Genomic DNA, 53,548 nt, shown 5'->3' with positions numbered 1-53,548 from the left:
ACGCAAAAAAGCCGCGCCGCCCCTTGAGCGCGACTTCACTCATATAGGTCGCGCTGGTGCCGTATTCGCCACCCACCGACAACCCCTGGAACAGCCGCGCAACCAGCAGCAGCGCCGGCGCGAGCGCGCCGATCTGCGCGTAGGTGGGCAAGAGCGCGATCACCAGCGACCCGCCGCACATCATGAACACCGACACCATCATCGCCATGCGGCGGCCGTGCTTGTCGGCCAGACGGCCGAAGAACCAGCCGCCGATCGGACGCATCAGGAAGCCTGCCGCGAACACGCCGGCGGTATTCAGCAACTGCGTGGTCGGATTGCCGCTCGGGAAGAACGCCGGCGCGAAGTACAGCGCGCAGAACGAATACACGTAAAAGTCGAACCACTCGACGAGATTGCCCGATGAAGCGCCAACGATCGCGAAGATGCGGCGCCGTGTGTCTTGTGTGGATACTGCCGCCGGAATATTGAGATTTGTCATCGGTCTTTATGCTCCTGCATGTCCCCTGGTGATTGTCTTGATAGTGCGCGGCTGGGCCACGCATCGTTATTTTCTTGGTTCGGCATTCTAATTGAATGTTGTGCATCCAGGATCGAGATTCCGTATATCTAATTAATTTCTGCTTACCCGGACCAACGAAATTTATGTCACAAAAATGTTTATTCACCTCCGCCGGACGGTCAGGTGGCGCGAGCATGGGACACCGCTCAACGTGCGCCGGCGGCATGATGATGTGACTGAACGAGGCGCCTTCCTGCAGGAGTTTCAATGAAAGTCAATGCAGCCTCTTATCCGTTCCGGCCCGGCGGCATGTCGGATCTTCAGGACAACGCACCCAACTCGCAGAATCGCGGCGCTCCGGCGCATGTCGGCAACCGGCAGAACCCGGCTCGACCATCCACGCCCATCGGAAAAGCCGACGCGTCGCCAAAGGCCACTCCGCAGTTGCCCTCCGGGGAGGTCGGCGCGGCGGCGGCCGCCAGCACGATCGATGTCGAGGCTAACGCCATGGCGACGCAGGCGGTCATCGGCAACGAGGTCGCTGCCGATATGGAAACGTTCAATGCGTCGCTCGCCGCGGTCGATCAGGATATCGACCGGGGCCGCGATACGACCGACCACCTGATCGCGGCCGCATCGACGTATAACCGCGTGCGGCAATTGAACGCATCAGACAAACCGACGCCAGAACTGCAGTCGAAGATCGGCCGTCTCAAAACTGCCCTGCAGAACGCCAAAGGCGATGAGTCGCTGGACAGCATCGGACAGAAGGCCAACGTCGACCTGTCCGCGCTCACTCATCATGCGGATGCCGCTTCAACCTACGGAAAATATGGCAAGGCGGCGAGCACCTATGCACGCGCGCTCATCTTCGACGAAGCACGCTTCAACAACTCCGCCCTCCTGAAGAACACGCCTCTCGCGGCGTGGCAGCGGCCGAACCAGAGCGTGCTCGATCCGCTGGGACCGAATGGTCGCCTGGGCATTCTGACGGGTACTCGTCTGAATGCCGCCGCGAGTTATTTCACGAAAGGCGGGCTGTCTTTTCTGTCCGGCATGGAGAAATTGCATAAAGGTCAGGATCCGACGAAGGACTTCATCACGGCGGGCGCGACCACGGCACAGGGCATCAACGAACTCACCATCGGCGTCGGCACCGATCTGGGCAATCACCTGGTCAAGCTGCAACAGGCGAAACGAGCGCTGCAAACAGCGAGACAACCAGGCACCGTGACTGGCGGATCCACGGGCGAGGCAGGACGAAGCCCGGGCGGCACGACACAAGGCACTTCGGAGCCGGTCGCTGGACCCAGTGGCCCGACGCAAGGCGCTCCGCAACCGGTCGCCGGACCGAGCGGCTCCGCGAACTTCGCCGACTTCGATCCGCACGGCAAGCTCGATGACGAAATCGATGCGCTCGACAAGCAAACCACTGGACACATCGACGACCAGCTCGCGCAGCAACAACAAAGCTTGCGCGACGACGTCATCGAAAAGCTCGCGAAGACGAATCCCGACGTGCAGCAACTCGAATTACAGGACGCGACAAACGATCTCGCCCCTCAGTATTTCGAAATGCAGAACCTCGCGACAAAACTGAAAAGCTCGACCGCCGATGCGGCCAGCGACGCCCACGAGAATATCAAGACCATCGACGCCAACGCACGGGACGTCATCGCCCAACTCAAGAGCCAGGGCTTCGATACGGCAGACGCCGCACGCCAGTCGGGCAAGCCGGAGGCGCTCGAACTCGGCAAGCAGCTCGATCAGCTGGCGGGCCTGAAGCACGCGGCCTACGACCAGTTCAACAGCGCCATGCAGGAGCGGGAAAACGCGCTGAACGATTCGAGGACGGCTTTCGGCGACCTCGGCAAACTGCTGAGGGATACGCCCGCAAGCGAGCGTCCATCGAAGCTGAAGGAGTGGTCCGACAAATACACGGATTTCTTTGCGAAACGCCAGGCCAACATGCTCTCGAAAACCGACAACTGGCCCGACTGGATGAAGATATCGAAGCCGCTGCGTATGCAGATGGTGCCGGCGGCGATCAATACCGTTCTTGGTGGCGCATCGTTTGGCGTCGCGCTGGACACGTATCTGCAAAAGCAGAAGGCAGGCAAGCTGACGCCACAGGACCGGATGGACTTCGGCGCCTCCGTGATCAATCTGGCGAGCGGCATGATCGGATTCGTGCCGGTAGTCGGGCCGGCCCTGTCTTTCGCGCTTGCGACCACCGGGCTCATCCTCGGTGGAATCTCGGATCAGTACGACGCCCGCATGCGCGAAACCGACACGTACAACCTCAAGGAAAAGATACGCGAGGAATTCAACGCGAAGCACCCCGGCAATCAGATCGCCGAGCCCTACGACGGAGACTGAGCCGCGCCGGCTTGCGTGACTACGGCGTCACGCAAACTCGTCGCCGAGTTCGATCGTGACTTCACGCGGCACCGCCTCGCCGTTCGCATACTGTTCCTCCAGCGAACCCAGCGAGGCCTCGACATACGCGCGCAGCACCGCGAAACTGCGGCCACGCAGCCGCGCCGGCGAGGCGCGATAACGCGCCAGCGCCGCCGGCGTAATCACCACCGTCATGACGATACGGCGCGCCGTTGCGCCGAACCGCATCGCCACCCAGTGAATCGCCAGCGTCGGCGTGCCGTCTTCCGCGGCGCGCTGGATGAACTGCGTCTGCTCGGGAAACAGATCGCTGATGACCCGCGCCAGTTCCTCGAACTCGGGATTGGCGCAGTCGTATTGGTAAGCTTCCATGGGGAGTGCCAAAAGGATAGGCGTGAAGGGAGGCCGATTGTAGAGAACGGCCAATGGTTCAATGGCGCGCGCACCGAGCGCGCCAGCAAGCGGTCATCAAACGGCCATTAAGCGACTATCAAGCGGCCGGCGTGCGGCCATCAAACGCGGCCATCGAGCGCGGCCCTCATGCCGCCACCGCCGGGCGCCTGAACGCCCGCATCAGCAGCCCGGCGACGATCACCGCGCCGACCGCATACACGGCGTCCACTGCCGCGAGCGGCACGAGTTGCGCCTGGAACATCGCGGCAGGCACGTCCACCAGCGCATGCAATGCAATCGCGAGCGGCAGGATGCCGCGCCAGCCGGCCCGCAAGCCGCGCCACATCAACACCGACAAGCCGATCTGGAACACCAGCGCGGCAATGCGTTCGAGCGCGAAAATGCCGGCGGTCTGCGGCGTCAGGCTGGCGAGAATCAGATGGATGCGCATCACCGAGTCGGTAGGCAGATTGCTCAGATAGCCGTCCAGTTCACCGCGGTTTTCGAAGATCGCGAACAGAATCCATTGAATCTGCACCAGCACGCCGACGAGCCAGGCTTCGGCGCCGCCGTGGCCCAGGCCGTAGGTCAGCGCGGTGCCATCTGCGCCGCTATCGCCCTTGCCCGCCGTGAACGCCGTGGAGCCGGACTTCGCCGCCGCGCGTTTGAGCAGCAGCCGCATGCCGATGAACCGCCCCACTTCCTCGCAAACACCCGCGGCAAGCGCGCCGTACACGACGAAGGCGACCGGATTCGACAGAAAGGTCGCGGTCGCTTCGTTCCGATGCAGCACGAAGTCGTTCAGCGCGCGCTCGATCACCATGGCGAACAGCGCGAACACGGCCACGCCGGTGATGGCGTCACGCGGCTTGAGCGCGAGCGGCCGGCGCAGACGGCGGTAGATCAGGAAAGGTAAAGCGGCGACGAGCAGCGTCGCGAGGGCGAGACTCGAGAGGGTAAGCGGTGCAACAACCATGAGTTTCCTTGCGATGACCGGCGCGCACCCACTGCGCGCCGCAGCCCGAATGATCGCAGATCGGCGGGAATTCAGCGCAAAGTGGAGGCGCGGACGATCAGTTCGCCCGGCAGCAGGCAATCGCGCGCGGTCGTCTGAACGCCTTCGATGCGCTCATGCAGGAACTCGACCGCACGGTAGCCGATCTCGTAGGTAGGCTGGCGGATCGTCGTGACGCCAGTCAGTTCGGCCCAGTCGGGGTCGTCGATGGAAAGCAGCGCGGCACGGGCCTGCCAGTCGGCGCCGTAGCGCGCCTTCAGATGCAAGGCGAGACGCAGCGCAACGGGCGCATTGGCAGCAAACAACGCGACGCGCGCGGACTTGCCCGTGCCGCCGGCAGCCTCGCGCGCGCGGGCGGCCGCATCGATCGCACGGTCAAGTTCGGCAAGGCTGCGCTCGGCTTCGGCTGCGTCCGCGAGATTCAGCACGAGCGTGTGACCGCGCGCGGCGCCCTTCCCTTCGCGGTGTCCAGATTGCCCGCTCTGCGCGCTCATCGCCTCGCGAAACGCCGCTTCGCGCAGTTGCCGCGAGCTGACCTGTTCGAAAGGCTGAACGACGAACCAGATATCGTCGAAGCCATTGTCCAGCAGATGCCGCGTGCCGAGTTCGGCCGCCGCCTGGTTGTCGAGACCGACCATATCCGCGACGAGCCCGTCCACCAGACGGTCGACCAGCACCACCGGAATCCCGCCGCCGCCCACGGGCCGCAGGGTTTCCTCACGCACGCCGATTGCGTTGACGATCACGCCTTCCACCCGGTACGTGGTGAGCAGTTGCAGATAGCGCCGCTCCATCTCCACTTCGTTCGCCGCATGGCAAATCAGCGGCATCAGGCCGAGCGCGTGGCACGCCGCTTCCACGCCTTGCAGCACTTCGACTGTGTAGGGATTCGTCAGGTCGGCCACCAGCATGCCGATCAGACGGTTGCGGCCACGCTTGAGGCCGCGCGCCATCTGGTTCGGCTGATAGTTCAGGCGCGCGATCGCGGCCTCGATGCGCGCGCGCAGTTCAGGCGACAGCACGCTCATCTCGCCGTTCAGATAGCGCGAAATGCTGGTCTTGCCGGTGCCGGCTTCGCGCGCGACGTCGGTGATCGTCGCGCGGCGCGGCGCGGCCTGCGGGGTCGTGCTCATCGGTGTCTCGTGGCTTGGCGCGTGGTTCGGCTCATTGAGCAAGCACTTCGCGATTGACGATGTTGCTGGTCAGTGTGCCGTCGAGCGCGGCGACGAGGTTTTCCGCCGCGTTCAACGCCATCGCGTGACGGGTCTCGTGCGTCGCCGAACCGATATGCGGCAGCGCGACCACGTTCGCGAGCTTCAGGAGCGGCGAGTCGGCCGGCAGCGGTTCGGTGTCGAACACGTCGAGACCGGCGCCGTGGATCGTGCCGTTTTGCAGCGCCTCGATCAGCGCCGTTTCGTCGACGGTCGCGCCGCGCGAGGCGTTGATCAGGATCGCGCTCTTCTTCATCGATTTCAGTTCAGCCGCGCCGATCAGATGCTTCGTCTCCGGCGTCAAAGGCACTTGCAGGCAGACAAAATCGGAAGTGGCGAGCAGTTCGGCCAACTCGACGCGGCGCGCGCCGTAAGCCGCTTCAGCTTGCGGGTTCGGCGAGCGGTTGGTGTACAGCACCTTCATGTTGAAGCCGAGCGCCGCGCGCCGCGCCACCGCGCCGCCAATCCGCCCGAGCCCGACGATGCCGAGCGTCTTGCCCTGCACGTCCACGCCGAACTGCGCCGCTCCGATGCTGTGCTGCCAGTGCCCGGCCTTCACCCACTCGGCGAGTTCGACCACCCGCCGCGCCGACGCGAGAATCAGCGAGAACACCGTGTCCGCGGTGGATTCGGTCAACACGTCCGGCGTGTGCGCGAGCACGATGCCGCGGCGCGTGAGATCGGCCACGTCGAACTGATCGAAGCCCACCGAGATGGTCGACAGCGCCTTGAGCCGCGTCGCGCCTTCGAGCATGGCCGGCGTGATCTTCACGCTCGAACCGATGCCGCCGTCCGCGTCTTTCAGCGCGGCCACGAATGTGTCGTGCTGCGCGGCATCGACCTGCACCACTTGCGCATGCTGTTGCAGATAGGCGAGCACATCTTCGGGCAACGACTTCCAGGCGACGATCTTCTTCATCAGCTTATTTTCCTTGCAACAGGGTGGCGAGCCGCGGACACGTTGTTCTGTTCCTGCGCCTGCGGTTTGACGATCAGCGTCAGAATCACGGCGGCGACGAGCGCCACGCTCATGAATGCATACGACGCGGCGGGCGACCCGGTCGCGCCGTTCAGATAGCCGACCACATACGAGCCGACGAACGAACCGAGCGCGCCCATGCTGTTGATCAGCGCCATCGCGCCGCCCGCGACGTTCTTCGGCAGCAGTTCCGGCACGATCGCGAAGAACGGGCCATAGGGCGCGTACATCGCGGCGCCGGCGACCACCAGCAGCGCATACGAGAGCCAGAAATGCGTGGAGCCGAGCGCGTAAGAAGCCGCGAACGCCACCGCGCCGACCAGCAGAAACGGCCACACGAATACCTTGCGGCGGTTGAGTTTATCCGAAGCCCACGAAGCTGCAAGCATCGCGATGGTCGCGGCGAGGTACGGCAGCGCCGAAAGCCAGCCGGTTTCGACCATACCGAGCGTCGAACTGTTCTTCAGGATCGACGGCAGCCACAGCACGAAACCGTACACGCCGATGCTCCAGCAGAAATATTGCGCGCACAGCTTGATCACTGCGGGCGTTTTGAACGCGTCGCTATAGTTGCGCACCGGCTTGATCGCGGCCTGCTCGGCGCGCAGCGTTTCGGCGAGGTCGTCCTTCTGCTGCTGCGTGAGCCACGACACCTGCTGCGGCTTGTCCTGCACGATGAACCACCAGATCACCGCCCACAGGATCGCGGGCGCGCCTTCGGCGATGAACATGTGGCGCCAGCCGAACGAATGCACCAGATAGCCCGACACGACCGACATCCACAGCACCGTCACCGGATTGCCGAGAATCAGGAAGGTGTTGGCGCGCGAACGCTCGCTTTTGGTGAACCAGTTGCTGATGAAAATCAGCATGGCCGGCATCACGGCGGCTTCGACCACGCCGAGCACGAAGCGGATCACCATCAACGACGGAATATTGCTGACCATGCCGGTGAGCGCCGCGCAGCCGCCCCACAGCACCAGGCTCCAGAACACGAGCTTTTTGACGCTGCGGCGTTCCGCGTAGATCGCGCCGGGAATCTGGAAGAAGAAATAACCGAGGAAGAACAGCGCGCCGATCAGCGACGACAGCCCCTTGCTGATGCCGAGATCCTGGTTGATGCCGGCGGCCGACGCGAAACCGTAGTTCGCGCGATCCAGATAAGCGAGGCTGTAGGTGATGAATACGATCGGCATGATCGTCCACCAACGGCGAATCGCAAGCGATGAGGTCATGGGGTGTCTCCTTGGACGGCTTCCCGAAACAATGATGGACGGTCGTGGGGCGCTCTGTTCGAGCGCTCTTGCTGTTATCGAAGCAGCCCGGCGCGACGCGCCGGATTGCGAAACTTGCGCCTCTTCAGGCTGCGGCGGCAATGGACGGCGCGTCGGCCGATTCCAGCGCGTCGAGTTCGGCCCGGCTCGGCAGCCCTTCCGAATCGCCGATCACCTGAATCGCCAGCGCGCCGATGCGGTTGCCGCGCGCCACGGCGTGCGGCAGCGACTTGCCTTCGAGCAACGCGCTGACCACGCCGACCGCAAAACCATCGCCCGCGCCGACCGTGTCGACCACCTTCGCGACCGGCTGGCCGGCGATCACGGCGGCATCGTCCGCGGTGCGGAAATACGCGCCCTGCGCGCCGAGCTTGATGATCACGCCGCGCGCGCCGTGGTCCAGATAGAACTTCGCGATGTCGTCCGGTTGCGTGTAGCCGGTCAGAATCTCGCCCTCGCCGATGCCGGGCAGCACCCAGTCGGCCAGCGCGGCAAGCGCGTTCAGCCCTTCGACCATCGCGGCGCGCGACGGCCACAGCGTCGGACGCAGATTCGGGTCGAAGGACACCGTCCTGCCGGCGGCACGCATTTCACGCGCCAGATGGAACGCGAGTTCGCGCGAGCTCGCCGAAATCGCGGGCGCCACGCCGGTCAGATGCAGATGACGCGCCGGCAGCACGTAATCCGCCGCGTAGTCAGCCAGCGACAGGTGGCTCGCGGCCGACCCTTTGCGGAAATACTCGACCGCCGGGTCGCTGCCGTCGTCGTTTTTCGACTTCAGCTGGAAGCCGGTCGGATAGCGCTCGTCGGTGCTCACGCAGCGCTGATCGATGCCTTCTTTCGTCAACGTGTCGCGCACGTACTGGCCGAACGAATCGTTGCCGACGCGGCTCATCCAGCCCACCTTGAAGCCCAGGCGCGACAGACCGATCGCCACGTTCAGGTCGGCGCCGGCGATGCGCTTCGTGAACTGGCCGACGCCCGCGAGCGGGCCGGTTTCGGCGGCCACGAACATGGCCATCGCTTCGCCGTAGGTGATGACATCGAATGGTGTGCTGGTGTTGCTCATGCTTTGCTCCTGCTTGTTCCGCGTTGCTGCGTGTTTTGCTGCGTGTTTTGCTGCTCTCTCAGGTCCTACCTGCCGCTCACGCGGCGGCCAGCCACGCGACGTAATGCGCCGCGTCCGTTTCGATCCGGCTCGCCTCGAACGGAAACTCGATGCCGCGCGGCACATGGCGCGGCAGATGGTCGAGCACCGCGGCGAATTGGGCGTCGTGGGCAGCCGGAGCCGCCGGAAAACGCCTTGCCCCTTCGCCCACCGCCGTCTTGCAGTGGATGTATTCCACATGCGCGGCCAACGGCAACGCGGCGTCGAGCGGCGCGACATCGCACCACGCCCAGTTACCCATGTCGAAGGTCATGCCGAGCACATCGGCGTGTCCTTCGCGCGTCAGCGCGTCGAACAGGCCGGTGAATTGCGCGAGCGAGCCGCCCTGCGCCAATTGCCCGTTTTCGACGACGAGCCGCAGCTCCGCACAGCGCATGTGATCGGCGATCACGGCGGCATTGGCGTCGGTGGCGAAACCGCCCAGCTGCAACTTGACAAAACGCGCGCCGAGCGCGAGCGCTTCTTCGACCGAGAGGCGCAACGCGTCGGCGTCGAGCTTGCCGTGCGCCGTGTACAGCGAAGCCGGCGTGGAGTAGACCGACCACAAACCGAGTTCCGCAATCTGCTTGCCCAGCGCGCGCAGGTTGTGCGGCGTGGCGTCGGCTTGGTCGGCGAACAGTTCGCGGCGCACTTCGAAACCCGCCGCCCCTGCCTGCCTACTCACGCGCGCCCACTTCAGATGGCCGGCCGTGCGGACCGCATCCATTCCGAATGCGCTTGCGACAATCACCACGTCCGGTGCATCAACCATGTCGAATTTACTCAATCTGTTGCTGTCATCAGCATTTGGAACCGGTTCCAAATGCACTTCGAAAAAAAACGCCGAGGCGCTTGCGATGCCCGAATAGTGCGCCGAGGTCGGCGTCATGCACCATAGTGGAAATCCCCAGGCGTGCCGGGCATGGGCAACGTCGGTCTCGCTTCACGGGCCGTTGTCCAGACACAGCGCGAGAAATCGCTCGACCACCCGCGATGGCGCGCTCGCATGGGGCACCAGAATCGACAGCCGCCGCGTGAGCGGCTCAGGGCTGAGCGAAAGCAGGCAGAGCGCGCGGTCCTCGTGCCGCATCGACATCGCCGAGACGAAGCCGATGCCCATGCCCGCCCGCACCGCCTCCTTCACGCCTTCCACGCCGGCAATCTCGAGCGCCACGCGCATCGGCACGCCGGCCCGCGCGAAGGCCCGCTCGACGATTTGCCGCACGCCCGAACCTGCCTCGCGCAGCACCAGCGGATGCTCGCCGAAGGCCGCCAGGTCGGCCGGGCCGCCGTCGCCCAACTGCGCCAACGGATGCGAGCGCGGCATGATCGCGACGATTTCGTCCTCGCGCCATGCATGCACCGCGGTGTCCGGCGGCAGGTCTTCGCCGACCGGTCCCTCGATCATTGCAATGTCCACCGAACCGAGCGCGGCGACGATTTCGGTGGTGTTGCCGTCGGCGGTATGCAGCGTCACATCCGGATAACGGCGATGGAAATCGGCGATCAGATACGGCAGCAGATAACTCGCCGGCGTGGTGCTCGCGCCGATCCGCAAGAAGCCCTGCTCGAGACCGCGTAACGCGTCGCGGTACGCGTGGGCTTGCCGCCAGGTGTCGCGCAGCCGGGTGGCGTAGCTGGCGAGTTGCTCGCCCGCGGGCGTGAGGCGCACGCCGCGGCCGTCACGCTGATACAGCGGCTCGCCGAACTCGTCCTGCAACTGCCGCAGCTGGCCAGACACGGCCGGCTGCGACAAATGGAGCGCCATCGCCGCCCGGCTGATATTGCGATGCTCGGCGACGGCTGCAAACGTTATAAGTTGGTCCGGGGTCATGATGGTCCAAGTATCGGCTCAAGCGATACTTTACATTCTAAATCATGATTTTTCATATCGATATATCTACTTTAGGATTAGCCCCATCGAATCTTCGTCAGTCACAGAAAAGGGCTGCACCATGTCCACCGCTCAACTCACCGCCGCCAGTACGTCGCCCGCCGGGTTGTCCACCCGCGGCCAGCTCAACGGCATTCTCTTCGTCGCGCTGTTCGCCGCCGCCGTGACGCGGATCGCCGCGATTCCGGCCGTCGCCGGACTGGGCCTGAGCCCGCTGATCGTCGGCATCGTGGCCGGCGCCATTTACGGCAATGCGCTGCGCGACGGCATGCCCGCCAGCTGGGCGGCCGGCGTCAACTTTTCGGCGCGCAAGCTGTTGCGCATTGCCGTGGCGTTCTTCGGGCTGCGCGTGAGCCTGCAGGAAATCGCTCAGGTCGGCGTGCCCGGCCTCGCGGAATCCGTCCTGATCGTGGTCAGCACGCTCGTGATCGGCACGTGGGCCGGCATGAAAATCATGAAACTCGACCGCGACACCGCCTTGCTGACCGCGGCGGGCAGCGCGATCTGCGGCGCGGCTGCCGTGCTCGCCTTCGAATCGACGCTGCAATCGAAGCCGCACAAGAGCGCCATGGCCGTGGGCAGCGTAGTGTTGTTCGGCACGCTTTCGATGTTCATGTACCCGGTGCTGTTCAATGCAGGCTGGCTGCATCTGGATACGGTTGGCGCGGGCCTCTTTTTCGGCGGCACGATCCATGAAGTGGCGCAGGTGGTCGGCGCGGCCAGCAACGTGAGCCCGGAAGCAACGCACATTGCCACCATCGTCAAGATGACGCGCGTGATGTTGCTGGTGCCGGTGCTGCTGGTGGTCGGCATGTGGGTGAACCGCTCCGCGCGCCGCAACGCCGCTTCGGCCGGCTCGGCAGACGGTGCCCACGCACCCCGCAAGCTGGCGATTCCATGGTTCGCGCTCGGCTTTCTCGCCTTCGTCGTGATCAACTCGCTGCACGTGCTGCCCGAAGCCGCGACCAGCACGCTCAACATGCTGGACACCTTCGCGCTGACCATGGCCATGACCGCGCTCGGCATCGAAACACGCATCTCGCAGATCCGGCAGGCCGGCCCCCGCGCACTGACCACCGGCTTCATTCTGTATGTGTGGCTGATTGCCGGCGGACTGGGTATCACATGGACTGTCCAGCACCTGTTCGGCTAAGCCGCCCTCGCCTTCACACTTACCCCGCCGCGTGCGGGGTTTTGCGCATTCTGGAGACCCATGCGGCGCGCTCGCGCGGCATACTGGTTGCTGACGTCGTCAGCTCATGCAGTCCGCTTATGCGCGCTGTCAATGCAACCGGAATGAGGATCGATCGATGAGTCTGGAACTCTACTATTGGGACGGCCTGCAGGGCCGCGGCGAATTCGTGCGGCTCGCGCTGGAAGAAGCCGGCGCCGACTACGTGGAAGTGGCGCGCGGCGAACCGTCGGAAGGCCTGGGCACGAAGGCGATGATGTCGGTGATGAAGAGCAGGGACGAGCCGTATCCGCCGTTCGCGCCGCCGTTCCTGAAAGACGGCGAGCTGGTGATCGCGCAGACCGCCAACATCCTGTTCTATCTCGGCCCGCGGCTGAATCTCGCACCCACGGTGGAAAGCCTGCGTTACGTGGCCAACGGCCTGCAACTGACGATCGCCGACATGGTCACCGAAGCGCACGACACGCACCACCCGCTCGCCAGTTCGCTTTACTACGAAGACCAGAAAGACGCCGCCAAAGTGCGCGCGCACGACTTCATCGACAACCGCATTCCGAAGTTCATGTCGTACTTCGAGCGTGTGCTGAAACAGAATCCGGCCGGCGACCGCTTCATGGTGGGCGACGCGCTCACTTACGTCGACCTGTCCATGTTCCAGTTGATCGACGGCTTGCTGTACGCGTTTCCGCGCGCGCTCAAACGCTTCGGCGAACACTATCCGCGGCTCGCCGCGTTGCACGACGCGGTGATCGAGCGGCCGAACATCGCCGCATACCTGCAGTCCGACCGGCGTATCGAACACAACGAGGCCTGCATCTTCCGGCACTATCCGGAACTCGACAAGGCGGCCGCTTGAGCCGCGCCATTTCCCTTCGCTCACTGACCGTAGCGCGCCCGCCATCCGAAGCGGGCGCGCTGTTGTTGCCGTGCGCGCTATTCAACCCACTCTCACGCCCCGTACCGTCGACGTGCTTTCATTCCTGCTGAAGCTGCGCACCCGCGCACAAGATCTGTTCCGCCTCTCCGACGCCCACACGATGCTGGTCTGGTCGGTGGTGGTCGGCGTCGCGGGCGCCTTCGCCACGATCGCCTTTCGCGAGGCCATCGCGCTGCTGCAATTCGCGGTGGTCGGCAAGGCCGGCAGTTTCGTCGAAATGGCGCGCAGCCTGCCGTGGACCGTGCGGATCTGGATGCCCGCCGCCGGCGGCCTGATCGCCGGCTTCTTTCTGCTGATCGCGCAGCGGCATGCGGACAAATGCAACCACATCGATTACATGGAAGCGGTCGCGATCGGCGACGGCGTGGTGCCGGTGAAGCTGAGCTTGTGGCGCAGCGTGTCGTCGCTGTTCACGATTTCGAGCGGTGGGTCCATCGGCCGCGAAGGTCCGATGGTGCAACTGGCGGCGCTGGCCGCCTCGCTGATCGGACGCTGGGTGCATTTCGATCCGTCGCGACTGCGTCTGCTGGTGGCATGCGGCGCGGCCGCCGGGATCACCTCCGCATATAGCGCGCCGATTGCGGGCGCGTTTTTCGTCACCGAAATCGTGCTCGGCTCGATTGCGATGGAAAGCTTTGGGCCCGTGGTGGTCTCGGCCGTGGTGGCCAACATCACGATGCGTGAATTCGCCGGCTACAAGCCGCCGTACGAAATGCCGGTGTTTCCGCCGGTAGCCGGTCTCGAAGTGCTGTTGTTCGTCGCGCTCGGCTTGTTGTGCGGCGCGGCGGCTCCACAATTTCTGCGCCTGCTCGACGTGTCGAAGAAAAGCTTTCGCAAGCTGCCGGTGCCGCTGCCCGTGAGACTCGCGCTCGGCGGCCTCGTGGTCGGCATTCTGTCGGTGTGGACGCCCGAGGTGTGGGGCAACGGCTACAGCGTCGTCAACTCGATCCTGCATTCGCCGTGGACATGGACCGCGCTCGTTCTCGTGCTGGTGTTCAAGCTCGTCGCCACGGCGGCCACGGCGGGCTCCGGCGCGATCGGCGGGGTGTTCACGCCGACGCTGTTCGTCGGCGCGGTGGTCGGCTCGCTGTTCGGCCAGGGCATGCATGCGCTGTGGCCGCACGGCACGTCGGCCCCGTTCGCGTATGCGATGGTCGGCATGGGCGCGTTTCTGGCGGGCGCAACCCAGGCGCCGCTGATGGCGATCCTGATGATCTTCGAGATGACGCTCAGCTACCAGGTGGTGCTGCCGCTCATGCTCTCGTGCGTGGTCGCCTATTTCGTGTCGCGCGCGATCGGCAAGACATCCATGTACGAAATCACCTTGCGGCGCCACAACGAGGAACAGGAGCGCTCGCGCCTGCGCGCCACGCAAATGCGCGAGCTGATCCGCCCAGCCGAAACCGTCGTGCCGCCCAACGCGACCGTGCAGGACATGACGCGCGTGTTTCTCGAATATCCGGTGAAATATCTTTACGTGGCCAACGAGTCGGGCGCGTTTCTCGGCGTGGTCGCGCTCAAGGACATCACCTCCGACCTGCTCGACGGGCGCGACACCACCGCGAAGACCGCGGCGGATTATCTGCAGCCGCATTTCGACGTGCTCACGCCCGATATGCCGCTCGGCGTCGCGTTGCAGCACTTTCTCGCGTTTCAGGGCGAGCGCCTGCCGGTAATCGAAAGCGCCGCGCATCCCACGCTGGCCGGGGTGGTCTATAAAACCTCGCTGCTCGATGCGTACTTCCGCATGAATCCGACGCGTTAGCGGACGCGTTAGGGGCCGCGCGCAAAGCCATCCAGGATTGCGCCCGCGGTCGCTTTGCGTGCCGTGCAAAGCGCGGCAAATTCTCTACAATGGACAGACTGCTGCGGCGAATGCCCGCAGCGCGCGTTACGCCAGAACGGGCGCACCGAGACGCCCGCCCTTCGATCGGAGCGAAGATGAGCGAACCGTCCCTCGATGCCGTGCGCCGCGACCAGGCGGGCTGGATTTTCGTGCATATCGAAGGCGAGCCCTACGACCGCGGCGAGCAGCACGGCCAGTTGCTCGCCACGGAAATCCGCAACGCGATCCACACCGCCCGCTACCTCGCGAAGTGGGACACCGGCGAAGACTTCGACACGTTCGTCGACGCCGCGGTCTCGCAGTTCGCCAACAAACTCGACACCGAATTCGCCGACGAAATCCAGGGTATCGCCGACGGCGCCAAGCTGCCATTCGCCGAAGTACTGGCGTGGAACGGCTACATGGATCTGCTGCAAAGCTGGTGGCCGGCCCACGCGGCGCAGCAGCAGCCGAACCTCGGCATGAAACCGTGGCGCGGACGGCGCGGGCACCACTGCAGCGCGTTCATCGCCACCGGCCGCGCGACCCGCGACGGCCGCATCGTGATGGCGCACAACTCGTGGGACCGCTACGCGGCCGGCGACGCGTTCAATGTCGTATTCGACATCGTGCCCGATCAGGGCCACCGCATCCTCATGCAAGGCTTGCCCGGCTGCATCTCCAGCCTCACGGATTTCTGGGTGACCGCGGCCGGCCTGATGGTGACGGAAACCACCATCTCCAACTTCGCCGGCTACAACGCGGCGGGCGCGCCCGAGTTCTACCGCTCGCGGCGCGCGTCGCAGTACGCGAACAGCATCGGCGAATGGTGTGAAATGTTCGCGATCGCCAATAACGGCGGCTATGCGAATAGCTGGCTGCTGGGCGACACCAAGACCGGCGAGATCGCGCGTTACGAACTGGGTTTGCACTTCTCCGGCTTCGAGAGCACGAGAGACGGCTTCTACAGCGGCTACAACACCGCAACCGATCTGAAGATCCGCAATCAGGAATGCCTGGGCGAAGGCGAAGACTATACGGATGTGCGCAAGAACGGCGCGCGGCGCCTGCGTTTCATGCAACTGGAAGAGATGCATCGCGGCAAGATCGACGTGGAACTGGCCAAGGAAATGATCGCCGATCATCACGACGTCTATCTCGACCGCAACGACAACCCGTGCTCGCGCACCATCTGCGGACATCTGGAACTGGACGACGCGCGCTTCGGCGGCACCGATCACGGACCGTTCAACCCATGGGGCGCCAACGACGGCAAAGTGGCCGACAGCGAAATGGCGCGCGAGATGGCGTTCAGCGCGCGCTGGGGCCATCCGTGCGGGCGGCCGTTCGACGCGCAGGCGTTCATGAAGCGGCATCCGCAGTGGAACTGGCTGAACGGCTACATGCGCGACCGGCCGTCGTGGCCGTGGACGCGCTTCGAAGCGTTGCGTTAGGGGCCGAGCTTGCGGCAGCGCAACATAAGCAGCGTATGACCGTTCGCGACGGCGCTGCTGCGAAGTCGCCGCGTTTCTGCCATCATCTGGAATCGGCAATACCGCTTTGTCGTGAACGTGCGTGCGCTGCAAAATCCGCCATTCAGCATGGATTAGCGCGCAAGGTCACGTTTAGCATGGGCCGTCCTTTCGACGCGGGGACGGCACAGCGCTTGCTCCATTGTCAGCGCCGCATGAGCTTAGGAGGTCGGGTGATGAAAACCTCGACGCTGTTGACCATGGTGACGCTGTCAGCCTCTTGTTTTGCCGCGCCGGTTCATACCGCGCCGGACAGCATGACCGCCAATAGTCTTGCCGAACGCGCCAACGCCGCACCCGTTGCCCCCGCGGCGCCGGATGTCGCCGCCGCGGACAGCAATCGTCCGCAACACTGGGAACATATCGCGCTGCCCAAATCGCGACATCTCGACCGGAGCTTTACTGGGCAGAACGAGCACTTGCAGACCTGACGCGACCTGTCACATAGAGGCGTGCGCGCGGCGCTGCATGCTTTACACTGCCTGGCGTTCACGGCCGCAATGCGGTCGAGGGCGCGCATGTGCTACAGCACCGGCATGCGCGGGCCGGCATCCATTGCGTTACGTCAGCCGCGCGCTTTCAACCAGCGGCAAGCGCCACGCCCAACCGTCTTACGAGGAGCGTTTGCATGACCGCATCGGCTATTCCCGGCGAATCGATTGACCTCCAGATCACCGATATTCTGGGCGCCGTCCAGTTTCCAACCAACAAAGACGCACTCGTGGACGCCGCGCGCGAAGCTGGCGCGAGCAACGAGGTGCTCTCGATGCTCGACGGCTTGCCGGAGCAGGACTATGTCGACGTGAACTCGGTCACGCGCCTGATCAGCGGCAATTACAGCCCGGGACTCGGGGCATGAGCGAGGAGTCGGGTTCGTCGCAGCCTCGTTCCCGCCCGCCGTCCCTCTCGCTCGCGCCTGGCCTGAAACGCGAATCCGACTGGATCTACCGCTCGCCGCAGACGGCCGGTGCAAACGGCATCGAACGGATCGAGGCTTTCTTTCATCAGGCCGGCTACGCGATGCACCGGCACGATACTTATGCGATCGGCCGCACGCTGGCCGGCGTTCAGAGTTTTCGCTATCGCGGCAGCATCCGTAACAGCCTGCCGGGCGGCACGATGGTGCTGCATCCCGACGAACCGCACGACGGCCAGGCCGGCACCGGCGACGGCTTCCACTACCGCATGGTCTATGTCGATCCGGCGTTGTTCCAGCAGGCGCTCGGCGGCAGGCCGCTGCCGTTTCTGGAAGGTGGCCTGTCGAACGATCCGCGCCTCTTTGCCGCCACCGAGAGCCTGTTGCAGGCGATGGATAGCGCCATCGACCCGCTCGAACAGGACAGCGCGCTCCACGATCTGGCCGTCGCCCTCGCCGCAGTGGCCGGCGCGCCGGACGCGCCCCGGTCGGTGGATTACCGCGCGGCAACCCTGGCACGCGATTATCTGCTTGCGTCGCTCGATCGCGCGGTCACGCTCGACGAACTTGCCGCCGCGGCGGGTCGAGACCGCTGGAGTCTATCGCGGGATTTTCGCGCGCTGTTCGGCACCAGTCCGCATCGCTATCTGACCATGCGGCGTCTCGATCTCGTGCGGCAACTGGTGCTCAAAGGCGTGTCGCTGGCCGACGCCTCCGCCGCAAGCGGCTTTGCCGATCAGAGTCACATGACGCGGCATTTCAAGCACGCATGGGGCGTCGCGCCCGCGCAATGGCTGAAGATGGTCGGCTCGCCGGGGCTCGCCGGGGCGCGCTGAGTCGCTGAGTCGTTGAGTCGTTGAGTCGTTGAGTCGTTGAGTCGTTGAGTCGCTGAGCCGTTGAGCCGTCGAGCGGCTACATACCTGATCGCGCGGCGCCGAACGGCCGCGCGCACAAACGTTCAAGACCCGCCTGCCCGTTGCGCCGTACCCTTCCAGCCTGACATAACCGCTCAGGAGGAGCACGACGATGTCCGACGCTCAAGTCATTCAACGGCCGTATCAATCCATCAATTTCGCGGAAAAACTGGCGCTTTTCAACGACCAGTGGCAAGCACGCGTGGTCGCCGAAATGAACGACTATCAGTTCAAGCTGGTGCGAATCGAAGGGGATTTCATCTGGCACGAGCATGCTGACACCGATGAGACCTTCATCGTGCTCGACGGGCAACTGCGCATCGACATGCGCGATGGTTTCGTGCTGATTTCCGCCGGGGAAATGTTCGTGGTGCCGAAGGGCACCGAGCACAAGCCGTACGCCGAGCGCGAAGTCAAGCTGCTGCTAATCGAGCCGCGCGGCGTAAAGAATACTGGCGAGGAAGTCAGCGAACGGACCGCGGCGAACGACGTGTGGATTTAGGCAATCTCGTCGTTCGCCATGGCTCTGGCGGCCAGGTGGCTCAACCACGATGAACCATCTGCCCGGCAAACGCACGGCTGGCCGGAAACCTTCGGCCCCTTTCAAACGCCCACGCCCCTCGCACGCGACATCAGAACGGCGATGACGCCGCAATCCGCGAGCGCGCGGCCTTGGGCATAGGATGCGCTGCATCGGCGGACGATTCCGGCTCCAGAAAATCGCCCATGTCCGTCATCACCTCCGCGGCCTCCGCCACCGAACGCGCCGGCGTCACGGTGCGCGGATCGCGCGCGTGCTGGCCCTGCTGCTGGAAATGCTCGACGAGATGGTCGATGAAAGTCCGCACCTTCGCCGGCAAATGCAGGCGGCTCGGATAGGCGATCGTGATTTCGATCTGCGGCAAACGGTAGTTGGCGAGCAGCGGCACGAGCCGCCCGGACGCCAGATCGCGGCCGATCAGATAGCTCGGCAGGATCGCCACGCCCATCCCCAGCAGCGCGAACTGCCGGAGCATTTCCGTATTGTTCGCAACGATCGCATTCGTGGGGCGCACGCGGACTTCGCCGTCCGGCCCGGTAAAGACGCGCTCTTCCCCGCCCTGCTCGGACGGCCGGCTCAAACACGGATGCGTGAGCAGATGCTCGGGCCGCGTCGGCGTGCCGTGCTGCGCCAGATACGCGGGCGTCGCGCAGACGGTCATATAGCCGGTGGTCAGACGCCGCGTGACGATACTCGCGCTGCGCATGTACCGCGTGACGAGAATGCCGACATCGAAGCCCTCCTCCACCAGATCGACGTGACGATCCGCGAGCGTGACATCGGGCACGACGTCGGGATAGCGCGCGGCATAGGACTGGACCACCGGTGCGAGGCTATGCAGCCCGAACACCACCGGCGCGACGATGCGCAAAGTGCCGACCGGCTCGTGATTGCGCGCCACCACCATCTGCTCCACGCCTTCGAGGTCGTCGAGAATGTGCCGCACGCGCTCGAGGTAAGTCGTGCCGGATTCGGTCAGCGAGAGGCGGCGCGTGGTGCGATTGAGCAGGCGGGTGCCGAGGCGCGCTTCCAGATCGGCGACGTGACGCGTGACAACCGCCGTGGAAAGATCCAGCGCGCCAGCCGCACGGACGAAACTACCGAGGTCGGCCACTCTGACGAAAACGCGCATCGACTGCAATTGGTTCATGGGACGACTCCTGCCGCGGTAAAGCCGGGCCGGCGCAACCCTCACGCCTGTATCGACCCGCGCGGCAAGGCGCGCGCGGGTTTGCCCAACGATCCGATTGTATCGACCCGATCATGTCCCAACCCTGACCTGAACATGACATTCCGGACAGGTTTGCCAGTGCGCTCGCGTCAACTCCGTGCGGTTTTTTGCAAGGTTTATTGCGGATTTGGAGTAGGTATAAACCCTAGGATGCTGGTATCATAGCCCCCGAAAGGGAAATCAATCGTTAATTGCTATGACACATCGTTTTCAGCTGTTCGAAAAAATCGCGTTCTCGCTGGTCTGCTGGTCCGCTGCGGCGTGTTCGGCTTTCATCGCGTACGAACGTTGCCCGGACATCAAGGTGGTGCTGCATGTGGGCGAAGAGGTTCTGCGCTATAGCGGGCAGTATTCGTTCGTCTGCGCAACGCCGGTTGCCGACGCTTGCGCGCAGTTGCCGGCTGACTGAAGCCGCGCTTTACGTCTTACGGTTCGCGCCCGAACACCACGCGCGCAAAAAACCCCGCCAGCACCGTTTCAGCCATCTCCGCCGGCACGTTCTGCGGGTCGACCGTGTAGAAAAACTGCACACCGTCGCACAAACCCATCAAGCCGATCGCCAGCGTCTCCGGCGGCATCAGCATCGGCGTGCCCACACGCGCCGAAAACTCCCGGATATACGCGCTCAACTGCTCGAGCTTCTCGTGCATGAAAGCGTTAAAGCGAATCCGGAAACGGCCGTCTCGCACCGCGAGCAACTTCGCCTCGACCCACAGCAGGAAACACTTGTTCTCGCGATGCAGATTGCTGTAGTAGCGCAGCACGCGTGCTTCCATTTCTTCACGCGATGCCGCATCCGCGAAGATAGCCTGCAACCCGGCCTGCATGACTTCGTGGTCGCGCCGCAGTAGTTCGAGAAACAACTCGCTCTTGCTGCGGAAGTTCGAATAGAACGCCCCGCGCGTATAACCCGCCGCCGCCGCGATGTCTTCGACACTCGCCGCAACGAAACCCTTCTTCATAAAAATGGCTTGCGCAGCATCGAGCAAACGCTCGCGCGTCTGGTCTTTGCTCTGCTCGCGTGTCAGTCGTTGCCGTTTCATGGCCGCCAGTCTAGCACTGAAAAGAATCCGAATTCACTCCAACATTCAAATACAGGTGTGTATTAGAATGCAAATCGTCATTCGAAGTCAGATGCGTATGCCAGTTGCATAATGGCCTACGCGTCTTCGCTGGCGGGCCGCTGCGGCTTGCCGTGTTCGTTCGCTGTCTCCAGTTGGGGTAATTGTGAAGCGTCCCGGTTTTCCCGCATCGCCCGCGATGCGCCCGCAGTCGCGTCGGCGTGGCCGTCCCGTAAGCCCGCGCCACGCAGCATTCGCTCTGGTTCTTGCCGGCGTCGTCACGCTGGCCGCGTGTTCGAAGAAAGAAGCCGCCGCGCCCGAGCCGCGTCCGGTGGTCGCTGTCGCCGTGCATGCGGACGGCAGCGAGACGCAGGCAGCCTCGTTACCCGGCGAAGTGCAGGCCCGTTACTCGACGCCGCTGTCGTTTCGCGTCGGCGGGAAGATCGTCGAGCGGCGCGTGCGCCTCGGCGATGTGGTGAAGAACGGGCAGATCGTCGCCCGGCTCGATCCGGCAGACCAGCAAAAGAACGCCGCGAGCGCGCAGGCTCAGCTTGCCGCCGCAGAGCACAGTCTTGTGTATGCGAAGCAGCAACTCGATCGCGATCAGGCGCAGGCGAAAGAGAATCTGATCGCGCCCGCGCAACTCGAACAGACCACGAACGCATACGCATCCGCCGTCGCGCAGCGCGATCAGGCCGCGCAGCAGGCGGCGTTGTCGAAAGACCAGTTGCAATACACCACGCTCGCCGCCGATCACGCCGGCGTGATTACCGCCGAGCAGGCCGACACCGGTCAGAACGTCTCGGCGGGCCAGGCCGTCTACAACCTCGCCTGGAGCGGCGACATCGACGTGGTGTGCGACGTGCCGGAAAGCGCGCTCGCCGCGCTCTCCGTCGGGCAAACCGCCAATGTCACGCTTGCCGCGCTGCCGGGGCGCAAGTTCGCCGCGCGCGTGCGCGAACTCTCGCCCGCCGCCGATCCGCAAAGCCGCACCTATCGCGCCAAACTCACGCTCGAGAACCCCGGCCCGGACGTGCGTCTGGGCATGACCGCGGATATCGAACTCGCCGCGCCGGCGAACACTTCGGCCAATCAGAACGCGGCGTTTACCGTGCCCGCCACCGCGTTGTTCCACGACGGCACGCAGCCCGCCGTGTGGATCGTGCGCGCCGCCGACAACGCGCTGGAACTGCGCCGAGTAACGGTCACGCGCTACAACGAGCGCACCGTGGTGATTAGCCAGGGCATCAAGGAGGGCGAGCGCGTCGTGCTGCAAGGCGTGCATACGGTGACCGCCGGCGAGAAAGTCCGTGCGATCGCGCCGCTGCATCCCGAGGACTTCGCTTCATGAGCACCACGCCTGAAGAGGGACGCTTCAACCTGTCCGCGTGGGCGCTGCGCCACCAGGCGCTGGTCGTTTTCCTGATCGCGCTCGCCACCGCTTTCGGTATCCTCGCCTATACGCGGCTCGCGCAATCCGAAGACCCGCCCTTCACGTTCCGCGTGATGGTGATCCGCACCTTCTGGCCCGGCGCGACCGCGCGCCAGGTGCAGGAACAGGTCACGGACCGCATCGGCCGAAAATTGCAGGAGACGCCCGCGATCGACTTCGTGCGCAGCTACTCGCGCCCCGGCGAATCGCTGATGTTCTTCTCGATGAAAGACTCGGCGCCAGTCAAGGACGTGCACGAAACCTGGTATCAGGTGCGCAAGAAAGTCGGCGACATTGCGGCCACGCTGCCGCAAGGCATTCAAGGCCCGTTCTTCAACGACGAATTCGGCGACGTCTATACCAACATCTACACCCTCGAAGGCGACGGCTTTTCGGCCGCGCAACTGCACGACTACGCGGACCAGTTGCGCACGGTGCTGCTGCGCGTGCCGGGCGTCGGCAAGGTCGATTATTTCGGCGATCCCGATCAGCACATCTACATCGAGATCGCCAATACGCAGCTCACACGTCTGGGCATCTCGCCGCAGCAACTCGGCCAGGCCATCAATTCGCAGAACAGCGTCTCGCAAGCCGGCACGCTGACCACCACCGATGACCGCGTATTCGTGCGTCCCACCGGCCAGTTCAAGGACGTCAACGCCCTCGCCGACACGCTGATCCGCATCAACAACCGCTCGTTCCGTCTCGGCGATATCGCCACGATCAAACGCGGCTACGACGATCCCGTCGTCACGCAAATGCGCTCCGGCGGCAAGGCTGTGCTCGGCATCGGTGTGACCATGCAGCCGGGCGGCGACGTGATCCGCCTCGGCAAGGCGCTCGATCAGCAGATGGTCCAGTTGCGCCGCGCGCTGCCCGCCGGCTTGCAACTGGTCGAAGTGTCGAGCATGCCGAACGCGGTCGCGCATTCGGTCGACGACTTTCTCGAAGCCGTCGCCGAAGCCGTGGCGATCGTGCTGGTGGTGAGCCTGGTGTCGCTCGGCGTGCGCACCGGCATGGTGGTCGTGATCTCGATTCCCGTGGTGCTCGCCGTCACCGCGCTGTGCATGTACCTGTTCGACATCGGCCTGCACAAGGTGTCGCTCGGCACGCTCGTGCTTGCGTTGGGACTACTCGTCGACGACGCGATCATCGCAGTCGAAATGATGTCGGTGAAGCTGGAGCAAGGCTGGAACCGCACGCGCGCGGCAGCCTATGCGTACACGAGCACCGCGTTTCCGATGCTCACCGGCACCCTCGTCACCGTCTCCGGTTTTTTGCCGATCGCATTGGCCAAGTCGAGCACCGGCGAATACACGCGTTCGATCTTCGAAGTGTCGGCGATCGCGCTGATCGCCTCGTGGCTTGCGGCGGTGGTACTGATTCCGCTGCTCGGCTATCACCTGTTGCCCGAGCGCAAACGCGAGGCGCACGAGACACATCTGCCCGACGATCACGAGCACGACATCTACGACACGCGTTTCTACCGGCGCCTGCGCGGCTGGATCGGCTGGTGCATCGAGCGGCGCTTCGTCGTGCTGGCGATCACAGTCGTACTCTTCGTGTTGGCCATGGCGGGTTTCACGCTGGTGCCGCAGCAGTTCTTCCCGAGCTCGGACCGCCCCGAGTTGCTGGTGGATGTGCGCCTGCCCGAAGGCGCCTCATTCGAAGCCACATTGCGTGAGGCCACGCGGCTCGAAAAAACACTAGTGGGCCGTCCGGAAATCGATCATACGGTCGACTTCGTCGGCACCGGCGCGCCGCGTTTCTATTTGCCGCTCGATCAGCAATTGCCGCAACCCAATTTCGCGCAGTTCGTGATCACGGCGAAGTCGGTAAAGGATCGCGAAAAGCTCGCGCAGTGGCTCGAACCGCAATTGCGCGACCACTTTCCGGCGATCCGCACGCGCCTGTCGCGCCTCGAGAACGGACCGCCCGTCGGCTATCCCGTGCAGTTCCGTGTAAGCGGCGACGACATCGCCACCGTGCGCTCGATCGCTGAGCGCGTCGCCGCGACGCTGCGTGCGGACCACGGCACCCGCAACGTGCAGTTCGATTGGGACGAACCCGCCGAGCGCTCGGTGCGCTTCGAGGTCGATCAGAAAAAAGCGCGCGAACTCGGCGTGAGCTCAGAAGACATTTCGAGCTTCCTTGCGATGACGCTCTCCGGCTACACCGTCACGCAATACCGCGAACGCGACAAGCTGATCAGCGTCGATCTGCGCGCGCCCAAGGCGGAGCGCGTCGATCCCGCGCAACTCGTCACGCTGGCCATGCCTACGCCGAACGGTCCCGTGCCGCTCGGCACGCTCGGCCATTTGCGCAACGACCTCGAATACGGCGTGATCTGGGAGCGCGACCGTCAGCCGACCATCACCGTGCAATCCGACGTCGCGCCCGGCGCGCAAGGTATCGACGTCACGCATGCCGTCGACAAAGCGCTGGGCCAGATTCGCGGCAGCCTGCCGGTGGGCTACCGGATCGAAATCGGCGGCTCGGTCGAGGAAAGCGGCAAGGGCCAGACGTCGATCAATGCGCAGATGCCGATCATGATCATCGCCGTGCTCACGCTGCTGATGATCCAGTTGCAAAGCTTCGCGCGCGTGCTGATGGTCGTGCTGACCGCGCCGCTCGGGCTGATCGGCGTGGTGCTCACGCTGCTGCTGTTCGGCCAGCCGTTCGGCTTTGTCGCCATGCTCGGCGTGATCGCGATGTTCGGCATCATCATGCGCAACTCGGTGATTCTGGTCGATCAGATCGAGCAGGACATCGCCTCCGGGCATAAGCGGTTCGATGCGATCGTCGGCGCGACCGTGCGGCGTTTCCGTCCGATCACGCTGACAGCCGCCGCCGCCGTGCTCGCGTTGATTCCATTGTTGCGCTCGAACTTCTTCGGCCCGATGGCGACTGCGCTGATGGGCGGCATTACGAGCGCAACCATCCTCACGCTGTTCTATCTGCCCGCGCTGTACGCCACGTCGTTCCGCGTGCGTGCCGATGAACGCGAGCCGCAGACGCCCTCCGCGTCCGGCACGACGCATACGGGGAATTGAGTATGACCACGCCCACGTTCTTCCGATATTCGCGCCTCGCCGCGCTCACTGGCGTGGCATGCGCGCTCGCCGCCTGCTCGTTCGGACCGAGCGGCGAGCCGCCCGCGATGCCGCAGCCGGCGCACTACGGCGCCGCAGCGCAGCCGACGCAAACCGTGCCCGCGCAAGGCGTCACGCAGCAGTTCGTGGTCGGCGCAAAGCCGGTGCCCGAATGGTGGAAGCTTTATCAATCGGACACGCTGAACGCTTTGGTCGACGAAGGTCTGCGCAACAGTCCGACGCTCGCCGCGACCGACAAAAGCCTCGCCGCCGCGCGCGAGCAGTTGCGCGCGCAGATCGGCAGCTCGATGCTGCCGACCATCGACGCCGGCGGCCAGGCGACCCGCAATCGCGCGCTGGCGATCCCCGAGATCGGACCCAACACGTTTCTGTACAACGTCTTCGTCGGTCAATTGCAGGCGCATTACACCTTCGACCTGTTCGGCGCCGCGCGTCTCGCCGATGCCGCGCTCGCCGCGCGCGTCGACGTTCAGGCCTATCAGTTCGACGCCGCGCGCCGCGCGCTGGCCGCCAATATCGTGACGGCCGCGATCACCAGCGCCGCGCTGCATGCTCAGATCGAGACGACCGAACGGCTCGTGACCATCGCCAACGATCAGGCGCGCGACACGCAGCGGCGGTACGTGCTGGGCGCGGTCTCGCATGCCGATCAGTTGAGCGCGCAACAGAGCGCGGCGAGTCTGTCGGCGAGCTTGCCGGGTTTGAAGCAACAATGGCTGAGCACGCGCCACGCGTTGGCGGTGCTGCTCGGACGAACACCTGATGCGGCGCCGGACGATCTCGAGCTTGCGCAATTGCATGTGCCTGAGCAGGTACCGGTGGTGGTGCCTTCGGAGCTGCTGCGTTCCCGGCCCGACATTCAGGCCGCCGACGCCGCGCTGAAGGCCGCGGCGGCCGACGTCGGGGTCGCCACGGCGCAGATGTTCCCGAGTCTGTCGTTGAGCGCGTCGATGGGACAAGGCGGGTTTAGCTGGCCGGTCGCGCTCTCGGGCGCGGGCGCGATCTGGAGCATCGGAGCGTCGCTGTCGCAGCCGCTGTTTCATGGCGGCGCCCTGTTCGCGCAACGGCGTGCGGCGGTCGATACCTACGACGCCACGGTCTCGCAGTACAAACAAACGGTGCTGGCCGCGTTCCAGAACGTCGCCGACACGTTGGCCGCGCTCGAACACGACTCGCAAGCGCTGGACGCCGCGAATATTGCGGCGCGCTCGGCGCAAGGCGTCTTCGATGAAACCTCCGGACGCTACCGGCTGGGCGCGCTGCCTGTTGCGTCGACCCGCTCGAGCGAGCAGCAGTTTCGCAACGCGCAGCTCGACGAGATCCGCTATACGAGCGCGCGGCTGACGGACACCGCGGCGTTGTTCCAGGCCATGGGGAATCCGCCGGTTGAGACGGGGGTGGGTGGGGCTTCGGCGGCGGCTTCGGCTTCGGCGGCGAGCGCGTCAGTCGCTAAGTAGCTAAACCTGGGATTCCGTACGGACGGTTAGGAAGTTATCCCCGTTTTCTGTTCGCAAGTCCGTGGATAAGTCTTCGCCAATCACGCGAAAATCCCAACCCACAAAGGTTCGCGGGCCACCTGAGGGGAATTTAGGCATTCCACACGGCCCGACAAACACCGTTGTATGCGATGCCTGTTAATAGTACGTGCAGTTCATCGCTTAACACGGACTTGTGCTCGGGACGAAGAACCAGTTCCACAGGTCCCGCGCCCCGGTGCTCTTTCAGATACCGGTAAAGCCCATCCGTGATAAAGGCGCACGCGCTCATGCCAGGCCGGAAACTCAACGTCATAAATCACACCCCCATGATTTTTTTAGGGTCACGCCGCCGCTTCTGCGGGTGCGCCGTGAAGAAAACACCGCTTGGAGGCTGACCTGGACTCATAGGACCAGCGGGCTACCCGGCGCTGCGATCAGAATTGCGATGGTCGCAGCGCCGGGCACTTGGCCAGTTACTCCTCTGGTGACGCGTCAAGGGGGTGTTGCGTGACGTTTAAACGCTTTTTGACTTCAGGCCGCCCCTCCGCGATCACGTTAAGCATTGCTACGCCGAGCTGCCGCGCTAACTCGTCGTCAAATTCGAATTCGTCGTCGTCCACAAAGAATGGTACTTCCATACACTCGGCCAGAAGCGGAGCCACCCTAGCTGACTCAACCATTTGCATGATCAACTGTTGTGGATTCTCGACGTAGGTCACAACCATTGAATACGGCGGACGTTTAGGCATTAATACCCCCTGCATTGTTGATATCTGTCAAAAGCGTTCGCCAAGCATAGGGCCCAGTTTCGCTTCCCTCTTGGTCCGGCCAAAAGACGGCATTCGTCTCTGTCGTTTTCATACTGAGCATAGCATTCGGCTTCATGAGTTTCCCTACCGCCGCATTTAACGAATCCACCATTACCCCCTTTGAACAGGCTGCTGTAAAGCGTTGACCGCTTCGCAGAACTCGTCAAATCGGGCACGAGCGAAGGATAGGGAACCTGCGCCTGATCGCTCAGCATCAACTCGGTGGTTTCGCGCCATGCCGGCAGTGTTTCGCCCAGTTCCTGGCCGAATAGCTTACCTGTCGGCAACGCCTTCCAGGCCATGTAGCATTCGACGCACATATCAGGCACAAATGCTGGAGCGTCCGACTGGAGTCCTGTCAGGTTCGCAGGTGGCGCAACCGGGTCGTTCCCGAGTTCCCAGTTCGTCAGCCAGACACCCAGTTCGGCATCACTGATCGGTTTCCACCAGCCGCCATTTGGTGACACCTGTGCCGTGCGCGAGGACACCGTACCATCTGGACCGTACCGGTAATCGACTGCAAGTACACGGGCAAGTCCACCATTTAACGAACTTGCCGGTTCGTTATACTGAAAGGACTTGACGCGACCGCGCTCGTCGTACCCGATGCTCGCCTGACCGCTATTACCCGCTATCTGCGTTGCACGATTCTCAGCATTGCGAGAGAGCGTTCGCATCGACCAGCCAGATACGGCATCCTGCACTGACTCGACATTGCCCCGTACATCGTATGTGTAGGTCCAGTCTTCACGCTTCGAGCCATTCCGTGTGATGGCAGCCGACAGAAGGCGGCTCGCCGAATCGTAGCGTGCACCAACTGTCCACTGGTTACCGGTCCCAGTGGCTTGCATCCCCTGTTCGCCCGTCAGATCGGTCGTCTCCGTCTCGGCGTAGCCAGTGACGTTACCGCCCTGGTCATAGACAAACGCGCGGATCTTGCCCGGCGTGGCAACCAGATGCGGACGCAACGAGGTGCTGTCGCTATACTCAATCGTCGTTACCGTCCTGTTGCCAGAGACTGTTGCAACTGCTTTCGTCGGCCGGTTGGCGCCGTCCCATGTGTACTGTGTATTCCCATCCGGCGTAACGGCCTGCTTCAGGTTGCCTGACATATCCCACGTGCGTGAGACCGCGCCACGAGGCGTAACAATTGAACCAGGGCGGGACGTTTCTCCAACGTTAAAGGAGTACGTGGTGGTGCCGGATACATCGCTGAGGCTGGTCGCTCCGGAGCCATAGCTTAGTGACACATTACGCGTCGTGTCCGGATGGGTGACTGAGATTGCGCGTCCGCTGGAGTCGTAGGTCCATGTTGCTATCCGTGAACCGGATTCGTCCTTTATCCCGGTCATTGCATTCGGGAAGCGCACATCCTCATAAAGGTACTGACGAACGTATCCAATCGGCGCGGTTACGGAAACAAGATTGCCTTTCGCATCGTACGCATAATGTGTCGCGTTGCCCGACGGCGGCACTACACTCAGAATGCGACCATTACTGTCATAGGTCAGACTAAGCGTGAGCCGCGATGCCGCCTGCCCGATCCGATCAACGGGCCACTGAGCGATCCAATCCATCCGTTGTCCGACGTATCCAACTTCACGGTACATACCCGTGCGTGTTGTCTCGGAGTGAAACAGACCTGTACCGACCGAGTACGTTTCCGTCGTACCGAGTCGTTCGTCTTTCAGGTAGAAGTAACCATCGCCAGCATTCGTCAGGGCGAGACCCGACGTTCCTGGCACCGCCCACGCTCCATTAACCCATTTGAATATCAGAGGCTGCCCGTTACTCCGGTAAGCGGAGATCTTTGGGGTGCTCGCATTGGCTGCGGTCAGATCAAGCCTTCGCTGCCAGTTGCTGACCCAATAGCCCCCCATCGCCGTCTGGGTTTTGTCGAACGGCTTCGACAGGTAGCTACGACTGAACACAAGCGGCGACGTATCGCCGCTTGCAAAGTCAGTTTCAGAGAGAGTAACGATCCCGTTCGCGGGAAACACCGGGTCCGCCACCGGGCAGGTATCGTCAGGCGGGGTTTCGGTTGAGTTGCACCACTGATCAATTAGTGCGAGGTCGTTAATACACGCATAGTTGCCCATTCCGCCAGGCGTGTTGCTCGTAACGTCGAGCTTGCATGTCCTGGAACCCGGTGTGGCGCCGGATTTCGCGTACAGCGAGAAGCAGTCGTCTGCATTTGCGCTGAACGCAAGAACCAACAACGTGAAGGCAACCACCAGCCGGTCTAAAAATCCGGCCGCCTCTCCGTACAGTCTTTGTCTTTTCATTTTTATCCCTATTGGCTTGCTTTGTATTTGTTTGACGCACAAGCAACCTATAGGGACCAAGATGACCCGAAAATCCGACAACTCTTAAAACTACGCGCGACTTGCGTTCACACAAACCCGGACTGGGGAATTCCGAAGCAAGCTGTAGGAACCCATAACAAAAATTGTCAGATATCGTTGAGCCAAAGCTTAATAAATGGCGAACCCAACGCATCCGATTGAGCCATATTCCCCGAGGCAACCAAGAAATAATTTTTGGAGCACCGAGGACGATTACGACGTTTTGATAGATGCAAAACTGGCGCCCCGCCTTCACTTCAGAAAACAAGCTCGGCATTCTCGCCGTAGAGATCAAGCGCAGATATCAGACTCTAGTGCTGCGCCCGCAGAAAGCGGGCTATAGGAGTGTGTTCGTGCTGTGGTCGAGCGTTCCCGCTGCAAGGGCCGTGCACGGCTCGGTTGATCTTGCGACGAGCGCCACGCGCGACCATGCACCAAGTGGCATTTCGCGCGACTCGCCATCGAAACGGTAGCGGGGGTGAACACTGGCTCCCTTCGCCCCAGTACTCACCCGGCGGGGGAAGCGGGTGCCCTCGTCCGAGGGCGGCCATGATCGGAGACCTTGTGCATCGTAGGACACTTTATCCACAGTTTGTGTTGACAGACCTGTTGATAACATCCGGAGATATCAGCTAAGTCCTTGGCCGCGCACGAGATTCGTCCACCGATGCGTTTAACTACGTCGCCTGCTCACGCTTGGCCTGGCGCCGCGCCCCGCATTGCAGCAGCCCGTCACAGGTCTGCATCAATAAACACTCGCCTCACCCGCCGGCCGGTTCTTGAACCGCTTATGCACCCAATAATATTGATCAGGGATCCGTCTAACCTGCGTCTCGAGAAACGCGGTGAGACGCCGCGCGTCGACTGATGCATCGTCGGACGGAAAATCGCTCAGCGCTTCGAAGATATTCAGCTTGTATCCGCGATAGTCCGGCAGCACCTCCGTGACGAACGGCACCACCCGCGCATTCGCCGCACGCGCCATCCGCGAGACGGAGGTCAGCGTGCAGGCCGGCACGCCGAAGAACGGCACGAACACCGAATCGCGCAAGCCGAAATCCATATCGGCGGCCAGCATCACCGGCTTGCCTTCGCGCAGCGTGCGCAACGCCCGCCGCACGCTATCGCTGCGCGGAATCATCTCCGTGCCGAAGCGACCGCGCTGACGCTTGGCCATCGCGTCGAAAAGAAGGTTCGACATCGGCGTATAGAGCGAGGCGACCGGATGCCGCGTCGAATACATCATGCAGCCCGCCTCGATGCCGACGAAATGGAAGCCGACGAAAATCGTCGGCTGACCCGTCATATCCGAGAGATCGATTGCGCTCTCCACCTCGACGAGGCGTGCGAGCGCCTGCGCATTACCGAACCACTGCGGCCCACGCTCGACATAGCTGCGGATAACGTGACAAAAGTGCGCACGCGCCAGACGTTCGCGCGCCTCGTCGCTCATGTCCGGAAAACACAGCTTCAGGTTGGTATGTACGACGCGCCGGCGCGTGCTCGGAATGCGGTAGAGCAACGCGCCGATACCCGTGCCGATTCGTGCGACCACGCTATACGGCAGAAACGCAAACGCGCGCAGCAGACCTGTCATCAGACAGATCAGGATTCGATTTTTCACGAGGCGGGACCCGGTGGATGCTGGATGGCAAACACGCCGCCCGCCGCAACCTCAACATTGCCGACGGACGAAGTGACAGGCGCGCGCGTCATACCGGGTCTCGCGCGGCGCGGAGTTCGAGAATGGACGTCCCGCTCGCGGCGAGACGCAGTGGTGCCGGAGGCCGAAACCGTCTAGGGAATAGGCGTCCTTTAGGACCCTTGATAAATGCACCGCAGCCGTGATTAAAACACACTGCGCGTGCCGCGCACACAATCCGCCGGGTGGGCTACCGGGCAATCGGAGCGAAAGCGACGCCAGGCGCCGCTTCCCCGCACTTTCAGAATCTTGCGTGCGCGGACTGCGCCGTGCTCATGCGGCCCGCACACGCCTGCTGCGCCCCACTGAACGTCCCCTTGCGGGACATCAGGGCTTGTTGGACTCGAACAAATCCATGATCTGCTTCTTCTCGTTCGACGAAACGCTAGGCGGTGGCACGACCGGCGGTGTCATGCCCGCGGGTCCCACGCCGCCGACCGCGTCGCTCACGCCCGCGGTCGGATTCGCCGAATCGAGACCGATGCTGGCCACGAAGCCATTGCCCGGCGTCATGTCCGTATAGAACAGCTCTCCGTCGACCGAAGTCACGCCGTCCGGCTGCGCCGGCTCGCTCTGCGGCACGCCGCGCAACGCGCGCTGCATGTACTCCACCCAGATCGGCAAGGCCAGTTGCGCACCGAATTCACGGCTGCCGAGCGTCTTCGGCTGGTCATAACCCATCCACGCTACCGCCACGAGCGATTGCTGATAGCCGGCGAACCAGCCGTCTTTCGCGTCGTTGGTCGTCCCGGTCTTGCCCTGCAAGTCCGAACGATGCAGCGCGTTGGTGCCGGCACCCGTGCCCGCCGTCGCCACCGAATGCAGCAGGCTGTTCATGATGAACGCGTTACGCGGCTCGAGCGTACGCGGCGCATCGCGACCGGCTGTGAGCGGTTGCGCTTTGGAGAGCGGCTCGCCGCGCGCGTCCGTCACCTCGTTGATCAGATACGGATTGATCCGGTAGCCACCGTTCGCGAACACCGAATACGCACCCGCCGACTGCAACGGCGTGACGAGGCCCGCACCGAGCGCCATTGGCAGATACGGCGGGGTCTTGTCGGCGTCGAAGCCGAACCGCTGCGTAACGAAGTCTTGCGCGTACTTGGTGCCGATGAACGACAGAATGCGGATCGACACCAGGTTCTTCGACTTCTGCAACGCGAGACGCATCGGCATCGGACCGTCAGGCTGGTCGTCGTCCTTCGGCTCCCACGCGTCGCCGCCCGGCGTGCTCGACGGGAAATAGAGCGGCGCGTCGTTGATGATCGTGGCCGGTCCAAGACCCTTGTCGAGCGCCGCCGAATAGATGAACGGCTTGAAGCTCGAACCCGGCTGACGCCACGCCTGCGTAACGTGGTTGAACTTGTTCTTGTTGAAGTCGAAGCCGCCCACCAGCGCGCGAATCGCGCCGTCCTGCGGCGTGAGCGACACCAGCGCGCCCTCCACCTGCGGCAGTTGCGTGATCTGCCAGTTGCCCTTGTCGTCGGCAAGCACGCGTACGATCGAGCCGACCTTGATCTTCGTGGCGGCCGTGGCGCGCGCGCTCAATGCGCCGGCGACGAACCGCAGACCGTCGCCGCTGATCGCGAGCTGCGTGCCGTCCACCAGTTGCGCCTTGACCTGCTTCGGATTCACGTCCGTCACCACGGCGGCGATGATCTCGCCGTTATCGGGGTGATCGGTGAGCGCGTCGTCGATCGTCTGATCGCGGTCGTCACCCGGCGCGGGCAGTTGGACGAAGCCTTCCGGCCCGCGATAGCCATGGCGCCGCTCGTAATCCATCACGCCCTTGCGCACCGCGCGATAGGCGGCGTCCTGGTCGGCGGAGTCGATCGTGGTGGTGACGTTCAGGCCACGCGTATAGGTTTCGTCCTTGTACTGCGCGTACATCATCTGCCGGACCATTTCGGCGATGTACTCGGCATGCACGCTATATTCGTTGCCCGGATTCTTGGTGTGGATCTCTTCCTTCACCGCCTGGTCGTATTGCTCCTGGCTGATGTATTTCAGCTCGAGCATGCGCCGCAGAATGTACTCCTGACGGATCTTCGCGCGCTTCGGATTCACCACCGGGTTATACGCGGATGGCGCCTTCGGCAAACCGGCCAGCATCGCCGATTCCGCGAGCGTGATGTCTTTCAGATCCTTACCGAAGTACACGCGCGCGGCAGCGGCAAAACCGTATGCGCGCTCGCCCAGATAAATCTGGTTCATGTACAGCTCGAGAATCTGATCCTTGGTCAGCGCGCGTTCGATCTTGTACGCGAGCAGCATTTCGTAGATCTTGCGCGTGTAGGTCTTCTCGCTGGAGAGGAAGAAGTTGCGCGCCACCTGCATGGTGATCGTGCTCGCGCCCTGTGAGGCGCCGCCGTGCGAAAGGTCGGACACACCCGCCCGCAGAATGCCGATGAAGTCGACGCCGCCGTGTTCGTAGAAGCGGTAGTCTTCGATCGCGAGCACCGCTTTCTTCATCTGATCGGGAATGTCCTGGAAGCGCACGAGACTGCGCCGCTCCTCGCCGAATTCGCCGATCAGCACATGGTCCGCGGTGTAGACGCGCAGCGGCACCTTCGGTCGATAGTCGGTCAGCGCGTCGAGCGACGGCAGTTGCGGCCCCATCACCACCAGCGCATAGCCGATGATCAGCGCGCCCACCACCGCGATAGTCGCGATCAGGCCGGCGAACCAGATGGCGAGGGTTGCGCCGATTGAACGGCGGCCGGCCTCGGCGTCGCGCGAAGCGGCATTGCGACCTGGCGTGCGTTGGTAGGAATCCCGGTCTTCACCAGACGGAGAATTGGATGAATGCGGTCGTTTGATGATTGGCATGACTGGAATAGTGGGCGCATGACTGAACGCCTTTCTGCACGCGCTCATGGCGCGCACATGGTTCGTGATCGAGCAGCGTAGCCTGAGGCGCAAACCACCGCGCGGCCCTTTGCCCCCGGCCGGCCGCACGGCATGCCCGGACCCTGTCCGGCGCAACGTAACAGCGCATTTTAAAAGAAATCGCGCGCGCTCCAAGTTAGTTTTTTTGTAAGAATTCCCTTCGCGCGAAAGGAGTCTGTAGTTCCGGGCAGTGATATGAGCGCTTTTGCGCCCCGCTGGAGTTATTCACAGAAAATGTTGAAAGGCCTGTGGACAAGCCGCCCGCAAACGCTACAACTCGTTGATGTCACGGGATTTTCACGTCGCGCCCGTTCCGCATCGGAGCAACTCGTCATATGATGGACTCCGCGCGCGCTAACACGTGCGCGCGCCGCGGCGTCCGCCAAATGCCCGCTTTGAACCGCCCATGCCAACAAGTATGCGAGCCGACCATGAACAAGCCCAGCGAACGCATCGTCGTATTCGTCACCACCGCGCAGAAACGCGCGATCACCTCCACCGCGGAGAATCTGGGCATCAGCGTCAGCGAGCTGATGCGGCGCGCGGTGCTGAGCTTCGGCGCGACTAGCGAACAGGTGAAGGCGGCGAGCATCGTCGACCGGCTGCGCGCGCCACGCGCGCCAGACGCGCTCGACGCCGCTCTGCAACGGGTCGCGCGCGGCACGCGGCATGCACGCGCCGCGCTGCCGCCGGCCCTGCAAACGCGTGTCGATGGCGCAACCGGCGGGTCCGCGCATGGCGACGCGGGCTCCGCTGCGGCAAGGCCGGCCGCGAGTGAGTTGCCGCCCGCGTCAGTCGAAGGCGAACCCGTGCCTTTGCTCCCGGCGGGCGTCGCCGCCGCCCTCGCCGCAGAAATCGACGAGGAAACCGCGGCAACCGCGGAAGCAGTCGCGCGCGTGGCAGCGGCCAAGGCGGCTTCGGTGCAAGGCTCCGCGCCTGAATCGGCCGACCCGGAAGCGCAATTGCGCAGCGTGCTCAAACGCCCTCGCCTCGACAGCGCGCACGAAGACGACGATCCACTCGGTGATCCGAGCACGAAGGGCGGCCGCTTCGCCTGATCATCTGGTGCGATGCCTGTCGCGCCATGCCAGTCGGCACGTTACCGTCGCATATCGTTACATGTCCGTTCATTCGAATGCGCGAGCTTTCGGCAAATCCTTTCAGCAAGCCCTTTCCGCAATACACATGTGCCGAGGTTGGCGAATCTGTCATCGCTCCCTTTAAGGCGGTTTTAAGAGAGCACGTGGTGTAATATCCGCGAGCGTCGGATTGACGCGCCGCGCGATTTAACGATTGAACAACTCGCCGCTCGATATTCGAATCGGACAATCGAATGGGACAATTTACGCCGCCGCTATTGCAATCGGTGCGGGTGCCCCGAACTCCGGTCCGAACGTTGCGCAGCTTCGCGCGCAGCGGCGTAAAGTAGCAGTTGAATGCAGTTGGGCGCGCGGGGTTATTCAGCGCCGTTTACATTCTTTGGAGGTTTTCATGTCGCTTTTTGACAGCATTTCGCGCACGCTCAAAGGTCTCCTGAACGACGCAGCCGATTCCGTGCAGGATCCGTCGCGCGACTCGCGCCAGATCGTGCGCGAACTCGACGAGAGCATCGCCAAAGCCGAGAACTCGCTGATCGAGATTCAGGCGCAAGTGGCCACGCAGCAAAGCAAGCGCGATGTTGCAGCGGACAAGGCGAAGAAGTACGAAGACGGCGCCAAACGCGCGCTGCAATCAGGCGACGAAGCGCTCGCGCGTGAAGCCCTCGGCGCGCAAGCCACGGCCGAAGCCGAACGCGATGCGCTGGCGAAAGAGTTGACCACGCTGGAGCCGTCGGTGGCACAGCTGAAGAGTCAGATCGAAGACATGCGTACCCGTCGCAACGACCTGAACGCACGCTCGAACATTCTGCAAGCCAAGCAGCAGATCGCTCAGGCGAAAGATGTCGCGGCTACGGCGTTGGGCGGCATCGGCGGCAAGAATCTGTCCGAGGACTTCCAGAAGCTGGAAGACAAGGTTGCGCTGTCGAATGCGCGTTCGGACGCGCGCCTGAATTCGGCCGACGTGAAGAGTGGCAAGGCCCTCGACGACAAACTCGCGGATCTGAACCGCGGTCCGTCCGTCGAAGATCGTCTCGAAGCGTTGAAGAAGCAGATCAACACGCCGGCCCAGTAATTGCGTCGGCAGCAGTACATACCGGCGGCCCTTGTGTGAGCCGCCGGAAACGACTGAAGGAGACGGGCGCAGCGCGCCCGGTCCGTAAATGAAAAAATTCCTCGCAACCGCGTTTGCCTCACTGCTGTTCGTGTCGGCTGCGGCGTTCGCCGTGCCGACGGTTCAGCAGATCGAATCGGCCATGTCGCAAGGCAACTGGCAGCAAGCCGACGCCGGCCTGAGCGAAGTGCTGCAGGCGCATCCGAACAATGCGCGCGCGCATTATCTGTACGCCCAGGTGCTCGACCGTGAAGGCCGTTCCGCCGACGCCCTCGCGCAGGTGCAACAGGCCAAGACCCTCGACCCGCAAATCCGCTTCACCGACCCGACCCGTTTCGCGCAAACCGAAGCACGCATTCGCAAGGACGCGGAACGCGCGGGCGCGGCGGCCGGCAACACCACGAGCCACGCGGCCAACCCGTTCGTGCAGCAGACCGCGCCCGCCGTGCAGCAGCAGTCGGCCATGATGTCGCAAGCGCCGCAACGGCATGGTCCAGGCATGGGCATGTGGATCGGCATCCTTGTCCTCGTCGGCGTGATCGCGCTCGTGCTGCGCTGGACCTTGCGTCGCGCCCGTACGCAGGGCGATACGCGCGCCGACGACGATCGTCGCGTGCAACTCAAGCGCGCCACTGAAATGCTCAACACCGTGCGTTCGCTCAAGCTCGACGTGAAGCTCTCCACGGTGCAAGGGCATGAGGCGCTGGAAAAGGAAGTCGAGGCGACCGAAGACCAGTTGCGCGGCCTCGTCGAATCCCTTTCGAACAGCAAGAGTCCAGTGCCGCCGTATCAGCTCGACGAACTCGAACAACGCCTCGGCAGTCTGCGCGCACGGGTGGATGGCAAGCCCGATCCGTATGCCGCGCCGGCCACCGGCACGCAACAGTCGCCGTATGCGCAGGAAGCCGAACGTTTCGGCAATCCGCCGCAAGCGCCCTATCCGCAGCAAGGACCGTATCAGCAACAACCGCAGGTCATCGTGCAGCAAGGCGGCGGCGGTTTTGGCGGCGGCATGGGCGGCCTGCTGACTGGCGTGCTGCTCGGTGAAGCGCTGAATTCCGGGCGTGAGCGCGTGGTGGAGCGTGACGTGGTCGTCGACGACGAAGCGCGCCGCCGTGGCAATGACGGCGGCAATGGCGGTGGCCTCGACTTTGGCCAGGGCTCGAACGACTGGAGCGACAACAGCGGCGGCGTCGATATGGGCAGCAACGACGACTCCGGCGGCTGGAACGACACCTGAGCGCAGTCGCCGCTGAGATTCAATCAGTCGCGCAGGCATGCGTGGATGAAAACAGGCTCCTTCATGGAGCCTGTTTCCGTTATGGCGCTACGGTTCGGATTTCAGGCTTCGGGCTTCAAACCTCCGCCTTCATGCGCGCATCGAAAAAGGCGCCCTGCCCGCCTCATGCTGCGCCAGCAACACCGAACCCGCGAACAACCTCACGATAAAACGCTCCGCATACGCGACCAGCGCATCGCGGCGTGCGCTGTCCGCATGAATGTACTCCGCCGACAAGTGGAACAGTTGCAGCACGGTCTGCGTGCAGACCTCGTCGACGGTTTCGCGCGAGAGCGTCGGCATCAGGTCCAGTTGCACGACGTCGTCGGCCATTTCCGCCGACACCTCGTGCAGGTTCGCACGCACGGCCTCGCGCAACGCCCTCGACGTGCCATGATATTCGGCCAGCGCGCTTAGAAACGCCTCGCGGTTCTCCAGCGCGAACGCAAAGAACGCGACGCAGGCACGGCGCGGCACGCTATGCGGCTCGTCGTGCGCAGCGAGCCAGCGCTCGCGACGCAGCATCGGCCGCAAGCGGCGGCTCACCGATTCGACGGCTTCGCGCGCCAGATCGTCGAGCGTGTTGAAATGACGATAGAACGTGTTGGGGTTGAGCCCGGCCTCGCGCGCCAGTTCGCGCAAACCCAAGCTCGCAAAACCGCGGCCGCCCGCGGTCAGGCGCAATGCGGCTTCGATCAGTTTGCGCTTGCCTGGCGGCAATTCCTGCCCCGCGGCAATGCCATGCTCGGCGGTGGACGCCGCTTCGGGTACGGATGTCATGTGGATTCAATCGAGGCGCGTCACGCGCGTTTAATAGCAACACTCTAAACGATCTTGACGCGAAGTGTACAGTTGTCTACCCTGCGCGTTATGCTGAAGTAGACATCTGTATACGCATGCAATTCGCCCCATGCCGGAGACCGCCGTGACGCCTGCCTCATCCGCCCCGCCTGCCGCCCCACCTGCCGCGCCACGCATCGCGATTGTCGGAAGCGGCTTTGCCGGCATCGGCATGGCGATTCGCCTGCAACGCATGGGCATCACCTCGTTCACGATCTACGAGGCTGCCGGCGATATCGGTGGCACGTGGCGGGACAACACCTACCCCGGCGCGGCCTGCGACGTGCCCTCGCATCTCTATTCGTTTTCGTTCGAGCCGAATCCGGCGTGGTCGCGTGCGTTCGGCGGCCAGGCCGAGATCTTCGCTTATCTGAAGCATTGCGCCCGCAAATATGGTGTGGACCGCTACGTGCGCTACAACACGCGCGTGAGCGCGGCGCGTTTCGACGAAGCGCGCCAGGTCTGGTGCGTCGAGCTCGATGTGAATGGCGTGCGTGAAAGCATCGAAGCCGACGTCGTGATCGCCGCGAGCGGCCCGCTGTCGCGCCCGGCCATGCCGCGAATCGCGGGGCTCGAACGCTTCGAAGGCAAGCTGTTTCATTCGGCGCGCTGGGACCACGCGTATCCGCTCGAAGGCAAACGCGTCGCGGTAATCGGCACCGGCGCAAGCGCGATCCAGTTCGTGCCGCAAATCCAGCCGCGCGTCGCGCACCTCGATCTGTTCCAGCGCACCGCGCCATGGGTCATGCCCAAACCCGACAAGCCGATCGACGCGCGCGCCCAGTGGCTGTTCCGGCATCTGCCGTTCACGCAGCGCTTCGTGCGCAGCGCGATCTACTGGCAACTCGAATCGCGCGCTATCGCGTTCGTGGTCAATCCGAAACTGATGAAAGTGCCGATGAAGTTCGGCTTGAGCTATCTCGAACGGCGCGTCAAGGACCCCGCACTGCGCGCCAGGCTGACGCCGAACTACCGGCTCGGCTGCAAGCGCGTGCTGCTTTCGAGCGACTACTATCCCGCGCTCAGCCAGCCGAACGTGGACGTGGTGACGAGCGGCATTCGCGAGATCGTCGCCGACGGTATCGTGACCGAAGATGGCGCGCATCATCGCGCCGACGCGATCATCTGCGGCACGGGCTTTCAGGTCAACGACGTCGGCGCGCCCTTCGACGTGACCGGCCTCGACGGTGCGGATCTCGGCGCCCTATGGCTGCGCGACGGACCGGAGGCCTACCTCGGCGTCAGCATTGCGAACTTCCCGAACTTCTTCATGATCGTCGGCCCGAATACCGGGCTCGGCCACAACTCGATGATCTACATGATCGAGTCGCAAGTGCAGTACATCGCCGATTGCCTGCGCGTACTGCGGCGCCGCAAGGCACGCACGATGACTCTGCGGCCCGACGTGCAGCGCGAGTTCAACGCGCGTTTGCAGAAGGACATGCAGCACTCCGTATGGGTGAGCGGCTGTCACAGCTGGTATCAGACCCGAAGCGGCAAGGTCACCGCGTTGTGGCCCGGCTTCACTTTCAGCTTTCGCAAACGCACCCGGCGCGTGCGTCCGCACGACTATCGCTTCGCGCCCTGACGACATGAGCGGTGGCTGATGGACTGGGAGAGTGAGACGCCGCCGATGCAATCCGATTCGAAGCCAATCGAACCAAAAGGGAGACAACAACCATGGCAAGCATCGACTCCAGCACGTCCGCCTCCAACCCGTTGCCGTCGCGCTCGCTCGCCGCGCGCCTCGGCATCACCAGCGTGCCGCGCGAAGAACTGCGGCGGCGCTACACGCAAAGCGGCTCCAGATTCGTGAAGATCATGGGCGCCGACGTGCATTACGTCGACGAAGGCAGCGGCGACATCATCGTGATGATCCACGGCTTCGCGTCTTCGCTGCATACATGGAATCGGGTCGCCGACGAACTCAAGCGCGAGTATCGCGTGATCCGCCTCGATCTGCCGCCGTTCGGCGTGACAGGACCGTTGCGTTCCAGCAGCGGCGCAATCGAAACGATGAATCTGCCGACCTATCGTCGTTTCATCGACACGTTCTTGCAGGCACTCGGCGTCTCGCGCGCGACCTTCATTGGCAATTCACTCGGCGGGCTGATCTCGTGGGATTACGCGGTTCGACATCGCGAAGCCGTTGAACGTCTCGTGCTGATCGACTCGGCCGGCTTCCCGATGAAGCTGCCGATTTACATCGGCCTGTTCAATAGCGCGCTGGTGCGGGTCAGTTCGCCGTGGTGGCTGCCCGAGGCCATCATCAAAAGCGCGGTGCGCAATGTCTATGGCGATCCGCACAAGATCGACGCGGTGACGCTGCGCCGCTACGTCGAGTTCTTCCACGGCGAAGGCACGCGCGAAGCAATCGGCAAGATGGTGCCCACGCTCGACTTCAAGGAAGTCGACACGGACGTGCTGAAGACCTTGGACGTGCCGGCGCTGGTGCTATGGGGTGCGAAGGATCGCTGGATTCCGACGGCGCATGCGGCTGAATTCGCGAGCCGCATTCCGCGCGCGAAATCGGTCATGTATGCGGGGCTCGGCCACATTCCCATGGAAGAAGCGCCGGAGCGCGTCATGGCCGATCTGCGCGCGTTTCTCGGCACGCCTCGCGCGGGTCTTCCGGTTGACGAAGGCACGTATCGCGCGCCGGTATGATCCGGCGCTTTTTCAGTCCCGCAGTTTTTCCCTGCTGACTCCTTCAATCGATAATTCGCGCGCGGCCGTGGCGCGCGAATTTCGCACGCCTTTTTTTGCACGCCCTTCTCTTGTACCGCGCCGGCGCGCTCAGCCACCGCCGAGCAGAAGCAACAGCCCCCACAGAAATTTGCAGAGCATGACGATCAGCTCCCACAGATGATAGAGCTGTTGCCAAGCCGAAACGCGCGCGAAGGAGTCGATCATGGTTGCTGGTAAGAGAAAGAAAGGTCTGCGGTGAAGCTGCGGATCGCGATTTGACCGCACATGATAGCGACTGCGGGATACCCCGTATCAAGTCGACTGTAAGTCTGCCGTAGATGCATGAGGAAGACGCTGCATCCGTATTGGATGATTGTGTCGATTGAATGCGCCAAGCACACCATCCAGGAGACGACCATGACGCGTTTCAGCTTTCGCCGGCCGGCCCGTTCGCAGACGGTCGTCGGCGATATTGCCGCGCAAGCCGGCAAGCTGGGCATCGAGATCTGCGACGTATCGGGCCACGTCGACGAAGTGGCCGCGCGCGTGCAGCGCCAGGCGCACGTATGCCGCGCGCTGCGCGAGTCGGCAGCGCAGACGCTCGCGGGCAATCACCGCATTGCCGAAGCCGCGCGGAAAATGAGCCATGTATCCGCCGAAGCCGCAACCGGCGTGCAGGATTCGCAGCAGACGCTCGAAGCGTCACTGGCCGACATCCATGGACTCGTGGAAGGCGTGACGGTGATCGAAAGCCAGATCGGCGCGTTGCGCAGCGCGCTGGCGCATGTGAGCCGCGTATCCGAGGAGATTTCGCTGATCGCCCGCCAGACGCATCTGCTCGCGCTGAATGCCGCGATCGAAGCCGCGCGCGCCGGCGATTCCGGCAAGAGCTTCGCGGTGGTGGCGGCCGAGGTGAAAAACCTCTCGGCGAAAACCGCGCAGGCCACGGGGCAGATCGAGACGACGCTCGCCCAACTCACGCAGCAGACCGAGCAGTTGATCACGGAGGGTTCCGCCAACACCGAGCGAGCACATCGCGTGCGGGAAGGCACGCGGAAGATCGGCGACGTCGTGCATGCAACCGGCGATGCAATCGCGCATCTGAACACGGAAGCGGGACAGATCGCCGTGTTGACCGGCGAGATTGAAACGCAATGCGACGGGCTCGAGGCGCAGGTGTTGGAAATCGCGAGCGGCGTGGAGGATTCGAGCGAAAACTTCGTGCAGGCGAAGGACCGTTTGGGGAATCTGCTCGGCGTATCCGAAACCTTGATCGAACTGACTGCCGCGACGGGTGTGGAAACGGCGGATACGCGGTTTATCGAAGCCGTGCAGAAGGCGGCGGCCGCCGTGAGCAAGGCATTCGAAACAGCCGTCGCGCGCGGTGAAGTGTCGATCGAGGATCTGTTCGATCAGCGCTATGTGCCGGTGGCCGGGAGCAATCCGCCGCAGTTTTTAACGCGGTTTACCGCATTCACCGACCGTGTGCTGCCGGCTATTCAGGAGCCTTTGCTCGATCTCGATCCGCGAGTGGCGTTTTGTGCGGCGATCGATTTGCGCGGTTATCTGCCAACGCACAATCTCAAGTTCTCTTTGCCGCAGCGTGATGACGTGGTCTGGAATATGGCGAATTGCCGTAACCGGCGCATGTTCGATGATCGTACCGGGATCGCCGCCGCCTCGCATACGAAGCCGTTCTTGCTGCAAACCTATCGGCGCGATATGGGCGGCGGGGAGTTCGTGCTGATGAAGGACGCCTCCGCGCCGGTTTTTGTCGGAGGCCGGCATTGGGGCGGCGTTCGGATCGGCTACAAGGTTTGAGGTTACCGGTTGGGTGGCCGGTCCGTTGCGGACACACCCAACCTCCACCCTAAGCTCTAAACCGCCATGACTGCCCGCTTCCTCTCGGCCCGCTGCATGAAATAGTTGGCGAGCACCACCCCAACTGTCACCACCGCAATAAACAGCGTAGCCAACGCATTCATCTCCGGATTCAGCCCCAACCGGACGCGCGAGAAAACGACCAGGGGCAAGGTCGTCGAACCAGGCCCGGACAGGAACGCCGACAGCACCAGATCGTCGATCGACAAAGTGAACGACAACAACCAACCGGACACAAGCGCCTGGGAAATCAACGGCAGCGTGATGAAGAAAAACACCCGCAACGGTGTAGCCCCAAGGTCTAACGCCGCCTCTTCCAGCGAAGGATGCAACTCCTTCACCCTCGACTGCACGATGATCGCCACATAGGAAATACACAGCATGACATGCCCGATCCAGATCGTGAAAATGCCACGTCCGGCCGGCCATCCCAACCACTTGGCCATTTCGATAAAGAGGAGCAGCAACGAAATCCCCTGAATCACCTCGGGAATCACCAACGGCGCGTTGATCATGCCCGTATACAGCGTGAAGCCGCGAAAGCGCCCCATGCGCGCAAGCACGAACCCCGCCCACGTACCGATGATCACCGAAGCAAACGCCGTCAACAACGCCACCCGCAGCGACAGCCACGCGGCCGCGATCAGTTCGTCATCCTGCAGCAACGCCGCATACCAGCGCGTCGAAAAGCGCGTCCATACCGTGACCAGTTGCGATTCGTTGAACGAATACACAATCAGACTGACGATCGGTATGTAAAGAAACAGAAACCCAATCCCCAGGGCAACGAACTGCAAAATCCGGTTCGGCTTCATCAGCGCCTTTCCTCCATCGCCTTCGCCTGCGCGTACTGGAAAAACGCCATCGGCACCAACAGCAACAACACCATCGCGCACGTCACGGCTGACGCCATCGGCCAATCGGCATTGTCGAAGAACTCATTCCACATCACGCGGCCGATCATCAGCGTATTCGCGCCGCCCAGCAATTCGGGAATCACGTACTCGCCCACCGCCGGAATGAACACCAGCAAACAACCGGCGATAATGCCGTTCTTCGAGAGCGGCAAGGTGATCTGCCAGAACGCCTTCCACGGCCTCGCGCCGAGGTCATAGGCGGCCTCCAGCAGCGTCATGTCCATCTTCACCAGATGCGCATACAGCGGCATGACGAGAAACGGCAGATACGAATAGACCATGCCGATATAAACGGCAGTGTTCGTGTGATACAGCTCGATCGGCGAATGAATCAACCCGACCGACATCAGGAAGTTGTTCAGCAAGCCGTTATTCTTCAGGATGCCGATCCACGCATACACGCGAATCAGGAAGGAAGTCCAGAACGGCAGCATCACGGCCATCATCAGCAGATTGCGGCTGGCCGGATTCGAACGCGCGATGTAATACGCCATCGGATAGCCGATCAGCAGACACAGCAGCGTCGAGATCGCGGCCACCACCACGGAATTCACGTAGGTCGCGAAATAGAGGCTGTCGGTCAGCAAAAACGCGTAATGCGACAGGTCGAGCGTGATGTGAACCGCGCCGTCCGCGAATTTGGTCAACTCCGTATACGGCGGAATGCCGAGCTGCAAATCGGCGAAGCTGATCTTGACGACCAGCAGGAACGGCACGAGGAAAAACAGCAGCAGCCAGATGAACGGCCCGGCCACCACCGCCGTGCGGCCGGTCAGGTTGAAGCGCCGCACCGGCCAGGTGGCGAAGGAATTGAACGAGCGCTTCATGACGTCAACACCACACCGGCCGAGGCGCTCCAGCGCACGTACACTTCGTCGCCCCAGGTGGGCGGATCGATCTCGGTCAGCGCGAGGCTCGTCACATTCGCGATTACCGTTTTGCCGGCGTCGAGCTTCACGTGATAGAGCGAATAGCCCCCCATGTAAGCGATATTCGTGACGACACCCTTGCCCCAGTTGTACGCACCCTCCGGCGGTTTGCGCGTGAGCGCGATGCGCTCGGGGCGCACCGAAATCGTCACCGGCATGCCGAGCGGACCGGTGATGCCGTGGCTCACGTACAGGCGGCACGGCAGATCGGGCGTTTCGATGAACACGTGATCGGGCTCGTCTTCGACCGTATGGCCTTCGAACAGATTCGTCGAGCCGATGAATTCCGCCGAAAAGCGGCTATTCGGATACTCGTAGACTTCGTGCGGCGTGCCGAGCTGAATGATCTCGCCTTCGCTCATCACCGCGAGGCGGCCCGCCATGGTCATCGCCTCTTCCTGATCGTGCGTGACCATCACGCAAGTCACGCCGACCTTGTCGAGAATGTTCACCAGCTCGATCTGGGTGCGCTGACGGATCTGCTTGTCGAGCGCGGACATCGGCTCGTCGAGCAGCAACAGCTTGGGCCGCTTGACCAGCGAACGCGCCAGCGCCACGCGCTGCTGCTGGCCGCCGGAAAGCTGATTCGGCTTGCGCTTCGCGAAGCGGCCCATCTGCACGAGTTCGAGCGCGGTCTGCACGCGCTCCTTCAGTTCGGCCTTGGGCACGCCTTCCTGCTTCAGACCGAAGGCGACGTTGCCCTCCACGGTCATGTGCGGAAACAGCGCATACGACTGGAACATCATGTTGACCGGCCGGCGGTACGGCGGCAATTGCGCGAGGTCTTCACCGTCGATCAGGATCTTGCCCGAGGTCACGCTTTCGAGCCCGGCCATCATGCGCAACAAGGTCGACTTGCCGCAGCCGGAGCTGCCGAGCAGCGCGAACAGTTCGCCCTTCTTTACCGACAGGTTGACGCCCTTGACCGCCACGGTCTCACCGAACTTCTTCACGACGTCGACGATCTGGACGAAGTTGTCCGTGGCGTCGCCCGTAACGGCGTTCAGGCTCGGGGACGGCGCGGCGGCCCCTGCCAGCGCGCCCGACTGGTCACTACTCATCACAATGCTTTACTCCGGCGTTTGACGAACAAAGCCCCCGGTGAACACCGAGGGCTTCATGATGATGCTTACCCGTTCACACTGGCCGCGGGTCAGCGGCCGGACTTGAATTCAGTCCACAGCCGCGTTTGCAGCCGCTGGATTTCCGGCGGCAATGGCTTGAGCAGGAACAGGGTCTTGATGACTTCAGGCGACGGATAGACAGCCGGGTCGTTCGCCACGTCCTTGTCCACGTACTTGCGCGCTTCGAGGTTGGCGCTCGGATAGTAGACGGCGTTGGTAATCGCGGCGTGAACCTGCGGCGTTTCGATGTAGTTGATCCACTCGAGCGCGGCGTCCTTGTTCTTGGCGTCTTTCGGAATCGCCATCACGTCGAACCACACCGGCGCGCCGCCCTTCGGAATGTAATACTCGACCTTATAGGGCTTCTTCGCCTCGACCGCGCGATGCTTGGCGATCACGACGTCGCCCGACCAGCCGTACGCAAAGCACACGTCGCCACCCACCAGGTCGTTGATGTAGCCCGACGAGTTGAACTGCGTGATATACGGGCGGATCTTCTTCATCATGTCGAGCGCGGCGCGATAGTCGGCCGGGTTCGTGCTCATCGGATCCTTGCCAATATAGTGCAGCGCGGCCGCGAACATCTGGTCCGGCGCGTCGAGCACGGACACGCCACAGGCCTTCAGCTTCGAAATGTTTTCCGGCTTGAAGAGCACGTCCCAGCTGTCGAGCGGCACGCTCTTGCCGAGGATCTGCTGCGCTTTGGTGACGTTGTAGCCGAGGCCGGTCGTGCCGTAAGCCCAGGGCACGGTGAATTTGTTGCCGGGATCGGCGCCGGCGACGAGCGCCATCAGCGACGGATCGAGGTACTTCAGGTTCGGCAGTTTGGATTTGTCGAGCGGTGCGAAGACGCCGGCGGCGATCTGCTTGCCGGCGTAATTGCTGGTCGGCACGACGATGTCATAGCCGGAATTGCCGGTGAGGAGCTTGGCTTGCAGCGTGTCGTCGCTGTCGTAGTTGTCGTATTTGACCTGGACACCAGACTGCTTGGTGAAGTTGGGAATGGTGTCCTTGGCGATGTAATCGGACCAGTTATACACGTTCAGCTGCGTGTCTTTCGCAGCGGCCGTCAACCAGGGCGTCGCGCACAAGACCAGCGCCGCCACCTGCCCCACTACCCGTCTTTTCATCCCGTTCTCCGATCCTGACCGGTTCAGCCGGCCGTCTTCACCTACGCCGCGGCACAGCGCGCGGCTCCCCTGAAAAACCCGAAAAGTACCATCAATTATTGCGCGCTTCAAAAAAAATACCGGGCTGTCGCGCAAACGGTACAGCGCAAGCCGCACCGCTCTAAAATTGGCCGCAATTTTAGCGGGTTATGAGCGCGTGTCTACCCGAAAAAAACACCTGTATCGGCTGCGCTCTGATCGCGTTGCCATTCCGCTGTCATCCCGCCATCGATTCGCCGCCGTGAAGGCGCGCCGCGCCCGCGCAACGGGGCGCGGCTGAAGGCGGCCTGGCGCGGCCCGGATACGCGTCGCCCAAACTGCGGCAAGCGCGAGCCGATTGGCGTTCGACGGAGCACAATAGTCCTCAATGGCCGGTGACAGCGCGCCGCCAATCGCGCGGCGATGTCACCACCCCACGCCCGCCGGGCACGCGGCTTGCAAGAGGATGCAGTCTTGAACCTCAGGCATCGATGAACACCAATCCGTCCGCATTGCGACCCCACCGCCGCCGGCGTCTGCCTGGCAGTGGACCTGCGCGTCCGGCGCACTGGTTTTCATTCGTCGGCGCGGGGGCGCTCATCGCAGTCGGCTATATCGATCCGGGCAACTGGGCGACCGCGCTCGGCGCCGGCGCGGGCTACGGCTACCGTCTGCTCGGCATCGTGCTGCTCGCAAGCCTGATGGCGATGTTGCTCCAATGGCTGTCGTCGCGCCTAGGCGTGGTGACGGGGCGCGACCTCGCGCAGATCTGCCGCGAACGCACGGGCCGCCGCGGCACCCTCTTCCTTTGGCTGACAAGCGAGGTCGCGATCATCGCGTGCGACGTCGCCGAGGTGGTCGGCAGCGCCGTCGCATTGCAATTGCTACTCGGCGTGTCGCTCACGGTAGGCGTGTTGATGTCGGCGGTGTGCACCTTCGCGCTGCTCGCGCTCCAACACAAAGGCGGGCGCAGGCTCGAAGCGGTGATCGCCGCGCTGATCGGCTTCGTCGGCCTATGCTTCGTGGTTCAGCTGGCGCTGGCGCGGCCGGACTGGCACGCGGCGCTCGCCGGCACCGTGCCGAGCGTCGAATTGCTGCGCAATGCGGGCATGGTGTGGCTCGCGGCGGGCATCGTGGGCGCGACGGTCATGCCGCACAACCTCTATCTGCACTCGGCGCTCGTCAAGCACCACGCACCGGACGGCAGCGACGCGCAGATCAAGGCCGCTCTGCACGTCGTCAATCTCGACACCTTCGGCTCGCTTTCGTTTGCGTTCGTGATCAACGCGGCCCTGCTGATCGTGGCCGCGGCGGTGTTCTATGTGAGCGGCCATCGCGACGTGACCGATCTCGCCGACGCCCACCGGCTGATCGCGCCGCTCGTCGGCACGCACTGGGCCGGCATTCTGTTCGCGGCGGCGCTGCTAGCCTGCGGACTGAGTGCGACCGTGACCGGCACACTGGCCGGCCAGGCGGTCATGGAGGGCTTTCTGCGCATCCGCCTGCCGCGCTGGCAGCGCGCCCTGCTGACCCGCGCACTGGCGATCGGCCCCGCGCTCTTCGCGGTCGCGCTGTTCGGGCAGCACGGTTCCAATCAATTGCTGGTGGCAAGCCAGGTGGTGCTGAGCCTGCAATTGCCGCTCGCCGTCGTGCCGCTGATCCGCTACACGTCGGACGCCGGGCTGATGCGCGGCTGGCACGTGCGCGGCTTGCCGCTCGCACTCGCGTGGCTGTCCGCCGCGTTCATTGTCCTGCTCAACGGCGCCTTGTTGTGGCAACTGGCGTTCGGGGGCTGAAAAACGTTTTCTCGACCAGGCGGAAGGTGAAGTGATTTTGTAAGTATTTTTCTGAGCATCTCAACATGACCGGCGACGCCGCCCGTTAGTACGGCGCGCCGGCCGTGCGGCCCGTTTCACCTCGGCTGCCGGGTTTCTTGCGGCGGCCGTTTTTTTGCCCTTTTTTGCGCCGCTTTGGCGCTTCCGCGCGATCGACCGGATGCGCGTTGCATGTGTCGCCGTCAGACGCCTGCCGCATCCGATTCGCTCGTTGCGCTGCTCCTGGACGACAGCCTATGCGCTTTGACGCTTCAATCGACCGCGTTGCCCGCAATGCCCTCTCTCGCACGCGCCAACCCATCGCGCGCCTTTCCCGCACGGCGCTAGTCGCTGCGTTCCTCACCGGCGCTGTCGTGTCCGGCGAAGCCAGCGCGACGGTCGCGATGCTGCAGCCGCCTCGAGTGGCCGCGGCCAACGAGCCGCTGCAGATCACGATGCTCTACTCCGCCGACGACGCCAAGTCCTTGACCCTCACCGTCCCGCCGACCATTCGCGTGAGTTTGAGTGCAGGCGAGCAGTCGCCGCAGCCACTCGATTTACAGCGCGAGCCAGGCGTGCCCAACACGCTGCATCTGCGGCCAGGCCAATTCCGCAAGGTGCGTTTCTCGGCGCCCTGGCCGGAGTCGGCGCGCGGCGAGGTACGCATCGACCCGGTGGGATTCGACGCCTCGCCCGCGCTCGTCGTGATCAATCGCGGGCCGCAGCAGGACGCGATCGCGCAGGCGGAACGCGCGGAAAGCCAGGCGACCACGCCCGCTCAGGCCGCGGCGACGGCGGCCGTAGTCGGCGGCCCGACCGGCGACGCCATCTCGCCGCCCGGCGACTCGCTCGCGACGACGGGGCGCGGCGTGTTCTCTCACCTCTCCTTTTACGAACCGATGTACATCGCCGCCGGCCACAACGGCGACACGAACGCCCGCCTGCAGTTGAGCTTTAAATACCGCATCCGGATACCGGACGATCTGCGCTCGAAGGCTTTTGTCGACAACCTGTACTTCGCGTATACGCAGACCTCTATCTGGGATCTGTCCGCCGATTCACGCCCGTTCCGCGACACGACCTACTCGCCGCAACTGTTCTACTACGTACCGGACACCGGCTGGACAAGCCCATTCTTCACCCGCATGGGTTTTGCGGCGGGTATCGCGCACGAATCGAACGGCAGAGCCGGCGACGCGTCGCGCAGCATCAACATGCCGTTTATCCGGCCGACCTGGGAGTTCGGCGATCTGACGGCTAACCATCTGACCGTGTCGCCGAAAATCTATTACTACGTCGGCACGAGCAGCAACCCCGATATCGCCGACTATCGCGGCTACGTCGATCTGCTGGTCAAATACGGCAGCCCGGACGGCTGGCAACTGGCGACCACGCTGCGCAAAGGCACCAAGCACTGGTACGGCAGCGTGGATACGCAATTCACCTACCCGCTCGCCAAAGTGCTGGGCAGCGCGTGGGGCGGCTATATCTGGGTGGGCTACTTCAACGGCTATGGCGAGGACCTGCTCGACTACAACAACCGTCAACACTGGATGGCGCGGATCGGCTACAGCATCGCGCGCTGACACGAGCGAGCCGTATCGCTGCGGAACATGCGGCGAAACATGCCGCGCAAGCGGCCAACCGTGCGGGAATGGCGGCCACGCCGTTCGCGCACGGCGCGGCCTAGGTCGCGCATCGGTTAACATAGCGGAACTTCGCTTCTTCGCCCCAAGGTTTCCGATGGCTTCGAATCTCCACGATCTTCCCGACAGCCCGTGCATCGGCGTCTGTTCCACGCTGTTCGACGAGGTATGCAAAGGCTGCGGCCGCACCGCCACTGAAGTGTCGAACTGGGTTTTCCTGAGCGACGAGGAAAAGCGCGCCGTGTGGGTCCGCATCGAGCAGGAAGGCACGGCCATGCGGTTCGCGAACGACAAGCTATAGACTGGTCGAACGCTTCCCGCCGCCAGCCTGCGGCAAAGTCGCGTCCAGCTCGAAACCCCAATGAAAACGCCGGGATATCCCGGCGTTTTTTTGCATGGCGCTTGCGCTCGACGCTTCGCGGACGGGCCGCGAGCGCGCGTCAGAACCGCATCCCGACACCCAGGCCGACCACCACCGGATCGATGCTCAAGCGGCCGAGCGCCTGACCGCCGAGCGTCGCATCCGTGTGCATCCAGATCTTCTTGATGTCCGCGTTGACGAACAGCGACTTGGTCACCTGGACATCGACGCCGGCTTGCAACGCCGGGCCCCAACTGTGGTTGGTGACGCCGATCGACTGACCGCCCGCGTTCAGGCCGTTGTTATAGAACAGCGTGTAGTTCACACCCGCGCCGACATACGGACGAATGCGTCCCGCGTGATTGAAGTGATACTGCAGCAGCAGCGTGGGCGGCAACACGTTCACGCCACCGAGATTGCCTAGGCTCGAGGTCAGTTGATGCCGCGACGTGGCAAGAATCAGCTCGACGCCGAGGTAATCGCGAATCATGTACGTAAAGTCCAACTCGGGCACGATGGCATTGTTCACACCCACGTTGAGCGCCGACAGCGTTCCGGTCGTGCTCGAGTTCGGCATGATGCTGATGGCGCGCAGACGCACCAGTACGTCGCCGGCGTGAATGCCGCTCATGGTGTCGTCGCCCGCGGCATGCACCTGCGGCGCGAAAGCGCTTGCACATAGCAGGCTCGAAGCGATCGCGGCGGCCTTGAGTCGGTTCCTCAACGAGTGGTTCATGTGTTTCCCCAAGTAATTGTTTGCGTGTGGGGATTGTCGAAGCTCTCGGCGCGCGACATGTTGACTCGTATCAAGTCAGCGAGAATGCCAATCGCCCTGCGACAGCCGGTCGCGCCGCGCCCGTGAGCAGCAGTTCGAGCAGATCGTGCACGCTGCGAATGGCCGTGCCGAACGGCAATGCTTCGCGGCCGCGGAAGAACAGACCGTTGGCCACGTCGCCACGCAAAGCCGCCGCGAGCCGTGTATCGATACAGAAGTGGCCGAACTTCTCGATACCGTCGCGCCAGCCGCACGCGCTGAGACATTCGAGCGCGGTTGGGCAAGCGTGTTTGAGCGCGCCGACTTTCTCGCGGATTTTCGTTTCGTGGCGCAGATAACGCGCCAGCCACGGCGTCTTTACGGCGCGCGCCGGCAGTCCCGTCACGCTGACGAATTCGACGATATCCTCGGGCGTCGCGTCGGCCAGCACGCGCTTGAAATTCGGATGCGCGTCGCCTTCTTCGGTGACGGCGAACGGCGTACCGAGTTGCACGCCGCTTGCGCCCGCGTTCAGCAGCGCGCGCACTGCTTCGTGACTATTGATGCCACCGGCGACAATCACCGGTACAGCCTGGCGCTTCAGGCCGAGCGAAGTGAAGACCGTGTCGAGTTCTTCGAGAATGCGGAAGAAATCGAAGCGTTGATCGTGTTGATCGGCCAGGTTGTTGACGCCGAGATGACCCCCAGCGTGCGCCGGATGTTCGATCACGACGGCGTCGGGCAGCCGGCCTTTTTTCATCCACTTCTTCAACACGAGCGCGACGCCGCGGCTGTCCGACAGAATCGGAATCAGCGCGATGTCGTGACCTTGAGTCATGTCCGGCAAATCGAGCGGCAGCCCAGCGCCCATGACGATCGCATCGGCACCGTTCTCGCATGCGACGCGCACGTAGTCGGCTTGCGCGCTGACCGCTTTCATCACGTTCACGGCAATCATGCCGCGGCCTTCGCTCAATGCCCTCGCTGAATGGATCTCGCGGGCCAGCGCGGTGAGGTTGGCCTGTTCGAGCGTGGCGCGCTCGGGCGACTCGCGGCAGCGTTCGACTAGGTCGCGATGATGATGCCGCAGGTCGATGCTGGCGATCGTGCCCACTGCGCCTTCGCGGGCGACGCTGCCGGCCAGCCGGTGCGCCGAGATGCCGACGCCCATGCCGCCTTGCACGATCGGCAGTAACGAGCGGCCGCGGATGACCAGCGGCGGGA

The 53,548-nt window shown here is 63.3% G+C and carries 44 protein-coding genes (1 of these 44 cut by a window edge); 22 read left to right on the top strand and 22 right to left on the bottom strand.

Annotated elements, in window-relative coordinates:
- The coding region (locus AC57B1_RS39085) for an MFS transporter (RefSeq protein ID WP_496420331.1) at positions 1-481 on the bottom strand (481 nt) is incomplete at its 3' end.
- A 288-nt stretch (positions 482-769) separates the two neighbouring features.
- Here AC57B1_RS39085 and AC57B1_RS39080 point away from each other — a divergent pair.
- Positions 770-2,881, top strand: coding sequence for a hypothetical protein (locus tag AC57B1_RS39080; protein ID WP_496420330.1), 2,112 nt, complete (start codon positions 770-772; stop codon positions 2,879-2,881).
- 27 nt (positions 2,882-2,908) lie between these two features.
- Here the strand turns inward: AC57B1_RS39080 and AC57B1_RS39075 are convergent, their stop codons facing one another.
- From AC57B1_RS39075 to AC57B1_RS39040, 8 genes are all read right to left on the bottom strand, one after another.
- The gene (locus tag AC57B1_RS39075; RefSeq protein WP_408298199.1) at positions 2,909-3,274 is read right to left on the bottom strand and encodes a DUF3022 domain-containing protein; all 366 of its coding nucleotides are present in this window, start codon (positions 3,272-3,274) and stop codon (positions 2,909-2,911) included.
- Between the two features lie 166 nt (positions 3,275-3,440).
- A complete protein-coding gene (locus AC57B1_RS39070) occupies positions 3,441-4,271 on the bottom strand; it encodes a YhfC family intramembrane metalloprotease (protein ID WP_496420329.1) in 831 nt (276 codons plus the stop codon).
- 71 nt (positions 4,272-4,342) lie between these two features.
- Entirely contained in the window at positions 4,343-5,443 is a 1,101-nt protein-coding gene (locus AC57B1_RS39065) for a LacI family DNA-binding transcriptional regulator (RefSeq protein WP_408353260.1), read from the bottom strand.
- Between the two features lie 31 nt (positions 5,444-5,474).
- Positions 5,475-6,440 carry a 2-hydroxyacid dehydrogenase gene (locus tag AC57B1_RS39060; protein WP_496420328.1) on the bottom strand — a complete coding sequence of 322 codons (966 nt, stop codon included), beginning with the start codon at positions 6,438-6,440 and terminating at the stop codon, positions 5,475-5,477.
- A complete protein-coding gene (locus tag AC57B1_RS39055; RefSeq protein WP_496420327.1) occupies positions 6,440-7,735 on the bottom strand; it encodes an MFS transporter in 1,296 nt (431 codons plus the stop codon). The genes AC57B1_RS39060 and AC57B1_RS39055 overlap by 1 nt, the downstream gene beginning before the upstream one ends.
- 124 nt (positions 7,736-7,859) lie before the next feature.
- Positions 7,860-8,843 (bottom strand): sugar kinase, encoded by a 984-nt coding sequence (locus AC57B1_RS39050; protein WP_496420326.1) that lies wholly within the window; start codon positions 8,841-8,843, stop codon positions 7,860-7,862.
- A 76-nt stretch (positions 8,844-8,919) separates the two neighbouring features.
- Positions 8,920-9,693 (bottom strand): sugar phosphate isomerase/epimerase family protein, encoded by a 774-nt coding sequence (locus AC57B1_RS39045; RefSeq protein WP_496420325.1) that lies wholly within the window; start codon positions 9,691-9,693, stop codon positions 8,920-8,922.
- Between the two features lie 171 nt (positions 9,694-9,864).
- Entirely contained in the window at positions 9,865-10,755 is an 891-nt protein-coding gene (locus AC57B1_RS39040) for a LysR family transcriptional regulator (protein WP_496420324.1), read from the bottom strand.
- Between the two features lie 121 nt (positions 10,756-10,876).
- On the opposite strand from AC57B1_RS39040, the gene AC57B1_RS39035 reads away from it, so the two are divergent.
- The 8 genes from AC57B1_RS39035 (at position 10,877) to AC57B1_RS39000 (ending at position 18,633) form a co-directional block, all read left to right on the top strand.
- Positions 10,877-11,968, top strand: a complete 1,092-nt coding sequence (locus AC57B1_RS39035) for a YeiH family protein (protein WP_408353252.1) — start codon at positions 10,877-10,879, stop codon at positions 11,966-11,968.
- Between the two features lie 157 nt (positions 11,969-12,125).
- A complete protein-coding gene (locus tag AC57B1_RS39030) occupies positions 12,126-12,863 on the top strand; it encodes a glutathione S-transferase (RefSeq protein WP_091793716.1) in 738 nt (245 codons plus the stop codon).
- Positions 12,864-12,975: 112 nt separating this feature from the next.
- The gene (locus AC57B1_RS39025) at positions 12,976-14,709 is read left to right on the top strand and encodes a ClcB-like voltage-gated chloride channel protein (RefSeq protein ID WP_408353349.1); all 1,734 of its coding nucleotides are present in this window, start codon (positions 12,976-12,978) and stop codon (positions 14,707-14,709) included.
- Positions 14,710-14,885: 176 nt separating this feature from the next.
- Complete coding sequence (locus AC57B1_RS39020) at positions 14,886-16,223, top strand: C45 family autoproteolytic acyltransferase/hydrolase (RefSeq protein WP_091793711.1); 1,338 nt, start codon at positions 14,886-14,888, stop codon at positions 16,221-16,223.
- 254 nt (positions 16,224-16,477) lie between these two features.
- The gene (locus AC57B1_RS39015; RefSeq protein ID WP_091793709.1) at positions 16,478-16,732 is read left to right on the top strand and encodes a hypothetical protein; all 255 of its coding nucleotides are present in this window, start codon (positions 16,478-16,480) and stop codon (positions 16,730-16,732) included.
- A 197-nt stretch (positions 16,733-16,929) separates the two neighbouring features.
- The gene (locus AC57B1_RS39010; protein WP_091793707.1) at positions 16,930-17,160 is read left to right on the top strand and encodes a DUF2795 domain-containing protein; all 231 of its coding nucleotides are present in this window, start codon (positions 16,930-16,932) and stop codon (positions 17,158-17,160) included.
- Complete coding sequence (locus tag AC57B1_RS39005) at positions 17,157-18,053, top strand: AraC family transcriptional regulator (RefSeq protein WP_496420323.1); 897 nt, start codon at positions 17,157-17,159, stop codon at positions 18,051-18,053. Before AC57B1_RS39010 ends, AC57B1_RS39005 begins: the two co-directional genes overlap by 4 nt.
- A gap of 190 nt (positions 18,054-18,243) precedes the next feature.
- A complete protein-coding gene (locus tag AC57B1_RS39000; RefSeq protein ID WP_408353248.1) occupies positions 18,244-18,633 on the top strand; it encodes a cupin domain-containing protein in 390 nt (129 codons plus the stop codon).
- A 130-nt stretch (positions 18,634-18,763) separates the two neighbouring features.
- Here AC57B1_RS39000 and AC57B1_RS38995 read toward each other — a convergent pair whose 3' ends face one another.
- Positions 18,764-19,822, bottom strand: coding sequence for a LysR family transcriptional regulator (locus AC57B1_RS38995; RefSeq protein ID WP_408353246.1), 1,059 nt, complete (start codon positions 19,820-19,822; stop codon positions 18,764-18,766).
- A 277-nt stretch (positions 19,823-20,099) separates the two neighbouring features.
- On the opposite strand from AC57B1_RS38995, the gene AC57B1_RS38990 reads away from it, so the two are divergent.
- Positions 20,100-20,312, top strand: coding sequence for a hypothetical protein (locus AC57B1_RS38990; RefSeq protein ID WP_091793701.1), 213 nt, complete (start codon positions 20,100-20,102; stop codon positions 20,310-20,312).
- A 16-nt stretch (positions 20,313-20,328) separates the two neighbouring features.
- On the opposite strand, the gene AC57B1_RS38985 is transcribed toward AC57B1_RS38990, so the two are convergent.
- Positions 20,329-20,946 (bottom strand): TetR/AcrR family transcriptional regulator, encoded by a 618-nt coding sequence (locus tag AC57B1_RS38985; RefSeq protein WP_408298221.1) that lies wholly within the window; start codon positions 20,944-20,946, stop codon positions 20,329-20,331.
- Between the two features lie 217 nt (positions 20,947-21,163).
- On the opposite strand from AC57B1_RS38985, the gene AC57B1_RS38980 reads away from it, so the two are divergent.
- The 3 genes from AC57B1_RS38980 to AC57B1_RS38970 are packed head-to-tail and all read left to right on the top strand — an operon-like array spanning position 21,164 to position 26,966.
- Positions 21,164-22,315 carry an efflux RND transporter periplasmic adaptor subunit gene (locus AC57B1_RS38980; RefSeq protein ID WP_408353244.1) on the top strand — a complete coding sequence of 384 codons (1,152 nt, stop codon included), beginning with the start codon at positions 21,164-21,166 and terminating at the stop codon, positions 22,313-22,315.
- Complete coding sequence (locus tag AC57B1_RS38975) at positions 22,312-25,449, top strand: efflux RND transporter permease subunit (RefSeq protein ID WP_496420322.1); 3,138 nt, start codon at positions 22,312-22,314, stop codon at positions 25,447-25,449. Before AC57B1_RS38980 ends, AC57B1_RS38975 begins: the two co-directional genes overlap by 4 nt.
- Positions 25,450-25,451: 2 nt before the next feature.
- Positions 25,452-26,966 carry an efflux transporter outer membrane subunit gene (locus AC57B1_RS38970; RefSeq protein ID WP_408353240.1) on the top strand — a complete coding sequence of 505 codons (1,515 nt, stop codon included), beginning with the start codon at positions 25,452-25,454 and terminating at the stop codon, positions 26,964-26,966.
- Between the two features lie 494 nt (positions 26,967-27,460).
- Here the strand turns inward: AC57B1_RS38970 and AC57B1_RS38965 are convergent, their stop codons facing one another.
- The 4 genes from AC57B1_RS38965 to AC57B1_RS38950 form a co-directional block, all read right to left on the bottom strand.
- Positions 27,461-27,736, bottom strand: a complete 276-nt coding sequence (locus AC57B1_RS38965) for a hypothetical protein (protein ID WP_408353238.1) — start codon at positions 27,734-27,736, stop codon at positions 27,461-27,463.
- Entirely contained in the window at positions 27,736-30,081 is a 2,346-nt protein-coding gene (locus tag AC57B1_RS38960; RefSeq protein WP_496420321.1) for a DUF6531 domain-containing protein, read from the bottom strand. The genes AC57B1_RS38965 and AC57B1_RS38960 overlap by 1 nt, the downstream gene beginning before the upstream one ends.
- An 805-nt stretch (positions 30,082-30,886) precedes the next feature.
- Positions 30,887-31,765 (bottom strand): lipid A biosynthesis lauroyl acyltransferase, encoded by an 879-nt coding sequence (locus AC57B1_RS38955; protein WP_496420320.1) that lies wholly within the window; start codon positions 31,763-31,765, stop codon positions 30,887-30,889.
- Positions 31,766-32,170: 405 nt separating this feature from the next.
- A complete protein-coding gene (locus AC57B1_RS38950) occupies positions 32,171-34,672 on the bottom strand; it encodes a penicillin-binding protein 1A (RefSeq protein ID WP_496420319.1) in 2,502 nt (833 codons plus the stop codon).
- A 491-nt stretch (positions 34,673-35,163) separates the two neighbouring features.
- Here AC57B1_RS38950 and AC57B1_RS38945 point away from each other — a divergent pair, with 491 nt between their 5' ends.
- From AC57B1_RS38945 to AC57B1_RS38935, 3 genes are all read left to right on the top strand, one after another.
- Positions 35,164-35,790 (top strand): hypothetical protein, encoded by a 627-nt coding sequence (locus tag AC57B1_RS38945; protein WP_496420318.1) that lies wholly within the window; start codon positions 35,164-35,166, stop codon positions 35,788-35,790.
- A 433-nt stretch (positions 35,791-36,223) separates the two neighbouring features.
- Positions 36,224-36,904, top strand: a complete 681-nt coding sequence (locus tag AC57B1_RS38940) for a PspA/IM30 family protein (RefSeq protein WP_011488613.1) — start codon at positions 36,224-36,226, stop codon at positions 36,902-36,904.
- Between the two features lie 88 nt (positions 36,905-36,992).
- On the top strand, positions 36,993-38,183 hold the full coding sequence (locus tag AC57B1_RS38935; protein WP_408353228.1) for a tetratricopeptide repeat protein: 1,191 nt from the start codon (positions 36,993-36,995) through the stop codon (positions 38,181-38,183).
- Between the two features lie 129 nt (positions 38,184-38,312).
- Here AC57B1_RS38935 and AC57B1_RS38930 read toward each other — a convergent pair whose 3' ends face one another.
- Positions 38,313-39,002: a TetR family transcriptional regulator gene (locus tag AC57B1_RS38930; RefSeq protein ID WP_408187579.1), complete on the bottom strand. Its 690-nt coding sequence runs from the start codon at positions 39,000-39,002 to the stop codon at positions 38,313-38,315.
- Between the two features lie 145 nt (positions 39,003-39,147).
- Here AC57B1_RS38930 and AC57B1_RS38925 point away from each other — a divergent pair, with 145 nt between their 5' ends.
- The 3 genes from AC57B1_RS38925 (at position 39,148) to AC57B1_RS38915 (ending at position 43,571) form a co-directional block, all read left to right on the top strand.
- Positions 39,148-40,650 carry a flavin-containing monooxygenase gene (locus AC57B1_RS38925; protein WP_496420317.1) on the top strand — a complete coding sequence of 501 codons (1,503 nt, stop codon included), beginning with the start codon at positions 39,148-39,150 and terminating at the stop codon, positions 40,648-40,650.
- Positions 40,651-40,742: 92 nt separating this feature from the next.
- On the top strand, positions 40,743-41,729 hold the full coding sequence (locus tag AC57B1_RS38920; RefSeq protein ID WP_496420316.1) for an alpha/beta fold hydrolase: 987 nt from the start codon (positions 40,743-40,745) through the stop codon (positions 41,727-41,729).
- Between the two features lie 438 nt (positions 41,730-42,167).
- On the top strand, positions 42,168-43,571 hold the full coding sequence (locus tag AC57B1_RS38915; protein ID WP_496420315.1) for a methyl-accepting chemotaxis protein: 1,404 nt from the start codon (positions 42,168-42,170) through the stop codon (positions 43,569-43,571).
- Positions 43,572-43,627: 56 nt separating this feature from the next.
- On the opposite strand, the gene AC57B1_RS38910 is transcribed toward AC57B1_RS38915, so the two are convergent.
- From AC57B1_RS38910 to AC57B1_RS38895, 4 genes are all read right to left on the bottom strand, one after another.
- Positions 43,628-44,446: an ABC transporter permease subunit gene (locus AC57B1_RS38910; RefSeq protein WP_408353218.1), complete on the bottom strand. Its 819-nt coding sequence runs from the start codon at positions 44,444-44,446 to the stop codon at positions 43,628-43,630.
- On the bottom strand, positions 44,446-45,375 hold the full coding sequence (locus AC57B1_RS38905) for an ABC transporter permease subunit (RefSeq protein WP_091793673.1): 930 nt from the start codon (positions 45,373-45,375) through the stop codon (positions 44,446-44,448). The genes AC57B1_RS38910 and AC57B1_RS38905 overlap by 1 nt, the downstream gene beginning before the upstream one ends.
- Positions 45,372-46,538, bottom strand: coding sequence for an ABC transporter ATP-binding protein (locus AC57B1_RS38900; RefSeq protein WP_408187583.1), 1,167 nt, complete (start codon positions 46,536-46,538; stop codon positions 45,372-45,374). Before AC57B1_RS38900 ends, AC57B1_RS38905 begins: the two co-directional genes overlap by 4 nt.
- A gap of 92 nt (positions 46,539-46,630) precedes the next feature.
- The gene (locus tag AC57B1_RS38895; RefSeq protein WP_496420314.1) at positions 46,631-47,731 is read right to left on the bottom strand and encodes a polyamine ABC transporter substrate-binding protein; all 1,101 of its coding nucleotides are present in this window, start codon (positions 47,729-47,731) and stop codon (positions 46,631-46,633) included.
- Positions 47,732-48,240: 509 nt separating this feature from the next.
- On the opposite strand from AC57B1_RS38895, the gene AC57B1_RS38890 reads away from it, so the two are divergent.
- From AC57B1_RS38890 to AC57B1_RS38880, 3 genes are all read left to right on the top strand, one after another.
- Complete coding sequence (locus tag AC57B1_RS38890) at positions 48,241-49,545, top strand: Nramp family divalent metal transporter (RefSeq protein WP_408353212.1); 1,305 nt, start codon at positions 48,241-48,243, stop codon at positions 49,543-49,545.
- A gap of 275 nt (positions 49,546-49,820) precedes the next feature.
- Positions 49,821-51,149 carry a phospholipase A gene (locus AC57B1_RS38885; RefSeq protein WP_408353210.1) on the top strand — a complete coding sequence of 443 codons (1,329 nt, stop codon included), beginning with the start codon at positions 49,821-49,823 and terminating at the stop codon, positions 51,147-51,149.
- A gap of 157 nt (positions 51,150-51,306) precedes the next feature.
- On the top strand, positions 51,307-51,510 hold the full coding sequence (locus tag AC57B1_RS38880; protein ID WP_091793664.1) for a DUF1289 domain-containing protein: 204 nt from the start codon (positions 51,307-51,309) through the stop codon (positions 51,508-51,510).
- Positions 51,511-51,649: 139 nt separating this feature from the next.
- Here AC57B1_RS38880 and AC57B1_RS38875 read toward each other — a convergent pair whose 3' ends face one another.
- Together AC57B1_RS38875 and AC57B1_RS38870 are read right to left on the bottom strand one after the other, a co-directional pair.
- Positions 51,650-52,306, bottom strand: a complete 657-nt coding sequence (locus tag AC57B1_RS38875) for an OmpW/AlkL family protein (protein WP_408353208.1) — start codon at positions 52,304-52,306, stop codon at positions 51,650-51,652.
- 70 nt (positions 52,307-52,376) lie between these two features.
- A protein-coding gene (locus tag AC57B1_RS38870; RefSeq protein WP_496420313.1) for an NAD(P)H-dependent flavin oxidoreductase crosses the window boundary here: on the bottom strand, positions 52,377-53,548 show its 3' portion. It continues 19 nt past the right edge of the window; the window shows 1,172 of its 1,191 coding nt (coding positions 20-1,191); its start codon lies off the right edge, out of view — the gene reads right to left on this strand; it ends in the stop codon at positions 52,377-52,379.

This window comes from Paraburkholderia sp. BGA-UO-ETr-F21, assembly GCF_059567925.1.
The sequence above is the reverse complement of the archived record's forward strand: the minus strand, read 5'-3'. Positions and strand labels throughout refer to the sequence as shown.

Bases quoted from the DNA above. Each gene is read 5' to 3' on its own strand.
- AC57B1_RS39065 (WP_408353260.1), bottom strand. From the start codon at position 5,443: ATGAGCACGACCCCGCAGGCCGCGCCGCGCCGCGCGACGATCACCGAC.
- AC57B1_RS38910 (WP_408353218.1), bottom strand. From the start codon at position 44,446: ATGAAGCCGAACCGGATTTTGCAGTTCGTTGCCCTGGGGATTGGGTTT.
- AC57B1_RS38960 (WP_496420321.1), bottom strand. From the start codon at position 30,081: ATGAAAAGACAAAGACTGTACGGAGAGGCGGCCGGATTTTTAGACCGG.
- AC57B1_RS38930 (WP_408187579.1), bottom strand. From the start codon at position 39,002: ATGACATCCGTACCCGAAGCGGCGTCCACCGCCGAGCATGGCATTGCC.
- AC57B1_RS38965 (WP_408353238.1), bottom strand. From the start codon at position 27,736: ATGCCTAAACGTCCGCCGTATTCAATGGTTGTGACCTACGTCGAGAAT.
- AC57B1_RS38990 (WP_091793701.1), top strand. From the start codon at position 20,100: ATGACACATCGTTTTCAGCTGTTCGAAAAAATCGCGTTCTCGCTGGTC.
- AC57B1_RS38950 (WP_496420319.1), bottom strand. From the start codon at position 34,672: ATGCCAATCATCAAACGACCGCATTCATCCAATTCTCCGTCTGGTGAA.
- AC57B1_RS38900 (WP_408187583.1), bottom strand. From the start codon at position 46,538: ATGAGTAGTGACCAGTCGGGCGCGCTGGCAGGGGCCGCCGCGCCGTCC.
- AC57B1_RS38995 (WP_408353246.1), bottom strand. From the start codon at position 19,822: ATGAACCAATTGCAGTCGATGCGCGTTTTCGTCAGAGTGGCCGACCTC.
- AC57B1_RS38890 (WP_408353212.1), top strand. From the start codon at position 48,241: ATGAACACCAATCCGTCCGCATTGCGACCCCACCGCCGCCGGCGTCTG.
- AC57B1_RS39035 (WP_408353252.1), top strand. From the start codon at position 10,877: ATGTCCACCGCTCAACTCACCGCCGCCAGTACGTCGCCCGCCGGGTTG.
- AC57B1_RS39070 (WP_496420329.1), bottom strand. From the start codon at position 4,271: ATGGTTGTTGCACCGCTTACCCTCTCGAGTCTCGCCCTCGCGACGCTG.
- AC57B1_RS38920 (WP_496420316.1), top strand. From the start codon at position 40,743: ATGGCAAGCATCGACTCCAGCACGTCCGCCTCCAACCCGTTGCCGTCG.
- AC57B1_RS38880 (WP_091793664.1), top strand. From the start codon at position 51,307: ATGGCTTCGAATCTCCACGATCTTCCCGACAGCCCGTGCATCGGCGTC.
- AC57B1_RS38980 (WP_408353244.1), top strand. From the start codon at position 21,164: ATGCGCCCGCAGTCGCGTCGGCGTGGCCGTCCCGTAAGCCCGCGCCAC.
- AC57B1_RS39010 (WP_091793707.1), top strand. From the start codon at position 16,930: ATGACCGCATCGGCTATTCCCGGCGAATCGATTGACCTCCAGATCACC.
- AC57B1_RS38970 (WP_408353240.1), top strand. From the start codon at position 25,452: ATGACCACGCCCACGTTCTTCCGATATTCGCGCCTCGCCGCGCTCACT.
- AC57B1_RS38940 (WP_011488613.1), top strand. From the start codon at position 36,224: ATGTCGCTTTTTGACAGCATTTCGCGCACGCTCAAAGGTCTCCTGAAC.
- AC57B1_RS39020 (WP_091793711.1), top strand. From the start codon at position 14,886: ATGAGCGAACCGTCCCTCGATGCCGTGCGCCGCGACCAGGCGGGCTGG.
- AC57B1_RS38935 (WP_408353228.1), top strand. From the start codon at position 36,993: ATGAAAAAATTCCTCGCAACCGCGTTTGCCTCACTGCTGTTCGTGTCG.
- AC57B1_RS38945 (WP_496420318.1), top strand. From the start codon at position 35,164: ATGAACAAGCCCAGCGAACGCATCGTCGTATTCGTCACCACCGCGCAG.
- AC57B1_RS39055 (WP_496420327.1), bottom strand. From the start codon at position 7,735: ATGACCTCATCGCTTGCGATTCGCCGTTGGTGGACGATCATGCCGATC.
- AC57B1_RS39005 (WP_496420323.1), top strand. From the start codon at position 17,157: ATGAGCGAGGAGTCGGGTTCGTCGCAGCCTCGTTCCCGCCCGCCGTCC.
- AC57B1_RS39080 (WP_496420330.1), top strand. From the start codon at position 770: ATGAAAGTCAATGCAGCCTCTTATCCGTTCCGGCCCGGCGGCATGTCG.
- AC57B1_RS38905 (WP_091793673.1), bottom strand. From the start codon at position 45,375: ATGAAGCGCTCGTTCAATTCCTTCGCCACCTGGCCGGTGCGGCGCTTC.
- AC57B1_RS38975 (WP_496420322.1), top strand. From the start codon at position 22,312: ATGAGCACCACGCCTGAAGAGGGACGCTTCAACCTGTCCGCGTGGGCG.
- AC57B1_RS38985 (WP_408298221.1), bottom strand. From the start codon at position 20,946: ATGAAACGGCAACGACTGACACGCGAGCAGAGCAAAGACCAGACGCGC.
- AC57B1_RS38875 (WP_408353208.1), bottom strand. From the start codon at position 52,306: ATGAACCACTCGTTGAGGAACCGACTCAAGGCCGCCGCGATCGCTTCG.
- AC57B1_RS38885 (WP_408353210.1), top strand. From the start codon at position 49,821: ATGCGCTTTGACGCTTCAATCGACCGCGTTGCCCGCAATGCCCTCTCT.
- AC57B1_RS39015 (WP_091793709.1), top strand. From the start codon at position 16,478: ATGAAAACCTCGACGCTGTTGACCATGGTGACGCTGTCAGCCTCTTGT.
- AC57B1_RS39050 (WP_496420326.1), bottom strand. From the start codon at position 8,843: ATGAGCAACACCAGCACACCATTCGATGTCATCACCTACGGCGAAGCG.
- AC57B1_RS39060 (WP_496420328.1), bottom strand. From the start codon at position 6,440: ATGAAGAAGATCGTCGCCTGGAAGTCGTTGCCCGAAGATGTGCTCGCC.
- AC57B1_RS39040 (WP_496420324.1), bottom strand. From the start codon at position 10,755: ATGACCCCGGACCAACTTATAACGTTTGCAGCCGTCGCCGAGCATCGC.
- AC57B1_RS38895 (WP_496420314.1), bottom strand. From the start codon at position 47,731: ATGAAAAGACGGGTAGTGGGGCAGGTGGCGGCGCTGGTCTTGTGCGCG.
- AC57B1_RS39000 (WP_408353248.1), top strand. From the start codon at position 18,244: ATGTCCGACGCTCAAGTCATTCAACGGCCGTATCAATCCATCAATTTC.
- AC57B1_RS39030 (WP_091793716.1), top strand. From the start codon at position 12,126: ATGAGTCTGGAACTCTACTATTGGGACGGCCTGCAGGGCCGCGGCGAA.
- AC57B1_RS39045 (WP_496420325.1), bottom strand. From the start codon at position 9,693: ATGGTTGATGCACCGGACGTGGTGATTGTCGCAAGCGCATTCGGAATG.
- AC57B1_RS38915 (WP_496420315.1), top strand. From the start codon at position 42,168: ATGACGCGTTTCAGCTTTCGCCGGCCGGCCCGTTCGCAGACGGTCGTC.
- AC57B1_RS39075 (WP_408298199.1), bottom strand. From the start codon at position 3,274: ATGGAAGCTTACCAATACGACTGCGCCAATCCCGAGTTCGAGGAACTG.